Source organism: Streptomyces sp. NPDC012466 (assembly GCF_042955215.1).
Lineage (GTDB): Bacteria > Actinomycetota > Actinomycetes > Streptomycetales > Streptomycetaceae > Streptomyces.
Map to the genome: position 1 here is coordinate 57,502 of NZ_JBIBEQ010000015.1, position 54,676 is coordinate 112,177.

Here is a 54,676-nt window from a genome sequence, read left to right on the forward strand (position 1 = left end):
ACGGCGGCCTTCTACTTCTCGTCGCTGCGCTCCGCCAACGAACTCATCAACAGCGCGCTCGCGCCCTACCCCGACGACCTGGTCATCGTCACCAAGGTGGGCCCGTACCGGGCCTACGACGGGGAGTGGGGCCCCTCGGCCCGCCCCGAGGACCTGCGCGGCCACGTGGAGGAGAACCTGCGCCAGCTCGGCCGCGACCACCTGGACGTGGTCAACCTGCGCCGGATGCCCAGGCACGACTCCATCGCCGAGCACTTCGGCGCCCTCGCCGAGCTGCGCCAGGCCGGCCTGATCCGGCACCTCGGCGTCTCCAACGTCACCCCCCGGCACCTCGCCGAGGCGCAGGCCATCGCCCCCGTGGTCTGCGTCCAGAACCGGTACGCCCTCGACCGCCCCGACCCCGACAGCGACGAACTCCTCCGCATCTGCGGCGAACAGGGCATCGCCTTCGTGCCGTTCTACGCCGTCGCCGGCGAAGCCGCCGAGCAGGGCGCCACCACCGCCCACGACGAGGACGTCCGCGCCGTGGCCCGGGCCCATGGGGCGAGCCCCGCCCAGATCCGCCTCGCCTGGACCCTGCACCAGGGCCCCCACGTCCTCGCCATACCCGGCACCGGCAACCCCGACCACCTCGCGGAGAACGTGGCCGCGGGCGCCATCCGCCTCACCGGCGAGGAACTGAGCCGGCTCGGCAGACTGCACCACGAGACCGCTTGAGCGACCTCTGCAGCTCGTGCTCCTCGCACCACGCCTGCACCGCGTGCGGCCGAACCCCGGAAGAACGCGTACGACGCGTGGTCCTCGCGCCGATCCCAGCCGGTTTTCCCACGGAACGCCTCGTCCGCCGTGCCGCAGGGTGCCGCTCGTGCCGTCGTGGTCCGTCAGGACCTGGAACCGGTCGTCGGGCGGAATGCCGATCGTCTCCGTCAAGGCGTCGTGCACGGTACGGCCGAGTGTGGCGAGGCACTCGGGACCGGCCCGGAGCGGGTCGTCCCGGAGCGTGTCGATGCGCACGAAGGGCATGGAGGCCTCCGAGTGTGGTCGCGAATGAGTGTACGTACTAGTAGGTACAGAACTCGGACCGACCGTCGGCGGGCGGTTGGCATCGGCGGGGTTTTACGTATAACCTCTCCGGTCAACCGCCCGCTCCGAGAGGCCCCGATGAGACGTATCGCCCTGGTCACCCTCGTCGTCGACGACTACGACGAGGCGATCCGCTTCTACACCGACGCCCTCGGATTCCGGCTCACCGAGGACGCTCCCCGGCCCGACGGGTCCCGGTGGGTCGTCGTCGAACCCGGTACCCCGGGAGCCGGCACCGGACTGCTGCTGGCCCGCGCCAAGGGGGACGACCAGGCCGCCCGGGTCGGCGACCAGACCGGCGGGCGGGTCGGGTTCTTCCTGCACACCGACGACTTCGCCCGCGACCACGCCCGGATGACCGCCGCCGGCGTGACCTTCCTGGAGGAGCCGCGGCACGAGCCGTACGGCAGCGTCGCCGTCTTCCAGGACCTGTACGGCAACCGCTGGGACCTGCTCCAGCCCGCCGGCTGACCCCTTCCCGCCGCTTCGAACCACCCGCCCGAGGAAAGACCCCGCCATGACTGCTACGCGCGTAGACGCCGACCTGATCCGCCGCCTGCCCAAGGCCGTGCTGCACGACCACCTCGACGGTGGCCTGCGCCCCGCCACCGTGGTGGAGCTGGCGGAAGCGGTCGGTCACACCCTGCCCACCACCGACCCGGACGAGCTCGCCGCCTGGTACTACGAGGCCGCCAACTCCGGTGACCTGGTGCGCTACATAGCCACCTTCGAGCACACCCTCGCCGTGATGCAGACCCGCGAGGGACTGTTGCGCACCGCCGAGGAGTACGTGCTCGACCTGGCCGCCGACGGCGTGGTGTACGGCGAGGTGCGCTACGCCCCCGAGCTGAACACCAACGGCGAGCTGACCATGGCCGAGGTCGTGGAGACCGTCCAGGAGGGCCTCGCGGCGGGCATGGCGAAGGCGGCCGCCGCGGGGACGCCGGTGCGGGTCGGCACCCTGCTGTGCGGGATGCGGATGTTCGACCGGGTGCGAGAGGCGGCCGACCTGTCCGTGGCGTTCCGCGACGCGGGTGTCGTCGGCTTCGACATCGCCGGCGCCGAGGACGGCTTCCCGCCCGCCGACCACCTCGCCGCCTTCGAGCACCTGCGCCGCGAGAACGTGCCGTTCACCATCCACGCGGGCGAGGCGCACGGCCTGCCCAGCATCCACCAGGCCCTCCAGGTGTGCGGCGCCCAGCGCATCGGGCACGGAGTGCGGATCACCGACGACATCCCCGACCTCGCCGCGGGCAAGCTCGGCCGGCTGGCGAGCTGGGTGCGCGACCGGCGCATCGCGCTGGAGATGTGCCCGACGTCCAACCTCCAGACGGGCGCCGCCACCTCGATCGCCGAACACCCGATCACCGCGCTCAAGGACCTCGGCTTCCGCGTCACCCTCAACACCGACAACCGGCTGGTGTCGGGCACCACGATGACCCGCGAGATGACCCTGCTGGTCGAGGAGGCGGGCTGGACCGTCGAGGATCTGCGCACGGTCACCGTCAACGCGCTCAAGAGCGCGTTCCTCCCGTTCGACGAGCGGAACGCACTCATCCGGGACGTCGTCCTGCCCGGCTACGCCGCCGCGCTCTGAAGCAGCCCGCGGAGGTAGGCGGCCTGTCCGACGTGCTGAAGGTCGTCGGACAGGACGCTGACCAGCCGGACGCCCAGGGTGACCGGCGGGTCCCAGCGCTCGTCGACCACGCGCTCCAGGTCCTTGGCGGCCAGGCCCCGCAGGGCCTCCAGGCTCTGCTCGTGCACGGCGTCGTAGTAGCCGGTCAGCAGCTCGCCCGAGTCGACCCGGACCTTGGCGACCTTCGCGGGGCTGTGGCCGTAGCCCGTGTCGCGCCGGGGCAGGTCGAGGCCGAAGCGCTTCTCCCAGTCCTGGGACAGCCACACCTGGTCGTGGCCGAAGGCGTCGGACAGATGGTCGTCCTGGACGCGGGTGAGGTGCCAGACCAGCCAGGCGATGGAGTTGGTGTCGGGGGCGGGCCGGGCGCTCAGCTCGTCGGGCCCGAGCCCCTCGACGGTGGCGTGGACTTCTTCGCGGATGCGGTTGTAGCCGTCGATGAGGATGTCCTTCGCATGCATGGTTCCACCATCGCGCATCACCGAGGATCACGCGTCGGGAATCCAGCTCCCGTGGAAGCCCAGCGGCACCCGCCCGGGCAGATGGATACGGCCCACCGGCTCCCCGGTGAAGTCCGGGGCCGCGAGGATCGGCGGGTCCGACGCCCCGCGGCCGGGGTTACGCATGTACGCGATCGCATCCCCTTCGTCCTCCGCCGCCCTCCCGTCGCACGGGTCGGACGGCACGAACACGGCCGTGCTCGCCGCCGCGTCACGGGCAGCCGGTGCACCCGGAGGTGCCGCGCGGCAGGTCGTGCCGACCGCCGTCGGCCTCGGGAACGGTCACGAGGCCGCTGTGCGGGACGGGTCGGGTCAGGAGGGGCGGACACCCTCCTGGGCTGGTGCCGGACCCCCTGTCTCCAGCAGGGCCATCAGCGCCCGGGCCGCCGGACTGGTCGCCTGCTCGGGCGGCAGCAGGGCGACCGTCTCGTAGACGGCGTCCCCGGTGCCCTTCACCGGCAGCGCGGTCAGCGAGGCACGCTTGTGCCGGAAATGGCGTGGCACCACGGCGATGCCCAGGTCCTCGTCCACGAGGTCGAGGAGGCTGTGCACGTCGTTGACCTCCAGGGCGACGCTGCGGCGGACGCCCGCCGCGGCGAAGGCCGCGTCGGTGGTGCGCCGGGGCCCCCAGTCGGGGTGGAAGTCGACGAAGACCTCACCGCCGAGATCCTCCGGCGTGACCGCGACCCCGGCCGCGGCGAGCCGGTGGCTCGGATGGCACAGCACGGTCATCGGCTCGCTCGTGAGCGGTACGGCCCGTAGCTGGTCGGTGTCCTCCCGGGCGGTGCGCACGGCGAACGCCATGTCCAGACGCCCGGCCGCGACCTCCTCCGCGAGAGCCCACGAGCCCGCCTGCCGCAGGCAGATCTCCACGTCCGGGTGGCGCCGCCGGAACGCCGCCAGCAGCCCCGCCACGTGCACCCCGGCGATGCACTGCTCGGACCCGAGCGCGAGCATCCCGCGCAGCACGCCCTGCACCGCCGCCACCGCCTCGTGGGCCGAGCGGACCTGCGCGAGGATCCGCTCCGCCTCGCCGAGCAGCGCCCGCCCGGCCGGGGTCAGCGTCACCCGGCGGGTCGTCCGCACGAACAGCGGTGTCTGCAGCTCCCGCTCCAGCGCCCGGATGGAGGCCGACAGGCCCGACTGGGACACCAGGAGGCGTTCCGCCGCCCGGGTGAAGTGCTGGTCCTCGGCGACCGCGACGAAGTGCTGCAAGTGGCGCAGTTCCATGACTGAGAAGCGTAGCCGCTGAATTCCATCGGATTCTTCTGTTGGACGCATGGGTGCAGGTCACGCCAGAGTGGACACCGGTTTCATCCCGACCGCGCCAACCCCTCTGGAGTCGCGTTGTACACCGCACACCCCGACCGCTACGCGGACATGCCCTACCGGCGCACCGGACGCAGCGGTCTGAAGCTCCCCGCGCTCTCGCTCGGCCTGTGGCACAACTTCGGCCCGGACCGGCCCGTCGAGACGCAGCGCGCCATCCTGCGCCGCGCCTTCGACCTCGGCGTCACCCACTTCGACCTCGCCAACAACTACGGCCCGCCGCCCGGCGCCGCCGAGTCCGCGCTGGGTGAATTCCTGAAGACGGACTTCGCGCCGTACCGAGACGAGCTGGTGATCTCCACCAAGGCCGGCTACCTGATGTGGCCCGGCCCGTACGGCGAGTGGGGCTCGCGCAAGTACGTGCTGTCCTCGCTGGACCAGAGCCTGCAGCGGATGGGCCTGGACTACGTCGACATCTTCTACTCGCACCGCCCCGACCCGGACACCCCGCTCGAGGAGACGATGGGGGCCCTGCACTCGGCGGTGCAGCAGGGCAAGGCGCTGTACGTCGGCGTCTCCAACTACTCCGCGGAGCAGACCCGCGAGGCCGCCCGCATCCTGGGCGAGCTGGGCACCCCACTCCTCATCCACCAGCCGCGCTACTCGATGCTGGACCGCCGCCCCGAGGACGAGGGCCTGCTCGACGCCCTCGACGAGCTCCAGGTCGGCTCCATCGTGTTCTCCCCGCTGGAGCAGGGCATGCTCTCCGCCCGCTACCTCGACGGCATCCCCGAGGACTCCCGGGCGGCGAGCGACAGCCCCTTCCTGAACTCCGACGCGCTCACCGAGGACCTGGTGGGCCGGCTGCGCGATCTGAACGACATCGCGAAGTCCCGCGGTCAGACCCTGGCCCAGATGGCACTGGCCTGGGTGCTGCGCGGCGGCCGGGTCACCTCCGCGCTGGTCGGCGCGAGCAGCGCGCAGCAGATCGAGGACAGCGTCGGAGCCATCCGCAACCTGGACTTCGACGGGGACGAGCTGGCCCGGATCGACGCCATCGTCAAGCAGTAGCGGGTCCGCGTGCCCCGGGGACGGACGCCCCCCGGGGCATGCCGGCTAGGAGCCGATCCGCTCCTGGAGGCGCACGGTCACCGTGTCGCCCTCCTCCTTGCCGATGGCCTTGCGCACGTCCGCCTTCACGGGCAGCTTGTGCGTGCCGTCCCCCAGCGCCATGAACGAGCTGCGGAACGGGTGACCGTCGATCGTCCCGCGGACCTTGACCAGGCCGCGGGTGCCGAAGAAGTCGACGGACCGGGGCCAGACCAGATAGGTCCAGCCACCCTCGGCGGGGCTCTTGCGCAGAACGGCGGTGAACTCCGCGTCCAGTTCTCCCGTGGTGGCCATGACGTCCTCCGGTGCTCGGCGGTCTCTTTCCCCTACAGACCGCCGGACACCGCGGAACTCATCGCGGACGCCGGCCTCACGCCCCGGCCGGGACCCGGTCCAGGAAGCCGAACACGGCCCGGATCCGGCCCTGCCCGTCCAGGGTGATCACATCCGATCCGGCGACCGGCGACGAGCCGTCGGCCACGCTCACCAGCTCCCATGAGAAGCGGGCGGTGTCGTGATGCCCGTCGACACCCCCGTTGAGCCGGAACTCGAACCCCGGGAACTGCTCCTGGACCGCCGCGATCACCGCGGCGATGCCGTCATGACCCCTGACGTCGGCCAGAGGGTCGGTGTAGGTGCCGTCCCCGGACCAGGCGGCGGCGACGGCCTTGGCGCGCGCCGCCGGGTCCTGGGCGTTCCAGGCCTCGAAGTAGCGGGCGACGGCGTCCTCGTGGCGGTGGGTGGTTGCGGACATGGGTGATCAGCCTCCAGGAAGGTCGTACCTGCTGGTCAGAGCCCGGGTCCCGCACTGGCCGAACCCGGTAGGACCACCCTGCCCGCACCCGCCGGGAGCGTCGATTACCTCCCGCGTCATGGGGCGTCGCCACCGCTGGCCGGGTTTCGGCCACCCAGGTGCGCATATGCCAGGAGAGTGGCCGGAAAGTCGTGGTGACAGTGATTCAGTAGTGAACATACTGACCTGCGAGAGCGTTTTCACATCGAGCGACGGCGCCCTCACGCACAGCACGCGAGCCGCAGAAGAAGCGAGGCCGGACCGGCGGACGGGCAGGGCCACGGGGGAGGGTCACGTGCACGACGAGTTTCTGTGCCACGTCACGGCGTACGGAGTCTGCGACGGCCGCCGTATCGGAGTGCCCCTCGGTACCTACCGGGCGCCCACCCTCGCCCTGGCCCTGTGGTGGCTGCGCGACCGCGCCTCCTGGATCGCCCAGCGCCTCGACCCGCGGCCCGACGCCGAGCACTTACCGCCGGGCGCGCTCGTGCCGGTCGCCCCCACCGTGCCCGACGTGCCCATGCTGCTGCGCGCCTGGTGCGCCGATCCCGCCCAGCAGGAGCGGGTCGCCGAGGAGTTGGCGGCCGGACGGCTGGTGCGGATCGCCACCAGTGACGACACCACGGAATACGAACTGCTCGCCGAATCCGTGGACGCCCTGCGGATGCAGCGCACCGCTCCCTTCGTCGGCATCTCCGTCGGCTGACCCGCTGCCGGCTTTGCTCGCCCAGGCGCACAACAGGGCAAATCGGTAGAATCTTGACCATGGCGCAACCCTCGGTAGCACCAGAGCTCGTCCTGGAGACGGAGACGGGCACCACCGTGATGATTCCGGGCCGCGACTACCACGTGGGGCGCGATCCGCTGTGCGACATCGTCATCGACGACGACCGGGTCTCCTGGCATCACGCGGTGCTGCGGCCCGAGGACGGTCACTGGACCATCGAGGACGAGGACAGCACCAACGGCACCTACGCGGACGGCCGGCGCATCCACGAGTGGGACGTCGGACCCGGCAGTGTCATCCGCTTCGGCAGTCCGGCCGACGGGCCGCGCATGACCCTCACGGGCCGCCCCGCACCCGCCGCACCCACCCCGGAACGCCCCTCCGCCGTCTCCATGCCGGCCCACACCGGCACCTACCGGCAGCCCACGACCGTACGGCCGCTGCCCTCCCGTACCGTCCGCATCGGTCGCGCCACCGACAACGACCTGGTCATCGACGACCTCGTGGTCTCGCGCCGGCACGCCGAACTGCGCGCCCTGGCCGACGGAACCTATGAGATCACCGACCTGGGCAGCCACAACGGCACGTACCTCAACGGCAGCCCCGTCACCACCGCCCCGGTCGGCCCGGGCGACATCGTCGGCATCGGTCACTCGGCGTTCTGCCTCGTCGGCGACCAGCTCCAGGAGTACGTCGACACCGGCGAGGTCTCGCTCGACGTGCAGGACCTCGCCGTCACCGTCGAGCACGGCCGCAAGACGCTCCTCGACCACGTGTCGTTCCCGGTGGGGGAGAAGTGCCTGCTCGCCGTCGTCGGCCCGAGCGGCGCCGGCAAGTCCACCCTCCTCAACGCCCTCACCGGTCAGCGCCCCGCGGACCACGGCACCGTCCTCTACGACGGCCGTGACCTCTACCGCGACTACGCCGAGCTGCGCCAGCGCATCGGCCTGGTTCCGCAGGACGACATCCTGCACGCGCAACTGACCGTCCGCAAAGCCCTCTCCTACGCCGCCGAACTGCGCTTCCCGCAGGACACCGCCAAGGCCGAGCGGCGCGCCCGGGTCGACGAGGTCATCCGTGAACTGGGCCTGGAGCAGCGCGCGGACCAGCCCGTGCACAGCCTCTCCGGCGGTCAGCGCAAGCGCGTCAGCGTGGCCCTGGAACTGCTGACGAAGCCGTCGCTGCTGTTCCTCGACGAGCCGACCTCCGGCCTCGACCCCGGCATGGACCGCTCCGTGATGCACATGCTGCGTGGCCTCGCCGACGACGGCCGGACCGTCATCGTCGTCACCCACAGCGTGCTCAGCCTGGACGTGTGCGACCGGCTCCTCGTACTCGCGCCCGGCGGGAAGATCGCCTATTACGGGCCGCCCGAGGACGCCCTGTCGTTCTTCGGCTTCGAGGAGTGGCCGGAGGCCTTCGAGGCCTTCGAACGCGACACGGACCGGGACTGGGCGGGGGACTACCTCGCCTCGCCCTTCCACGGCCGGTACGTGGCCGACGCCTCCGCGCAGCCCCAGCAGCCCCGCTCCGGGCCCGTCGTCATCACCGCCCCGCCCCGGCCGCGCAGCCGGGGTGCCCAACTCGGCACGCTGGTGCGCCGGTACGCGGCCGCGCTGAGCGCCGACCGCACCTTCCTGATCATCATGATCGCCCTGCCGTTCGTGATGGGCGCCATGGCCCGAGCCCTGGCGGGCGGCAAGCTGACGCTCGACACGGCGATGAACGCGCTGCTCATCCTGTGCGTCGGCGCGGTGCTCACCGGTGCGGCCAACGCCGTGCGCGAACTCGTCAAGGAACGCGTGATCTACCAGCGGGAACGGGCGGTGGGTCTCTCCAGATCGGCGTACCTGATGTCCAAGGTCATCGTCCTGGGAGTCATCACCGTGCTCCAGGCGGTGGTGCTGACCCTGGTCGCCCTGTTCGGCGTGGACCTCAACGCACCGGGCGGTGAAGGCGTGCTGATGCCGCCCCTGGTGGAGATCACGGTCGCCGTCGCCCTGCTCGCGTTCACGGCGATGATGCTCGGCCTGCTCATCTCCTCGCTGGTGCGCAAGGAAGAGGTGACGATGCCGCTGCTCGTGCTCGTCGCCATCGTCCAGGTCGTCTTCTGCGGAGCCCTGCTGAAGCTGGCCGACACCCCCGGACTGGAGCAGCTGGGCTGGCTGGTTCCGGCGCGCTGGGCGCTGGCGGCGATGGCCGGGACCGTGGGCCTGGCCCGGATCGTGCCCGACGACCTGACGAAGGACCCGCTCTTCGAGCACTCGGCGGGCACCTGGCTGCTGGACGTGGGGATGCTGGTCGTGCTGTCGGTGCTCTTCGGGTTCCTCGTGTCCCGGATGCTGCGCCGGCGCGAACCGGCCGTCATGCGGAAGTAGGGGAGCGCCGATGACGACCCCCGGCTTCCGGCCCACGCACGTCGTCCCGCAGCACGGGATGCCCGCCTGGGAGGCACCCGACCCGTCCCGGCCCACCGTCGACCTCGACCCCCTGCTGCCGGTGCAGCTCCTGGAGCGGCAGGGCGACTGGGGGCACGTGCTGTGCTTCAACGGCTGGTCGGCGTGGGTCGACGGCCGCCGCCTGGTCGCCGTACCGCAGGACCCGCCCGCCGCGGACGGGCCGCTCACCCACGCCGCCGATCCGCGGCCGCTGCTGAGCCGGGCACAGGAAGCCCTGGCGCGCTACCGCTCCGCGGTCGAGGACCTCGCGGGCGGTCTCGACCGGGAGTCCTTCCGCGCCCGCACCCGTGGCACGCGGATCGGCGTCGTCGTCGACGGCGAGTCCGTGTGGCTCTACGACTCCGCCCACGGGCACTGGGTGTACGCCGACGGCACCCGGATGACCACGTACGCCACGGGCGAGACACCCGGAGCCGCACCGGAGTCCCGCTCCGCCGCAGCGCCCGTGCATCCGCCCACACGGGTGGTGCCGTCCGAGGGGCCCGGGGAGACGCCCCGCGCCGCGACGCCCCCTCCGGCCGACGCACCGGCACCCGCGCGAAGCGCCCCCGCCGGGCCGACACGGGTGGTGCCGCCCGAGGCGCCCGAGCCGACCGGAATCGCGCCTCCCGAGGCTCCGCCGCCGGCCCGGGTCCTGGCGCCGGACGCTCCCGAGCCCACCCGGGTGGTACCGCCCGAGGCGCCCGAGCCGACCGGGATCGCGCCTCCCGAGGCTCCGCCACCGACCCGGGTGGTGGCTCCGGAGACACGCGAACCGAGGGGTGCTCCCGAGCCGACGCGGGTCGTGGCCCCTGATGCCGCCGAGCCGACGCGCCTCATGTCACCGCAGGGCGACGAGGGCGACGAGGAGGCCGGACACACGGCTGAGGCACCGCCCACGCGGGTGGTGGGGCGTGAGCCCACCCGGGTCGTGTCGCCCGAGGGGGAGGACCGTTGAACCGCGAGACGAGCCTGTTCTCGGGGCGGCCCTCCGAGCTGATCGGGCAGCAGATCGCCGGGTACCGGATCGAGCAGGAGATCGGGCGCGGCGGCATGGCCGTCGTCTACCGCGCCCGCGACCTGCGCCTGGAACGCACCGTCGCCCTGAAGCTGCTCGCCCCGGAACTCGCCCGCAACGACACCTTCCGCCGCCGCTTCACCCATGAGTCCCGGGCCGCCGCGGCGATCGACCACCCGCACATCGTGCCCGTGTTCGAGGCCGGCGAGACGGACGGTGTGCTGTACATCGCCATGCGGTACGTCGCGGGCAGCGACCTGCGGCATGTCCTCGACCGCGACGGCCCGATGCCGATCGTCACCGCCCTGCGCGTCGCCGCGCAGCTCGCCTCCGCGCTCGACGCGGCCCACGACAACGGACTGGTCCACCGGGACGTCAAGCCCGGCAACATCCTGGTGTCCCGCGGCACCGACAGCGACCACCCCGAGCACGTCTACCTCACCGATTTCGGCCTGACGAAGAAGTCGCTGTCGCTGACCGGCTTCACGACGGTCGGCCAGTTCGTCGGCACGCTCGACTACGTCGCCCCCGAGCAGATCTCCGGCAAACCGGTCGACGCACGCTGCGACGTGTACGGCTTCGCCTGCGTCGTCTTCGAGACCCTGGCCGGCCATCCGCCCTTCCTCCGCGACGACGACATGGCCCTGCTCTGGGCCCACCAGTACGACCAGCCTCCGCCGCTGACCGAGGACCGGCCCGACCTCAACCCCGGGGTCGACCGCGTCCTCGCCCAGGCCCTCGCCAAGAGCCCCGACGACCGGTACCCGTCCTGCCTCGCCTTCGTCGCCGCCCTGCGCGCCGCGACGACCGGCGGTAGGACCGGGGCCACCCGGCCGCCGACGCGCGTGGAGCGGCAGCTGCCGGGTGCGGGGGAGGAGCGGCCCAAGCCGCCGCCGCGCTGGGCCGAGCCGGTGTTCGTGCAGCGGACGTAGCGCGCGGCGTCAGCCCTCGCTGTCGGAGCGCACTTCGCCGCGGCGCCGTACGTGCCGCGCCAGCAGCGCCCCGGCGCACCCGGTCACCAGCCCCCACGGGACGGCCAGGCCCACGGCGCCCCACAGCCTGGGGCGCAGGAACAGCTCACCCCCGAGGCCCCCGCCCAGGTCGCCGATGCCGAGCACGGACAAGCCGTAGTGCGCGGAGATGCGCCCGACGAGGCAGATCATGAAGACCGTGAGCACGAGGGCGACCGTCATGTGCACGGCGTGCTGCCAGGCCCGCACCCGCGCCGGTGACCGCGCCGCCATCACGAACGCGGCGGCCAGCAGCAGTACGACGTCGACGACCAGCAGCCACCACACCCGGCCGTCGTGCTCGGAAAGGGTCCGCAGATTCAGTTCGGAGACGTCCGGGGTGCGCAGCACCTCGTCGAGCACATGCGGCATGGGCAGCCCGAACGGCCCCTCCACCCTGCCGTTCCAGGTGGCGCCCAGTCCGATCGTCAGCGCCAGCCACACCAGGTTGGGCAGGCCGAGAAGGATCACCGCGAACGTCTCCCGCACGTGACCTTTGGCCGCCGCGACGACGAGGGCGACGACCACGCCGATGACGACGCAGGCCAGCAGCAGCGCCACCATCGCGTACGCGGCCGGACGCACCGACGCCTGGAAGCGCAGCAGCCCGGGGGGCAGCGGGGCCCCGCGCGACACCAGCAGCGCCAGCACCAGCACACCGGCCAGCCACACCACCGCGACGAACACGGACAGCGGAACGTCGGTGGTGAAGCCGATCTTCGGTGAGGCGCCGAACAGGTCGCCGAGTTCTGCGAGCGTGTCGTCCCCGAGGGAGAGGTCGAAGGTGTGGCGGGCGGCGAGCGTCAGACCGATCAGCGCGAGCAGCCACAGGACCGCCACCCGGCCGGCCCAGCCGGCCAGCTCCGCCGCCCCGGCGACCGCGCGGTGCCGCAGCGGCCGCAGGAAGCCCCAGGCGATCACCAGCGCACCGGTGAGCGTGACGGACAACGGAATGACCGTCAGGCCGGCCTGCGTGTCGGCGAGGTCGCCGGCGCTTCCGGCGAGCTTCACCGTGCCGCCGACGGCGGTGACCATGGTGGCCGCGACGACGGGGGCGAAGGCGCCGTCCGGAAGGTCGGCGGCCCCGGCCGCCCACAGGCCCAGGGCGGCCACCACCGCCATGGCGAGCAGCCCCCCGAGCACCGTGACGAGGGCATGCGCCCAGCCGTGGCGGGCGACGGCCCGCTCGCCGGAGGTACGTGCCTGGCCGGAGGGGGTGCGCGAAGTCACGCTGCCACGCTAGGCAAACCCTTCGCAGGGCGCTCGCCGGAGAGGTCCGTCCGCGTCGGCTTGCGGGGCGTACGGGGCTGGAGCACACAATGAACTCGTAATGGAAAAAGCGGCATGCACCCGGATGAAACGCCTCAGGTGTGTGAAGGCCGCAGAGAACCCACGAGGGAAGAAGAGCTCGTGAGCGTCGATCCGCCGTCGTCCGGCCGCCCCACAGGACCTCCCTCCGGCCCGCTGTCGGGTCCCTCCCAGCCGCCCTCGGGCGGCGGCCCGCCCTCGGAGCCGCCCAGCGGGGGCGGCAAGGAGCCGGAGCCCCGCCGCCCGTGGTGGGGGTCCGTACCCCGTGTCGCGATCATCGCCACCGCCGTGGTGGCCGCGGTGATCCTCGCCGTGGTGCTGTCCCGCCCCGACAACGGCGGCACCGGTGCGTCCGACGGCGGCACCAGCACGTCCAGCGGCGAGGTCTTCCTCCAGCCGGCGGCCGACACGGGCCCGGACGCGTTCACCGAGTCGACGGCGGAGGAGAAGAGCTCCGCCTCGCCGGTCTCGCCCTCGGGGGCCACCGAGTCGGCGCCCCAGAACGCCGTCCAAGGCGTGAAGGGCGACGCGCCGGGCCTGTACGGCGGCACCCGCAACGTCGCCAGCTGTGACGTGGAGAAGCAGATCGCCTACTTCGAGGACGCCCCGGACAAGCAGGGCGCCTTCGCCTCGGTCGCCGGAATCAAGCCCTCCGAGGTCCCCGCCTACCTGCGCTCGCTCACCCCCGTGCAGTTGCGTATGGACACCCGCGTCACCAACCACGGCTACAAGAACGGCGCCCCCACCAGCTACCAGGCCGTCCTCCAGTCCGGCACGGCGGTGCTCGTCGACGAGCGCGGCGTACCCCGGGTGCGCTGCGCCTGCGGCAACCCGCTCTCCCCGCCGGTCGCCCAGCAGAGCGCGCCGAAGACGACCGGCGACGCGTGGCCGGGCTACAAGTCGTCGAACGTCGTCATGGTGACGCCCGCGCCGAAGCCGGTCGACGTCTTCGTGATGTGCGAGCCGGACGGCGAGTGGTTCGAGCGCCACAAGGGCGACACGGGCACGAAGGACCACAAGACCAAGAAGCCGGACAAGCCCTCCCCGTCGGCGAGCGTCACCACTCCGACGGCACCGTCCGACTCGACGTCGTCGCAACCGCCCTCGAGCGAGCCGCCGACCTCGGACACGGACACCTCGGGGCCGACGACGGACGAGCCGCCGTCGTCCGACACCCAGCAGCCTCCGCCCGACAGCGACACCGGGAGCGGCACCGGGGGCGACACCGGGGGCGACACCGGGGGCGACACAGGAAGCGGCACGACGGAACAGCCTCCGGCCTCCTGAGCCGCGCGCTCAAGCGGCGCGGACCACCAGGGCGTAGTCGCCGAGCCCGAGCAGCCGATCGGCCGGCAGGTCGCCGTGGGCGGTGACGACCGCCTCGATCCGGCCCGTCTCGGGTTCGAACGCGACGTCCTGGACGGTGCCGAGCGTGTCACCCGTCTCGGTGAGGATCCTGAGACCCGGCAGCTCGTGGTGCACGGGCACCTCGGCCGGGGCGGCGGTCGTGCGGACCAGGACCGCGTCCGGGCCGATGGCGTGCAGCGAGCCCCAGGCCAGCACCGTGTCCTTGCGGGAGTGCCGGCTCCGCACCCGGACGTGGGTGACCACACCGGACACGGCGTCGACCGTCAGCGACCTCAGGACGCCGACCTCGTCCGCCTCGGTCAGCGTCAGCACCGGCAGCCCCCGAGCCTCGGAGAACAGCATCACGGGGTCGTCCCCTCCCGCCCGTCCCGGAAGGCGCCGACCCGGGCGACGAAGGCCGGCAGGTCGTCGGCGACGTAGCGGGTGGCGTCCGCCGGAATGACCAGGGCGCGACCGGAGACGGCGAGCGTCTCGCCGCGCGGCACGTACACCCGGTGCCTGCGGCGCCGCGAGCCCTGCACCAGGGCCTTGCCGGCGGCGATGCGGAATCCCACGACCCGGCCGCTGGTCCCGCCCTCGATGATCACGTCGAGCACCGTGCCGACCTCGGCACCCTCGTCGGTCAGCACCTTCGCGTGCAGCACCCGGCCCTGCTGGGCCTCGCGCCGGGCCACCACGACGGACGTGTCCTGCAGGGCGAGGGCGTCGGGGATCATGACCGCGTGCGGACCCAGCGCGTGCACCGCCGACCAGGGCAGGCTCTGCTTCAGCGGCCCCGCCAGCAGACCCCGGCCGCTGAGGGTGAAGCCGGTGACACGGCCGGCGGCGGCGTCGAAGACGGTGTCCTTGACCTGCGCGACGGCGTCACCGCCCAGGGTGACCACCGGCAGGGTCGTCAGGCTCCGTGCGGCCAGCAGCTCGTTCATCGCAGGCCCTTCCCGCCGGGCCGGCGCCGGACCGCGATGACGGTCCCCGAGCGCCGGCCGGCCTGCACGGCGAGCGTCACCACCGCTACGGCGGCGAGTGCCGCGATCACCACGACCAGCCATGTCCACCAGGCCACCGCGCACCTCCGGCGATCCGGTCCGGCCGCCTTCGGCCGGACCTGATTCCTTCCGGGTGCCCCGCGGAAGGGGGACAATGCCCGGGGCACCGAACGGGCTGAGAAGTGTCAGGACTGCGAAGCCCGACTCGGGGTACGAGCACTGATGCAGAGCGTCCGGCCAGTCCGGCTTCCCAGAGAGAAAAGAATGATCGACCACCTGGACGGGGCAGTGATACCGACTGGTTTCGACGTGCCCGTTGAACCGCTGTGGCGAGCGGCGCACTACACCGGCGAGCAGGGCTGCATCGCCGAGGCGCGGTCCTTCGCAGCGCTCTTTCTCGAACAGCTCAGGACCGAGTGGTGCGCACACATCGACGAGCGCGTCGACGGCGCCGTACTGCTGGTGGTGAGCGAGCTGGTCACCAACGCCGACCGGCACAGCAACGGGCCCTACATCCTGGAGCTCGTCGGCACCGACACCACGGTGGCGGTGTCGGTCTACGACAGCAGCTCCGCACTGCCCCGCATCTTCCCCCGCGACCCCGAGCGCATTGGCCGGCACGGCCTGGAGATCGTCCACGCGCTCGCGGAGCAGGTCAGCGTGGAACGGGTACCGGTGGGCAAGCGAGTGCGTGCCGTGCTGCCCCTCGCCGAGGGAACCAACGCCTGACCGCCCGGGTCGACACCTCACCCGGGCGGCTCATGTCGTCGCGGTCTCTTCTGATGAGCGAATGTGCGGGTGCCGCCCCACTCCCGCGTGTGGGACGGCACCCGCTGGTCCGCCGTTCGCGCTCAGGCGCAGCCCAGCTCGCCCAGCATGCCCTCGCGCAGCCGCGTGATGATCCGCTTGATCAGCCGGGAGACGTGCATCTGCGAGCAGCCGAGCCGCTCACCGATCTCCGCCTGGGTGGCCTCCTCCACGAACCGCATGTGGATGATCTGCCGGTCGCGCTCGCTGAGCTCCGCCATCAGCGGGGCGAGCGAGTGGAAGTCCTCGACGAGCCGCAGCCCGTCCTCCTCCACTCCGATGAAGTCGGCCAGGACCGCCTCGCCGCCTTCCGGGCCGTCGCCGGTGAGCGCGGCGTCCAGCGACGACGAGTTGTACCCGTTCGCCGCGATCTGCCCCTCCACCACCTGGCGCTCGGAGATGTTCATGAGCGTCGCCAGCTCGGCGACCGTCGGCTCGCGGTCCAGTCGGCTGGCGAGCTCCTCACGGGCCTTGGCCAGCTCCACGCGCAGCTCCTGCAGCCGCCGCGGCACGTGCACCGCCCACGTGGTGTCCCGGAAGAAGCGCTTGATCTCACCGACGATGTACGGCAGCGCGAAGGAGGTGAACTCCACCTCCCGCGAGAGCTCGAACCGGTCGATGGCCTTGATCAGGCCGATCATGCCGGTCTGGACGATGTCCTCCATGTCGTCGCCGCGGCCGCGGAACCGTCCGGCCGCGAAACGCACGAGCGACATGTTCATCTCGATCAGAGTGTTGCGCGCGTACTGGTACTCGTGCGTGCCCTCTTCGAGTTCCGTCAGGCGCTGGAAGAACTGGCGGGACAATTCCCTCGCGTCCCGCGGGGCCACGGACCGCGGGTCCACGACCGGCAGTGCTCCGTCACCCGCGCCGGCTTCGGTGTTCTCTTCGACGACCTGTGCCTTCGACCGGATCACGGCGGTCTCCATTACCTCTCCCACGAACGTCACGGCGGACATCTGCATAGGTACTCCCGAGTTGCGGGTACCCGGGCCGCCCCTCACCATGCCCTTCAATTTTCTCATGGGCGTAATCAGAGGGAATGTACCGCTACGCCTTGCCCGGGGTGCGGTGATTCCACCCAGGGCGGAACGCCGGGCCCTTCCGCCGACGGCCATGATTCCTAGGCTGGAGCGGTGAGCAACCACCGGCCGAACGAAGCCCGAGTCATCCCGCTGCGCCCGCACGGTGCGCGCCCCGTCGGCGCGCCACCGCGCCAGGCGCCGCAGGCCCCCGCCGTGAAGGAGCCGCTGTGGCGGGACCTGGTGGGTGACGTCCTGCGCCGTGAGCGCCTCGCGCAGGAGCGCACCTTGAAGGACGTCGCCGACCAGGCACGGATCTCCATGCCCTACCTCTCCGAGGTGGAGCGGGGCCGCAAGGAGGCCTCCTCGGAGGTCCTCGCGGCCGCCGCCCACGCCCTCGGGCTGAACCTCGGCGACCTGCTGACGAGGGCGCAGGGCGAGCTGACCCGCGTCACGTCGCGCTATGCCGGCGGCGGCCGCCGCGGGGCGTCCGCCTCGTCGCACGACGGGATGTGCCTGGCCGCCTGAGCCGCGTACGGGCCGGCCGGTGCCTCAGACCCTCACGAGGCGCCGGCTGAGCACCTCGTCGGCCAGCCCATAGCCCACCGCCTCCTGCGCGGTGAACACCTTGTCGCGGTCCATGTCGGCCCGCAGAGCCGCCACGTCGTGGTGGGTGTGCCGCGCCAGCACCTCCTCCACCTGGGAGCGGATCCGCACCATCTCCTTGGCCTGGAGGGCCAGGTCGGACACCATGCCGCGCTGCCCGCCGGCGGCCGGCTGGCCGAGCAGCACCCGTGAGTGCTCCAGCACGAACCGCCGCCCCGGGTCCCCGCCGGCCAGCAGCACGGCCGCCGTGGAGGCCGCCTGCCCGACGCAGAACGTGGAGATCGGCGCCTGCACGAACGTCATGGTGTCGTAGATGGCCATGAGCGAGGTGAACGAGCCGCCCGGTGAGTTGATGTAGATCGCGATCTCGCTCTCCGGGGAGGACGACTCCAGGTGGAGGAGCTGGGCGATGACGACGTTGGCGACGCCGTCGTCGATCTCGGTGCCGAGGAAGATGATCCGCTCGGACAGCAGCCGGCTGAAGACGTCGTAGGACCGCTCGCCCTGCGGGGTGCGCTCGACGACGTTCGGAATCGTGTACGAACCCATCACTGGAGCCCCATCCTGCGTCGGGTGGCCGCCGGGCGGACGTCCGAGAGGGACTCCACGACCCGGTCCACCATGCCGTACTCCCTGGCCTCCTCGGCCGTGAACCAGCGGTCCCGGTCACCGTCCCGGGAGACGGTCTCCGGGCTCTGGCCGGTGTGCTCCGCGGTGATCCGCTCGATGGTCCGCTTGGTGAACTCCAGGTTCTCCGCCTGGATCTCGATGTCTGCCGTCGTGCCGCCGATGCCCGCCGAGGGCTGGTGCATCATGATCCGCGCGTTCGGCAGCGCATAGCGCTTGCCCGGCGCGCCGACGCTCAGCAGGAACTGCCCCATGCTGGCCGCGAAACCCATGGCCAGCGTGGAGACGTCGTTCGGGATGAGCCGCATCGTGTCGTAGATGGCGAGGCCCGCGTGCACCGCCCCGCCCGGGCTGTTGATGTACAGGCTGATGTCGGTGTGCGCGTCCTCCGCGGACAGGATGAGCAACTGGGAGCAGACCCGGTTCGCGGAGACCTCGTCGACCTGGGTGCCCAGCAGCACGATGCGCTGCGCGAGCAGCTGGGCGGCCAGGTGGTCGTCGAAACGGGTCGGAGGGGTGTCGCCCTCCTCCGCCCGCGGGGCGAGCGTCGTGAGTGGAGTCATCGGTTCTCCTCGTCGCGGCAGCGAGTGCCTGGACTGTCGGGGATGTGCCGTCGACTCCACTGTTGACCTCGGGTGATGCCCGTGAACGGTTTCTCTGCCCTCGGCAGATCCGCTACCGGCGGAGCCCGAAGGCTCAGCCCTTCCCGCGCAACTGGCCGAAGAACGCCCGCACATCACCGACCAGCAGGTCCGGCTCCTCCATCGCCGCGAAGTGGCCGCCGCGGTCGAACTCCGTCCAGTGGACGATGTTGTCCGTCCGCTCCGCCTTGTGGCGCAGCGGGATCTGGGGGTCGCCGAAGAAGGACGCCACCCCGGTGGGCGCGGTGGAGGGCTCCTGCGGGGCGGCGATCCTCTCGCCCCGGGCGTGGGCGCGCTCGTAATAGACCCGGGCGGACGAACCGGCCGTGCCCGTCAGCCAGTACAGCATCACGTTGGTGAGCATCAGGTCCCGGTCGACGGCCTCTTCGGGCAGCTCACGGGAGTCCGTCCACTCCCGGAACTTCTCGACGATCCAGGCCAGTTGCCCCACGGGTGAGTCCGTGAGCGCGTAGGCCAGGGTCTGCGGCCGGGTGGACTGCACATGGAAGTAGCCCGTGCCGTCGCGGGACCACTCCTGCCACCGTCGCCACGAGGTGAGCGTCCGCTCCCGCTCCGCGGGGCTCAGTGCCTCCAGCTCCCCGGCGGTCGGCTCGGTGGCCGCCTGCGCGCCCGGCAGGAGATTGAGGTGGACGCCGACCACCCGGCCGGGGTGGACGCGGCCCAGTTCGCGGGAGACGGCCGCACCCCAGTCACCGCCCTGCGCGCCGAACCGCTCGTAGCCGAGGCGCGTCATCAGCTCGGCCCACGCGTCGGCGATCCGGCGCGCCTCCCAGCCGGTCTCCCGGGTGGGCCCGGAGAACCCGAAACCGGGAATGCTCGGCAGCACGACATGGAAGGCGTCGGCCGGATCGCCGCCGTGGGCGGCCGGGTCCGTCAGCGGTCCGACGACGTCGAGGAACTCCACGATCGACCCCGGCCATCCGTGCGTGACGACCAGAGGGGTGGCGTCGGGCTCGGGGGAGCGGATGTGGGCGAAGTGCACCCGCGCCCCGTCGATCTCGGTGGTGAACTGCGGCCACGCGTTCAGCCGCGCCTCCGCGGCCCGCCAGTCGTACGCGTGCCGCCAGTACCGCACCAGCTCGCGCAGATAGCCCGACGGAACGCCGTAGGTCCAGCCCACGCCGGGCAGCTCGTCGGGCCACCGGGCCCGGTCGAGGCGGTCGTGGAGATCGTCGAGGTCGCTCTGCGGTACGTCGATGCGGAAGGGACGGATGCCGCTGTCGGCGGGCGTGGGCGTCATCCCGCGATGCTAGTTCCGAACGGTGTACCGGCCACCTGAATTTGCCCGTCCCCGACCGATGAGTTCCGGGGCGGGGCCCGGTCGACAGTGGTGACAGCGTTCCGGCGTGCAGGAGGACTCATGACCACCGACGGTTTCACCACGTGTCTCTGGTTCGACGGCCAGGCCGAGGAGGCCGCCCATCACTACGTCTCGATCTTCAAGAACTCCAGCATCGGCAAGATCGCGCGCTACCCCGAGGGAGCGCCCCAGGCCGCCGGCAGCGTGATGACCGTCGAGTTCACGGCCAACGGGCACAGGTTCCTCGGGCTCAACGGCGGCCCCCAGTTCACGTTCACCGAGGCCACCTCCTTCATGATCCACTGCGAGAACCAGGAGGAGATCGACTACTACTGGACCAGGCTCACCGAGAACGGCGGCGAGCCCGGCCCCTGCGGCTGGCTCAAGGACAGGTTCGGCCTGTCCTGGCAGGTCGTCCCGGACCGGCTCGACGAGATGATCACCGACCCGGATCCGGCGAAGGCGGCCCGGGTGACCCAGGCGTTCATGGCGATGAGCAAGTTCGACCTCGCCGCCCTGGAGAAGGCGTACGCGGGCGAGTGAGGTGCCGCGGCCAGGGGCAGGGCCGTGCCCTGCGGGGATGCCGCCCTGCCCTCACGCCGCCTCGGCCAGGATCTCCCGGATGACGTACCGGGAGTTCTCCGCGACGGGCGGGTTCGTCTCCCAGTAGTACGGCAGCGCGATGACGGCGATCGACAGGGCCCAGCCCCGGGCCCGTGCCCATTCGGCCTCGCCGGCGCCCACGGCCGCGCGGAACAGACCGCGGGCCGCGCCGGGCAGCAGGCACCAGGCGCCGATGAGGTCGACGGCGGGATCGCCGACCCCCACCGTGCCGAAGTCGATCACGGCGCTCAACCGTCCGCCCGTGACCAGGAGATTCCCGGCCATCAGGTCGCCGTGCGCCCAGACGGGCGGCCCGGTGTGCTCCGGAGCCCGCAGGGCCTCTTCCCACACCTCGGTCACCGCGGCGGTGTCGACCCGTCCCGTGAGCTGCGCGAGCGCGTCACGCAGGAAGGGGTCCCGGGTCGCCAACGGCACTCCCCGGTACCCCGGAGGGCCCTCGGACGCGTCGATACGGCGCAGGGCCGTGAGGTACGCCGCCAGGTCCTCGGCGAGCAGCTCGGGCTCCTCGAGCCGGCCGGGCACCGGGTTGCGGCCGTCCAGCCAGCCGTAGACCGACCAGGGCCAGGGGAAGCCGTCGCCGGGTTCGCCCCGGCCGAGGGGCTCGGGCGAGGCGGCGGGCAGCCCCGGGCCGAGCCGGGGCAGCCAGCGCAGTTCGTGGGCGATCGCCTCCACGGCGCGGGGGTGCCGGGGGAGACGGACGACCTTGTCCGCGCCGAGGCGGAACATGGCGTTCTCCGTCCCGGACGACTCCAGCCGCCGCAGCGGCAGCCCGGCCCACTGCGGGAACTGCCCGGCGATCAGCCGGCCGACGAGCGTCACGTCGATGTCCAGCTCGTCCTCATGCATGCGCACGGTGCTCATGGGGCCCATTCGAGCCGTCAACGCGCCGCCTGTCGAACGGTTTTGGTGACCTCCCGGGCGATGCGCAGGATGCCGGGGGAACGGACCGGGCAGGGCTTCGGCGTGGACGTGGTGGGGGCCAGGCAGAAGTGCAGGTAGTCGTCGTCGCGGTGCAGTGCCGTGCGGTCGCGGCCGGGCTGTGTGCACAAGCCGGGGTGGCCACGCTCGTAGGCCGTGCACGGCAGGTACTGCGTCCAGGCGTAGCGGCCTGTGGCCGGGCTCACCGCCTTCCCGGCGTCCGCCACGAGGTCGCCTGAGGCGGCGGCCCGCTTCTCGTAGAGCGCGTTGACGCGCCGGACCCGCTCGGGCGTGATCGGGTCCGGGCCCTGTGACACCCACACGATCCGCGGGCGGTCGTCGCCCCCGGCCGCGGCGATCTGCTCGGTGAGCCGGCGCGCGTCGGCGTCGTAGCGGCTGAAGTACCGGGCCGGGTCCTTGTCGTAGGTGATGCCGTCCATGCACGGCGTGTAGCCCCAGGAGTTCCCCCAGAACTGCAGGACCACGACGTCGGGCCGCAGCCTGCGCACCAGCGCGGCGGCCTTGTCGGCGGCCGGCACCAGGGACCGCTCGGCCGTGCCCTCCAGGTAGTCGCACAGGGTCGTCCCGGAGTACGGGGCACCGGTGTAGCGCGCCTTCAGGTCCCGGCGTAACTCCTGCCCGAGGACCTTCTGGCCCTCCATCGCCAGCGAGTCCCCGAGGTAGAGCACCGTGGGAGCCCGCTTCGGTTCGGGGGCGGGGGAGGCGGCGGAGGCGGGGGCGCGCTGGTGGGTGGCGGCCGACGCACCGGGTGCGGTCGGCGCCGGCTCCTCGGGTGCGGACGCGGGATCGCCGCACCCGCCGAGGAGCACCCCGGCCAGCAGAATCCCCACGACCCACGGCTTGCGCATACGGCAACTCCCGCCCCGGCCACCGAAACGGCACTCAGGCAAGCACAGCCGGGCCCCGGGGGGAAGACGTACGCCGGTCGCGATGGCCGGGACCGGCCGGTTCCGCCCCATAGGGGGCGGCGGGCACCCGCTCACCGCGCGGGCCGGCCCCCGGGTGACTAGCGTGAGGAAGCGGACGATCCCACTCATGCGGAGAGGGCCGTGACCATGGCCGTGCAACCTGAGGGAACCCCCTGCTGGGCCGACGCGATGTTCGGCGACCTCGAAGGGGCCAAGAGCTTCTACGGAGACGTGCTGGGCTGGACCTTCGCCGAGGCGTCGGCGGACTTCGGCAATTACACGGAGGCCTACGCCAACGGCAAGGCGGTCGCCGCCGTCGTCCCGCCCATGCCCGGCCAGGAAGGCCTGTCGCAGTGGTGCCTGTACTTCGCGTCGCAGGACGCCGCCGCCACCGCCGCCCGGATCGGTGAGCACGGCGGTGAGGTGCTGATGGAGCCGATGCGGGTCGCCGACTTCGGCACCATGTGCCTGGCCCGGGACCCGAGTGGCGTCGTCTTCGGCGTCTGGCAGGCGGGCACGCACGAGGGCTTCCAGGTGATGGGCGAACCCGGCGCCTACACCTGGGCGGAGGTCTTCACCCGCGAGCCGGAGAAGTCCGACGCGTTCTTCCCCGCCGTCTTCTCCTACCGGCAGCGGGACATGGAGGACGGCGAGATGAACTTCCGGATCTACGACCTGGGCGAACACACCGTGCTGGGCCGGATGAAGATGACGGAGGAGTTTCCGCCCGAGGTGCGGCCGTACATCAACGTCTACTTCACCGTCGAGGACTGTGACGAGGCCGTGGCGAGGGCCGCCAAGCTCGGTGGCGTCCTGCGGTTCGGTCCGATGACCACGCCGTTCGGCCGGTTCGCGGCGATCAGCGACCCGCAGGGTGCGAACTTCTCGGTGATCGACACCTCGACGACCGAGGGAGAGATGCCGAAGCTGACCGACGTGGGGTAGGCGCCCGGACCTCGCGGCCGGACGGCCCTCGCGGCCATGGCATGATCGAGCGCATGCGTGAACGTGTTGTGGCCGCGTGTGACGGGGCTTCCAAGGGAAATCCCGGGCCCGCGGGCTGGGCCTGGGTCGTCGCCGACGCTTCCGAGACGCCGGAGCGGTGGGAGGCGGGGCCGCTCGGCAAGGCCACCAACAATGTCGCCGAACTCACCGCCCTGGAGCGCCTGCTGGCGGCGACCGACCCGGACGTGCCGCTCGAGATCCGGATGGACTCGCAGTACGCGATGAAGGCCGTCACCACCTGGCTGCCCGGCTGGAAGCGCAACGGCTGGAAGACCTCCGCCGGCAAGCCGGTCGCCAACCAGGACCTCGTCGTGCGCATCGACGAACTCCTGGACGGCCGCTCGGTCGAGTTCCGCTACGTCCCCGCCCACCAGGTCGACGGCGACCGGCTCAACGACTTCGCCGACCGTGCGGCCAGCCAGGCCGCCATCGTCCAGGAGCCGGCGGGCAGCGGCCTCGGCTCCCCGGAGCCGCCGCCCGCCCCGGACACCCCGGCGAAGGCTCCCCAGTCCCGCCCGCGCGGCGGCGCGGCCCGCACCGCCAAGGCGGCGGGGAAGGGGTCCGCGCGCACGATCAAGGCGAAGTTCCCCGGCCGCTGCCAGTGCGGCCGCCCCTACGCGGCCGGCGAGCCCATCGCCAAGAACGACAGCGGCTGGGGCCACCCGGAGTGCCGCACGGGCGCGACCGTCTGATCAGACGTCGAACGTGTAGTGCGGCGTGTGGTCGAGCAGGTCCGCCGGACTCGTGTCGTGCCACGGCCGCATCGTCTCGTTCAGGTCGATCACGTTCGGCGTGCCCGCGGCGGGCAGATAGACGGAGCCGGGGTGCCGGCGCTGCCACTCGGCCCACAGCTTGTCTATGTACGCGTGGTGCAGCCAGAACACCGGGTCGTTGGGGGAGACGCCGGTGGCCATCTGCCCGCCGACCCAGACATGGACGCGGTTGTGCAGATTGACGCCCCGCCACCCTTCGAGGTGGTTGCGGAAGCCGTCCGAGCCGCTGTTCCAGGGCGCCATGTCGTACGTGGACATCGCCAGCACCGACTCGACGTCGGCCCGCGTCGGCAGTTCGCGCGTCCCGGAACCGAGGGAGCGCCGCAGGAAGGTACGGCCGTCGACCCGCACGTTGATCGGCCAGTTGCCGCCGGACGCGGAGAACGCGCCGTCCGTGACCCGGCCGTCCCGCTCCCGCCCGGTGCCGCCGAGGAAGTCGGGCGCCCACAGCGAGGCGCGCGGGGTGCGGTCGACGGTCCAGTCCCAGTAGGGCAGTGTCACCGACGCGTCCACCGACTGCAGCGCCCGTTCGAACTCCAGGAGGAATCTTCGGTGCCAGGGCAGGAAGGACGGTGAGCGGTGCCCGGTCCGCTCACCGTTGTCGGTGTCGGAGACGATGAACGCGTTGTGCGTCGTGACGAATTCGTCGTAGCGGCCGCTGCGCTTCAGCTCCAGCAGCGCGGCGACGAAGCGCCGCTTCTCGTCGGCGGTCAGGGTGGACTGGTTCTTGCGGACAGCCATGTGCGGGTGCTCCAGATGCCTTGCGTGGAGGGTCAGTTGGCGGGGAAGGGCAGCAGGGGCGCGCCCTGCAGCTCGTCCACCGCGGCGCGGGCGGCCGCGCGCGGGGTGGCCACCGGGTCGTAGTGGCTGACGACGCTGATCCAGCTGCCGTCGGCGTTGCGCATCACGTGCAGCTCCACACCGTCGACGAACACCGCGTATCCCGCGCCGTGATGGTGGTGACCGGACCCGGCCGGCCGGCCCTGTATCCGGCGGCCCTTGTAGACCTCGTCGAAGGTCCCGGGGGAGTCGTGGTGTCCGGCGGCCGAGGCCGGCATGGTGGCTGACAACGTCCCCGCGCTCGCGGTGAGGACGGCCGCCGCGGTGAGCGCGCGGCGACGGCTGAGTTCCGGCACAGGGACCTCCTGTATCGATTCGGCTGATGACCCCGCATGCCTACCGGCCGGCCCGCTACCGGGAGAAATCCACGCGAGCCGGTTGGCTGTGATCAGGGCAATTCCCCTCATGTCGTGCAAGGTTGAACGAAGATGATCTTGTCGCGCGAGGTCCGCGCGCGAGGGCGGAAGGGGAAATTCCACCCGCAGGGAGCGCGGTGCCGGATGTTTCTGCCGGTGCGGTCCATCGCCCGTGGCAGGCGTCACACCGCAAGACTGGCGCGATTCGGCGGTCCGGTCGGCGGTGCCCGCATGCTGCTACTCTGCGTCGGCAATCGACAGCTCTCGGTAATTGTCAGGGGTGTGCGTGAAGGTCGCCTGTGTCGGCGGCGGGCCCGCCGGTCTGTATCTCTCGATCCTGCTCAAGCGGCAGGACCCGTCCCACGACGTCACCGTCCACGAACGTGACCCGGAGGGCTCGACCTACGGCTGGGGGGTGACGTACTGGCGCGAACTGCTCGACCGGCTCCACGAGCAGGATCCCGAGTCGGCGCGCGTCCTGGACGCCGATTCCGTCCGGTGGAGCGACGGGGTCGCCCACGTCCGGGACCTGACAACCCGGCACCGCGGCGATCAGGGCCACGGCATCGGCCGCCACCGGCTGCTGGAGATCCTCGCCGGCCGGGCGCGCGACCTCGGTGTCCGCCTGGAGTACGAGCGCGAGATCACCGCCGGAGAACTGCCCTCCGACGCCGACCTGATCGTGGCCGCCGACGGTGTCCGCAGCGCCCTGCGCACCCACCGCTCCGCGCACTTCGGCACCCGGCTCACGGCCGGGCGCAACCCGTACATCTGGCTCGGCACCACCAAGGTCTTCGACGCCTTCACCTTCGCCTTCGTGGAGACCGGCCACGGCTGGATCTGGTTCTACGGCTACGGCTACGGGCCCGACCGCAGCACCTGCGTCGTCGAGTGCGCGCCCGAGACCCGGGCCGGGCTCGGACTCGACCGGGCGAGCGAGGCCGACGGACGCGCCCTGCTGGAGCGGCTCTTCGCCGATGTCCTCGACGGTCACCCCCTGCTGGGCCGCCCCGGCGGCACCCCGTGGCAGACCTTCCGCACCCTCACGAACGACACCTGGCGGCACGGCAACCTCGTCCTGCTCGGCGACGCCGCCCACACCACCCACTACTCCATCGGCGCCGGCACCACCCTCGCCCTGGAGGACGCCATCGCCCTGGCCACCGCGCTGCGCGAGCACTCGGATCTCCCGCAGGCCCTCGCCCGCTACGAACGGGAACGCAAGGCGGCCCTCCTGCCCGTGCAGAGCGCGGCCCGCTACAGCGCCCAGTGGTACGAGAACCTGCCGCGCTACATGGACCTGCCCCCGGAGCGCATGTTCGCCCTGCTCGGCCAGCGTCACTCGCCCCTGCTGCCCCATGTCCCGCCCCGGCTGTACTACCGGCTCGACCGGGCGGCGGGGCGGCTGGAGCCGCTGCGCCGGTTCAAGCGCTGGCTGGGTCCGAAGGTCGCGCGGACGGTGCACGCGCGGGCGCTGTCCTCCCGAGAGCAGCCCGTGAGTCCTGGGTGAATTGCCATTCACCGGCTATGGTGAATTGCCATTCACCCCGCGCCCTCATCCGGCGCCGCCCGCTGGAGTGCCGATGGACCGGACCGCCGCGATACGCAAACCGCCCCGTGCGAACACCGTCCGGGAGCGGCTCACCGTCCCGGTGCTCGCGTTCGGCGGCATCCTCATGGCCGTCATGCAGACCGTGGTCGTACCGCTGCTGCCCGACCTGCCCCGGCTCACCGGCGCCTCGGCGGGCGCGGTCTCCTGGATGGTCACGGCCACCCTGCTCTCCGGCGCCGTCCTCACACCCGTTCTCGGCCGGGCGGGCGACATGTACGGCAAGCGGCGCGTCCTCATGGCGGCCCTGGGGCTGATGACCGCCGGCTCGGTCCTGTGCGCCCTGACCTCCGACATCGCCGTGCTCATTGCCGCCCGCACCCTGTCCGGAGCCGCCGCAGCGGTCGTCCCGCTGTCCATCAGCATCCTGCGGGACGAACTGCCGCCCCCGCGCCGGGGATCGGCCGTGGCGCTGATGAGCTCGACCGTCGGCATCGGCGCCGCGCTCGGCCTGCCCCTGGCCGCGGTGATCGTCCAGTACGCCAACTGGCACACGATGTTCTGGGTGACCAGCGCCCTCGGTGCCCTCGGCGTCACGCTGGTGCGGTGGGCGGTGCGCGAGTCGCCGGTGCGTGAGCCCGGCCGGTTCGATATCCCCGGCACACTGGGGCTCGCCGCCGGGCTGGTCTGCCTGCTGCTCGGGGTGTCTCAGGGCGGGCCATGGGGCTGGGGCAGCGGGCGGGTCCTGGGTCTCTTCGCCGCCTCCGTCGCCGTGCTCGCGCTGTGGTCGTGGCAGCAGCTCCGGACCGAACGGCCGCTGGTGGACCTGCGGTTGGTGAGGCAGCCCCGGGTCGGCCTGTCCCATGTGGCCGCGCTGCTAGCCGGGTTCGCGTTCTACGCCAACACCCTCGTCACCGCCCAGCTGGTGCAGGCACCGGAGGCCACCGGGTACGGGCTCGGGCTGTCCATCGTCGCCACCGGCCTGTGCCTGCTGCCGAGCGGCATCGTCATGCTGCTGCTGTCGCCCGTCTCCGCCCGGATCTCCGCGGCGCACGGGCCGCGCGTCACCCTGGCCCTCGGGGCGACCGTCATCGCGGCCGGGTACGCCGTGCGCATCGCCGACAGCCGCGACCTGTGGATGATCATCGCGGGGGCCGCGGTCGTCGCGGTCGGCACCACCCTGGCCTACTCGGCGCTGCCCACCCTCATCCTGCGGGCCGTGCCGCCCCGGCAGACCGCCTCCGCCAACGGCGTCAACGTCCTGATGCGCACGATCGGCCAGGCCGGCTCCAGCGCCGCCGTGGCCGCCGTCCTGATGCACCACGCCGGCCCGGTCGGCGGTGTCCCGGTGCCCACCCTGCACGGCTACCTGCTGGCGTTCGCAATGGCCGGCACGGTCGCCCTCGTGGCCGCCGCGGCGGCGCTGTGCATCCCCGGCGACTCCGCGCAGGACGTCACGGACGGAACGGACGAAACAGATGGAACAGGCGGAACGGGTGGTCCGGATCGGGCCCGAAACCGTACCCGGGGCGCGCGGAACGAGGCGATGGAGGGAGCATGAGTGGCGTGAGCACTCCACCCGTCACGCCCACACCCGCCCGCAGGGACGCCGAGTCGACCAAGGCGGCCATCCTGAAGGCGGCCCGGTACCTGCTGGCCCGGCACGCGCACGGCGACATCACCCTCAAGACGGTCGCCGACCGTGCCGGAGTGAGCCCGCCGCTGATCCTCAAGTACTTCGGCAACAAGGACACGCTCTTCGCCCGGGTCATGTCCTTCGAGACCGACGCCGACGCCCTGCTGGCCGCGCCGCTCGGGGAACTCGGCCCTCACATGGTCCGGCACGTGCTGGTCAGCCAGTCCGAGCAGGGAGCCGACCCGCTGCTGCGGATCGTGTTCGCACCCCTGCACGGCGAGCAGGGCGACATCCTGCGCGCCAACTTCCGCACCCAGGTGACCGACCGCCTCACCGACCGCCTCAGCGGCCCCGACGCGGGCCTGCGCGCCGAACTGGCCGTCGCCACCCTGCTCGGCCTGGGCGTGATGTACGGCATCGCGCGCGGCAGTGAACTGAGGGCGAGCACCGTCGACACGCTGGTGGACCGGTACGCCCCGACCGTGCAGGCGTACCTCTCCCCTTAGCCGAACAGCCGGTCCAGGAAGGCGTTGCCGTACACCCGGTGCGGGTCGAGCCGGTCCAGCACCGCGTCCGCCTCCGCCCACGCGGCAGGGCCGACCGCCGCCGGAACGACGTCGCCCAGCACCTCCTCGTCGCTCCACACCCCGTCGTCCGTGTACGCCCAGCCCTTGGACCACTCCACCCGGGTGAGCGCGAACCCGCCGTCGAAGGCGCGCAGCAGGAACCGCTCGATCTCGCGCAGGAACGCCTCCGCGTCCGGCGTGCCCGGCAGCGTCAGGATGTCCAGCCACACGGCCGTGTCCCACTCGGGGTGGTCCTCGGGCGGCCGGAGGGCCGACAGCAGCGGCGGACGGGCCCCGGCCACTCCCGTGTCGCCCGGGTCGTCCAGTCCGGTCACCCGGATCTCCACGGAGCCGTTCACCGGGAAGCTGCCCCGGGCGGAGTAGGCCGTCAGCCGCTCGCGGTAGAACGCGGCGAACTCGGAGACCACCCGCTGCACCCGGTCCCGCGAGGTGAGGACCGCGTAGCCGTTGGCGTGCACGCGCAGTGTGGTCGGCTTCAGATAGAGCAGCGTGTTCTTGGACGGTCCCCAGAGGTCGGCGGACAGCGTCGTCACCAGCCCGAGTGCGGCGGCCTCGTACTGCGCGGTGCCGAGCACCGGCGCCAGGTACCAGGCGGCCTCCGACGTCATCCGGCCGACCAGCGCCGCCACCGGTCCCGGGATGTTGTCCGAGAACGGGTAGTTGTACGGCCGGGTCACCTTCCGCGAGGTCAGTGGCCGGACCGGGGAGACGCTCCACACCTTCAGCCAGGGGTGCTCGGTGAAGGCGAACCAGATCGCCTCGACCCGGCCCGCCTCGTCCAGGAAGCTCGCGAAGGTCCGCCCGTCGCCCGAACCGGGCGCGGCGAACAGCTCCCCGGCCGGGATGTCCGTACGGCTCACGCACCTGAGGTCGGTGTTCGCGCCCACCCGCAGCACCACCTCGGTCACCAGGGACCGCCCGAGATGGGTCAGCAGCGCGGCACAGTCGGCCTCGTCGCGGTGGAACGTGCGCAGCACGTACGCGTCGGCCCCGGGGTCCCACACGACCGCCGTGAGCGAGAGGACCAGATTGCTGAGCGAGCCGTACGTGTGCCCGGGCCGCCGCCGCTCGCCCCGCGCGGGTACGGCGGTGCCGTGCGCGTCGACGGCGAGGGCGCCGCCCAGGGTGAGCACGCCGGGAGCGGGGGTGGCCGTGACGCCGAGGCCGTGCTCCTCCAGGAAGGTCAGCAGCGTCTCCAGGGTCACACCGGTGCCGGCGCGCACGGCGGTGGGGGAGTCCAGGGCCAGGCCGGTGAGATGGGGTGCGGTGTCGACGAGGAGGACCGGCGCCCCGGACGGCGTCCCCTCGGTGACCGTCAGGGGCGACCAGCCGTGGGAGGCGCCCCGGGCGCGTACCCGCCAGCCGTGCCGCCACGCCCAGTTGACGACGGCGACCACCTGGTCCGGGTCGCCCGGCGCACAGGCCCACAGGCCGTCGGCGGTGATCTCGCCGACCCAGTTCCGGTACGCCGAGCGGTACAGCGCGACATCGGCGGGGAAGTCCGGCAATTCCGTGGCGGCGACCGCCGGATCCGCCGGCAGGCCGGGCACGACGGCCAGTGCGGCGGCGGTGAGGAGGAAGCCCCGGCGGGTCCAGGGCGACGCGTCCGAAGGGTGGTTGTTCGCTGAACCAGTGGTCACGTCAAGCACGCTAGAGGCCGGTTGACACGTGACGCGTTCCTGTCGCATCGATTCACTCGTGTGAGTGAATTGAGCCGGGTGGGCAGGCCGGAGCGATCCGTTCCGCGCAGCGCCTCTGCGGATGACAGACTGACGCCCATGGACGAGCGCACATTCGACAGATCGGGTCAGCACGCCTCCGTCGTCGGTCTGGGTACCTGGCAGCTGGGTGCCGACTGGGGGGACGTCGACGACAAGGAAGCCCTCTCGGTGCTGGAGGCGGCGGCCGAGGCCGGGGTCACCTTCTTCGACACCGCCGACGTGTACGGCGACGGCCGCAGCGAGCAGACCATCGCGGCGTTCCTCAGCGGCCGCCCGGACCTGCACGTCATGGTCGCCACCAAGATGGGCCGCCGGGTCGACCAGATCCCCGGGAACTACGTGCTCGACAACTTCCGCGCCTGGAACGACCGCTCCCGGCGCAACCTCGGCGTCGACCGCATCGACCTCGTGCAGCTGCACTGCCCGCCGACGCCCGTCTACTCCACGGACGAGGTGTTCGACGCCCTCGACACCCTGGTCGAGGAGGAGCGCGTCGCCGCCTACGGCGTCAGCGTCGAGACCTGCGCGGAGGCGCTGACCGCGATCGCGCGGCCGAACGTGGCGAGTGTGCAGATCATCCTCAACCCGTTCCGCATGAAACCCCTGCGCCAAGTGCTCCCGGCCGCCCGCGAGGCGGGCGTCGGCATCATCGCCCGCGTCCCCCTCGCCTCCGGCCTGCTGTCGGGCAAGTACACCCGGGACACCGTCTTCCCGGAGAACGACCACCGCACCTACAACCGGCACGGCGAGTCCTTCGACGTGGGCGAGACCTTCTCCGGCGTCGACTACGCCACCGGTGTGGAGGCGGCCGCCGAGTTCGCGGCGCTCGCCCCCGAGGGATACACCCCGGCCCAGCTGGCCCTGCGCTGGATCGTCGAGCAGCCCGGCGTCACGACCGTCATCCCCGGCGCGCGTTCACCCGAGCAGGCACGGGCCAACGCGGCCGCCGCCCGCCTCCCGCAACTGCCCGGCGAGACGCTGGCGGCGATCAGCGACCTCTACGACCGGCGGATCAAGGACCAGGTCGAAGGCCGCTGGTAGAAGGCCCGGCTCACGGCTCCAGGAGCAGCTGCCTCTCCTGCTCCTGGTCGCCGGAGGCGGCGCCGTCGTCGCGTGCCGTGAAAGCAGCGGTGAGGGTGTCGCTCGCCCGCCGCACGGCCTCCGGGCTGCCCTGCACGGTGACGGTCACCGGAGCCGACAGCCGGTCGGACCCCTGGCCACCGCCATCGCCGGGGCCCGCCTGCGCCTCGCCGCCGAAGGTCGCCGTGTGCACCGTCGCGTTGTCGTCGGCGGGACGCTCGTCCGGCGCCCCGAACGTGCCTTCCAGGGCGCGGACGACCGCCCGCGCGTCGTCGGCGCCTCCGCCGCTGAGCGTCACGGTGAGCTGCGTACCGGACATGCGTCCACGACCTCCTAGAACTCTGCGTCATTCGCGCCGTCCGTGTAACCGTCCCCTGATCGCTCAAACCGTCACGGAGCCCGGGAAGACGCGTCGTTACGGGGAACCCGGGAAAGAGGAGGGCTCAGGTCTCACACCGGGAGGAACAGTGGCGGACGCGTCAGAGGGCGGGATCATGCGCCGGGGGCGCAACGAGACGGAGGACGAGAGAGCGGACCGGATGTGGCAGGAGCTCATCCAGGAGGTCCGCGTGGCACAGATGGGTGTGCAGATCCTGTTCGGCTTCCTGCTCACCGTGGTGTTCACCGAGAAGTACGAAGAGCTCTCCGCCACCGACCAGACGATCTACCTCGTGACGGTCGTACTCGGCGCCTGCGCGACCGGGGCCCTCATAGGCCCGGTGTCCCTGCACCGCCTCGTCTCCGGCCGGCGCGTCAAGCCCCAGGCGGTGCGGCTGGCCTCCCGGCTCACCCTGCTCGGCCTCGTGCTGCTGCTCGCCACGACGACCGCCTCACTGCTGCTCATCCTGCGTGTGGCGACGCACGACGGTTTCGTGCCCTACCTGGTCGCCGGCGTGGTCGGCTGGTACCTGCTGTGCTGGTTCGTCCTGCCGCTGTGGACCCGGTACCGGCACACGTCGAGGTGAGGGCGCCTTCGCCAGGTACCGGTCGTGCACCCGGCCGAGCAGCAGCACGGACGCGCTCGCCCCGAGCAGCGCGCAGAACATGTCCCACTGCGTGTCCCAGACATCGCCCTGAGTGGCAAGGAAGGCGTCCGCCGCGTGCCCACCGGCCACGGCGGCCGCCCACTCGAGCATCTCGAAGACGGCGCTGAAGGCCAGGCACGCGCACACGGTCAGCGGCGCGAGCCAGCGGCTGCCGCGCAGCGGCGAGGTACGCACCAGCAGCTCGCGCACCAGCACGGCCGGCACGAAGCCCTGCATCAGGTGGCCGAACCGGTCGTAGGGATTGCGGTCCAGGCCGAGGGAGTCCCGGATCCAGTCGCCGAGCGGCACCTCGGCGTACGTGTAGTGGCCGCCCACCAACAGCACCACGGCGTGGGCGGCCAGCAGGCAGCACAGCAGGTTCGTCAGGGGCAGACGCCGCCGGAGCAGCACCAGGAGCGGCAGACCCACGACGACCCACACGACCTCCAGGAACCAGGTCGTGCGGTCGTGCGGGTTCCATGCGGACAGGACCAGCGCCGCGAGCACGCCCCACGCGAGGGCGGCGGGCAGCGACGGCCGGGGACCGGGACGTGGGTTCGGCACTGCGGACACGGCGGGCTCCTCTCGCGGGAGCCCATCGTCCTGGCGGGGGCAGGCCCTCGGCATGAGTACGCCTACTCATACCGGCCGTGCATCAACTCCCGGCGATGACGTCCGCCAGGAAGTCGTCGACATGGACCTCCTCGCAGCCCGGCGCGACCACGTCGTAGGTCTCGCGCAGGAACGCCGCGAACCCGGGCGCCCACGCGAACACCACCGCGTGGTGCCGGCCGCCGTCGGGACGGGCATCCCCGAGGAACTCCATGCGCAGCTCCCGCCACATGCCCCGCGACTCCGGGCGCATCCGCACGTCGCCCACACCGACCGGACGCCGCAGCGCGTCCCCGAGCATCTCCCGGTCCAGCTGCCACCGGGCGAGAACGCGGCCGTCATGGCTGAAGACCACGGTGACGGCGAACGGGTCCGCGGCGTCGTAGCTCAGGTGGGCGAGCACGGAGAAACGGTCCGTGTCGCCTGCCTGGAGCTGCACCACCAGGGTCTTGTGGACGAACGAGTTCACGAGGGGGCCTCCGGGAAGAACCGACGTAGAGACCTCTACTACCCCCGATCCGGCCGGAATGCTCAGCCGACCGGGTGATTCCCGCGAGCGCCCCGCAGCGACTCGATGCATACGGAGACGGCCCGCTGGAGCTCCTCCAGGCGCTGCACCATGTCGTCCTCGTAGAACTCCCCGGCGTCGTCGAAGGTGAGCTCCTCGAACACCTTGGTCGCCTTCTGCAGGCTGCTGTAGAACTTCGTGCGCCGCTCCTGCACCCGCAGCCCCGGGTCGGCCTCCACGACCTCGACGACGCGGGACTTCATCGTGTCGTACGCCTCGGCCGCCCACTCGCCGGCGTCCTCGCCCTCGTCCAGCTCGTCGATGAGCGACAGGTGCCGCTCGGCCTCCTGCCGCAGGTCGGCGGGTGCGTCGACGGTCTGCCCGGCGGGCGTCTTGATCTGGCCCGACTCGGCGATCTGGCGCACGTATCCGATCCGGTCCGCCGCCCTGCTCTCGCCGGCGACGGCCTTCTTCAGCTCATCGGTGCGCACCACGTCACGGGCCAGCTCCGACTGGAGGCCCGGGTCCTCGCGGACGCGGTCCAGCAGGGCCTGGCGGGCCGCGCGGGCGGTGGCGGGGTCGGCGAGAATCGCGGCGCGCAGGGCGGTGGGGTTCTCCGCCACTTCCAAGGCCTTCGTGGGCCGGATGCCCTCCGCCTCGGCGGCCTCCGAGATGGCGGTGCCGCGCTCGGAGGCCGCGCTGCTGCGGGAGACGTAGTAACTCAGCCACACGTCCGCGTCCGGCAGGTCCACCTCCTGGCCCGGTGTCAGCGCCTCGAAGTGCGGGACCATCCCGTCGTCGGCCGCCCGGTCCCACGCCTTGTAGTAGCGCATGACCCGCTCCGGGGAGCAGCCGGCGAGTTCCGCGAAAGCCTTCGCGGACACCTTCGGCGTCTCGTCCGCGCCCTGACCGCCGGGGCGCACGCTGCGCGCCACCTTCAGACCGAACGCCCACCCTCCGGTCCGGGCGTACGCCCCGAACTCCCGCGCGTCCCGCGCGACCGGGTCGGAGACGGGCGCCGGGGCAGCGGGGGACGTCTCGGGCGGGGTGATGGCTACGGTCACGGACGACTCTCCTGAGGTGGGGCAGATCGGACGGCACGAGGTGCGGGCGGAAGCCTAGCGGCACCCGCTGACCTCGCCGTTCACCCCCCGCACGGCCCGGCCGAAAACCGCTGTCCCGGCCGGGCGCGGGTGCGCGAGGATGCCCGGCATGGTGCGACAGGAGGCGGATGCGGTGCTGCGCCGCTGCGCGGAGTGCGGCGGCTACGCGTACGGCGGTGCCCCCGCCTGCGCCCTCTGCCGTGACCTCGTGGACGACATCGTCGAGGCGGAGTGGGCCGCCTTCCTGCGCCAGTGGGACACCCCCGCGGGCGGTGACCAGGAGCGCGCCCTGGCCGAGATGGTCGCGGCCGAACCGGACCGGCACGACTGGCGGCTGGTGGACGCCGCCCTCGACCGGCTGGTGTGCCCCGACTGCGGTGACCGGCTCACCCGCGGCCCGGCCGGCTGCCCCTCTTGCGACCGGGCACACGGCTACCGCTACGCCGCGATCGAGACGGACCGGCCCGGTGTCCCGCCCGGCAACGAGCACGCGATCCGGGTCAACGTCTCGGTGGTGCGCAGGCCGCAGGTCACCTCCGAGAGCGAAGTGCTCGTCCGGCGCCTGCTGCTGCCCCTCCTCCTGGCCGGGTTCCTGCCCACGACCGAGGAGGCCCAGCGGATGAGCGCGCTCGTGAAGAAGAGCCCCCCGGGGCGGAGGGCTCAACTGGTCGAACAGGCCGTGCAGGCGCTGGCCGAGGACTTCAGCCGAACGCGTCGCGCAGCGCGGGCAGCAGGGTCTTCTCCGACCAGTCCAGGTACGCCGGCTGCGTGTCACCGCCGATCTGAACGAGGGCGATCTCGGTGAACCCGGCCTCGGCGTACGGGCGGACGGCCTCGACGAACGCGTCCGGGTCGTCACCGCACGGGATGGACTCGGCCACGTCGTCCTCCGTGACGAACTGGGTCGCCGCCTCGAAGGAATCCGGGTGCGGAAGCTCCGAGTTGACCTTCCAGCCGCTCCCGAACCAGCGGAACTGGGAGTGGGCCCGCTTGACGGCCGTGTCCCGGTCCGGGTCGTAGCAGACGGGCAGCTGGCCGACGCGGGGCTTGCCCTGACCGCCGTGCCGGTCGAACGCCTCCAGCAGCCCGGCCTTGGGCTCCGTGGCGATCACCAGGTCGCCCAGCCGGCCCGCGAGTTCACAGGACCGCTCGCCGGAGACGGCGATGCCGATGGGCGGCGCCTCGTCCGGCAGGTCCCACAGCCGGGCCGACTCCACGTCGAAGTGCGTGCCGCGACGGTTGACGTGACCGCCCTCGAAGAGGGCGCGGATGATCTCCACGGCTTCCTCGAACATCTCGTGCCGCACGTCGACGGACGGCCAGCCGCCGCCCACCACGTGCTCGTTGAGGTTCTCGCCCGAGCCCAGCCCGAGCCGGAAGCGGCCCTCGGACAGCAGTTGGAGGGTCGCCGCCTTCTGCGCCACCACCGCGGGGTGGTAGCGGAACGTCGGGCACGTCACATACGTCATCAGCGGGATACGTGACGTGGCCTGGGCGGCCGCACCGAGCACGGCCCACGCGTACGGCGAATGACCCTGCGAGCGCAGCCACGGGAAGTAGTGGTCGGAGGTCACCGAGAAGTCGAAGCCCACCTTCTCGGCCCGCACCACATGGTCGACGAGCTCTCGGGGGCCGGCCTGTTCGGTCATCATCGTGTATCCGATTTGCACCATAACCGGCGAGTCCCCTGACCGAGAGCCCGGAAACGGCTCGATCGAGGTCAGCCGACGGGTGCAGGATGCACGCATGAGTGCTTCCGCCCTGCCGACGTCCCCTCCCGCCGCCCAGGGGGTCGACGCCTCCGGCGTCCAGGCCTTCCTCGACGCCCTCGAAGCCGCCCCCGAGATCGAGCCGCACAGCCTGATGATCATGCGGCACGGGCACCTGGTCGCCTCCGGCTGGTGGGCGCCGTACACCGCCGAGCGTCCCCATCTGCTGTACTCGCTCAGCAAGAGCTTCACCGGGACCGCCGCCGCCCTGGCCGAGGCCGAGGGGCTGCTCGACTTCGACGCGCCGGTGATCTCGTACTTCCCGGAGTTCGAGGCGGACATCACCGATCCGCGCAGCCGGGCCATGCTCGTCCGGCACGTGGCCTCCATGGCGAGCGGTCACCGGCGGGACACCATCGACCAGGCCTTCGGACGGGACGTCGCCGAGCCCGTCCGGCAGTTCCTGCTGCTGCCCCCGGACGGCGACCCGGGCACCGTCTTCGCCTACAACCAGCCCGCCACCTACACGCTCGCCGCGATCGTCCAGCGGGTGACCGGGCAGCCGCTCACCCGGTATCTGCGGCCCCGGCTGCTGGACCCGCTGGGTATCGGCGAGGTGGCCTGGCTGCGGGACCGCACCGGCCGCGAACTCGGCTTCAGCGGTCTGCACGCCACCACCGACGCCGTCGCCCGGCTCGGACAGCTGTATCTGCGTGACGGGCTCTGGGCGGGTGAGCGGCTGCTGCCGCGGGGATGGGCGGCCCGGGCATCGCGACCCCGCACGAAGACCGCGGGAGCCATGGGAGACACGGACCGGCAGGACTGGGACCAGGGTTACGGCTACCAGTTCTGGACGTCCCGGCACGGCTACCGGGGCGACGGCGCGTTCGGCCAGTTCTGCCTGGTGCTCCCGGAGCACGACGCCGTGATCGCGGCGACCGCGGCGACCGAGCGGATGCAGGAGTACCTGAACCTGGTCTGGAAGCATCTGCTGCCGGCCTTCGGACCGGAGCCGCTGACCGATCGTGAGGCCGCCGACGCCGAGTTGCGCGAGCGCCTCGGCCGGCTCGCGCTGCCGCCCGCGCCGGGCCGGCCCGCGCCTGCGGAGGAGGACGGGGACTGGTCCGCCGCGCACTTCACGCCCTCCGCGGGCGCCGGACCGGTCCGGTCGGCCGGGTTCGCCCGGGACGCGGACGGCTGGACGCTCGCGCTCACCGGAGCGGCGGACCGCCCGGACCAGCCGGACCGGCTGGACCTGCGCCTCGCGGGGGAGGGCTGGACGGTCGCCGAGGAAAGCGTGCCGACCGCAGTGAGCGGCGGCTGGACCGAGCCGGGCACACTGGCCGTGGAGGTGGTGTTCCTGGAGACCCCGCACCGCCTGGCACTGACCTGCTCCCTGGCGGACCGGACGCTCACCGCGCAGTGGCGCACCCAGCCCCTGCACGGCGGCCGGTTCGCCTCCCTGCGCGCCCCGCGCGGCTCAGTCTGAGCCGGGCCGGAAGGTCTTGAAGAACGTGCGCAACGCCTCCTGGTTGGCGGCGTCGCCCCAGTCGGCGTCCGGGGTCGTCCAGCGCAGCGAGAAGCTCCGGCCGCCACCGAGCAGGAAGCCCCGGCCGTAGGTGTGCACGCGGGTGCCGTCGACGTCCGCCGTCCACTCCATGTCGGCGGCCTCGCGTCCCTGGTACGTCGTCGCGCGGATCGTTCCGATCCGGTCGTAGCCGTCGGCCCGTTTCAGGTTCGGCTCGACGTCGTCCCGCCACACGGCCACGGGGTCCGGGCCGACGCGTGCGCTGTAGGTGACGGCCAGCGTGCGGTCGTCACCCTGGGCGCCGAAGACGACCCGGTAGGCCAGATCGCCCTGACGGTCGGTGTCCAGCCGCTTCCAGCCCTCGGGGAGCGCGACGGAGAAGCCCTCCGCCGCCCGGTAGCGCTGGAAGCCGGGCGGCAGGGCCGTGGCCGGACCGGACGGCGTGGGCGTGGGCGTGGGGGTGGGCGTCGGGGACGACGGACTGGGAGTGGGGGAGGGGGACGGGGGCGGGCTGGGTGCCCCGGAGGGTTCGGGGCTGTCGCCGCCGGTGCCCTCGCCCGGCGTGGCGGCGGAGGCCGGCGGCCGGACCGGCGATCGGGCCGCGTCACTGCCGTCGTCCGTGCCGGGCAGCCCCTGGGTGGCGACGAGCACGGCGACCGCGACGGTGACGACGGCCAGGGCCGTTCCCGCCACCACGGTCCGTCCGCTCCACGCCGGGCTCCCCGGCAGCATCGCGGCGTAGGCGCCCCGCAGCCGCGGGACGGGCGCCGCGGCCAGGGCCGCCTCGGGGTCCTCTCTGAGCGCGCGGATCAGCGCCTCACGCACCACCGGACGGGTCAGCCGTTCCCGTGAGTCCTTGCGGAGCAGCCCCTGCACGACCTGGGTGAGCGGCCCGGCCCGCACCGGCGTGCGCAGCGGCAGCCGGTCCACGCCCTTGAGGGTGTTCTCCGGTCGCCCCCGGTCACGGAAGGGCGGACGCCCCTCGACCATCGTGTAGAGGATCGCGCCCAGTGCCCACAGATCGGCCGTGGGGCCGATGCGATGGTCGCGGGCCTGCTCCGGGGAGGCGTACGCGGGTGCCGTGAGGCGGGGGGCGAGGGTCGCGCCGGCCAGGCCGAAGCCGGTGACGACGACCGAGTGGTCCACGCGCACGAACACCTGGCCGGGGCTCAGCTCGCCGTGCGTGATGCCCTCGGCGTGCGCGGCGTCCAGCACGTCGAGCAGCCCGAGACCGATCCGTGCCGCCCGCACGTAGTTGAACGTGCCCTGCTCCGAGAGGAGTTCACCGAGCGGGGTGCCGTCGATCCACTCGTTGACGGTCCACAGCGCGCCACCCTCCTCGACGGCGTCGACGACCGTGGCGATCCGGCCCGGGCACAGCAGCGCCATGTTCTCGGAGGCGCGCAGCAGACGGGAGGCAGCCCGCCGCTCGGCCGCGCGCGGGTCCTCCGGAAGCCCGACCTGGGTCACGAGACACGGGCGGGAGATCTCACCGGCCGCGGTGTCCTCGGCGTACCAGCAGATGCGGTTGGTCTCGCGCTGGATGATCTCGAGCAGCCGGTACCGGCCGGCGACCAACTGGTGTGTGGAGACGTGCGCCCTGCCCATGGCCATCCCTCGCTGGAAACCTGGCTCTCACCTTTTCCAGAGGTACGGGGAGCGGGGCGGCCCGCGTTCAATCCGATCGCAACTGCGTGTTCATTCCTGTCTTTTGTTCAAGAGATGGGAGCAAGTGTGCGAAGAAAAGCGGTCTTTCAAGGGCACGGGTGCGGTTTCACCTCGGCCGTGCTGGGCACGGCGGGGCGCGGAGAATTCCCGCCCCCCGCCCGGGGATTCCCCATTCCGGGCCCCGCCTGGTGGTAACCGTCGGTAAATGCGGACGCGTGCGACCTCTGAACTCGGAGCCCTCCGATGAATTGCGCGGCGGATTCCCCGAGAGGTGCCGGGCCTTCAGCGCAGACCGAAGCGGCGCGACCAGGCGAACACGTCACCGGTCGTCGCGTTGCCCCCGCACACCACCAGGCCCAGCCGGGCCCCCTCGCCGACCCGCTCCATGACCTGCCGGGCGGCGGGCAGCAGACAGCCGGCCGCCGGTTCGGCCCACACCTTGGCGTGGTCGGCCAGGTCCAGGGAGCCCTGCACGGCGTCCCGGTCCGGTACCACGAGCACCTCGGTGACCAGGGCGGAGACATGGTCGTACGTCAGCTGCGAGACGGACGGGGCGCTGAGCGTGGAGACGATCGACGACAGGGCGACCGGCAGCGGGCCGCCCGCCGTCAGTGCCTCGGACATGGCCTGGGCGCCCTCGGTCTCCACGCCCCACACCCGCACCCCGGGCCGGCGCGCCCGCAGCGCCGCGGCGACCCCGGCGATCAGCCCGCCACCGCCGATGCTCACGAGTACGTCGGTGAGCTCACCGGCGTCGGCGGCGAACTCCAGCCCGACCGTGCCCTGTCCGGCGATCACCTCCGGGTCGTCGAAGGGGTGGACCAGGGTCAGGCCCTCCTGCTGGAGCCGCGTCATGAGCGCGAACGCGCCGTCCATGTCGTCGGTCAGCCGCACGGACGCGCCGGCCGCCTCCGCGATCTCCACGGCTCGGGCGGGCGCCGAGCGCGGCATCACCACGGTGGCCTTCACATCGAGGGCCGCGGCCATGACCGCGAGGGCGATCCCGTGGTTGCCTCCGCTGACCGCCACCACTCCGGCGGCCCGTTCGGCCTCGCTCAGGGACAACAGCTTCGCCGTGGCCCCGCGCGCCTTGAACGAGCCGGTGCGCTGGAGCAGTTCCAGCTTCGCGGTGACCGGGGCCCCGAGCAGTGTCGACAGCCCCGGGCTGTCCACGGTCGGAGTGCGCACGACGTGCCCGGCGATCCGCCCGGCCGCGGCTTCGATCTCCGAGATGCCGATCATGACTGTCATCCTTCCGGCGCGGGGTCGCGGAGCACGCCGAGTCGAACCCTGACGTGCGGAGGGGGTTGAGGTCAACGTGGTATGGGGGGCAGGGCCGGGCCGCGCGTGCGGACCGGCCCTGCCGTGCCGAGCGCCTCGCACCGGACGTGCCGAGGGCGGCCGTTCGCGTTCGGTTCACACCTCGCGCCGTACCAGGTAGCCGAGCAGCGACCGGAGTTCGGCGGCGGCCCCTGCGGCCAGCGGCACTCCGGCAAGGGCCGTCTCGACGGCGGTGATGTGCCGCCGCGCCTCGGCCATGGCCGCCGAGCGGCCGCCCGCCTCCTCGATCAGCGCCGCCGCCGTGCCGGGTGCGTCGCCGGATTCCAGGAGTGCGGCGATCCGGTCGCCCGCCGGGGAGCCGAGCGCCACCAGCACCGGGAAGGTCTTCTTCCGCTCGCGCAGATCACCGTGGACCGGCTTGCCGGTGACAGCGGGATCGCCCCAGATGCCCAGGACGTCGTCGACGATCTGGAACGCGATCCCCAGATGCCGGCCCACCCGGTCGAGCGCGCCGGCGGTCTCGGGGCCCGCGCCGCCGAGCACGGCACCGAGCGCTGCCGCGCACCCCAGCAACGCGCCGGTCTTGTGCTCCGCCATCGCCCGGTACTCCTCGGGCCGTACCCGCTCCGGTCCGGTCCAGGGACGGTCGGCGAACAGCAGGTCGTCCGCCTGCCCGCGCACCAGGTCGCCCAGTGCCGCGGACAGCGTCCGCACGGCCCCGCCCCCTCCCGGCTGCGCGGCGAGCGTCTCCACGGCCAGCGCGAACAGGGCGTCGCCCGCGAGCACCGCGGGCCCCGTGCCGTAGGCCTTCCACACGGCCGGGCGGCGGCGCCGGTCCGCATCGCCGTCCATGATGTCGTCGTGCAGCAGGGAGAAGGTGTGCACCAGCTCCACCGCGACGGCCGCCGCCACCCCGGCCCGCCCCGGCGCACCGGCCGCCTCCGCCCCGAGCACCGCGAGCGCCTGCCGTACGCCCTTGCCGCCGGAGGCGGTGGCCGGCGCACCGCCGACCTCGCACCAGCCGAAGGAATAGGCGGCCATCTCACCGACCCAGGGGTGCAGCCGGCCGACGGCTTCCTCCAGAGCGGGCCGGACCAGGGTGCGGCATCGGTCGAGAACCCGGAGTGTGTCGTCGGCACCGGCCAGGAGAGCGTGTGTCCCGCCCTGGTGTGCCGCTCGTCCCCCGCCACCGGACGGTCGCGTCCGCGTGGCCGGGGAGGCCGTCGTGGTGCCCCCGCGCGCCGCCTCCACCGTCGTGGGCAGCGCCGTCACCGTGTCGCCTCCGTCGCCCGCGCGTCCGCCGGTATGCCGAGTTCCTCGTGGGCGCGGGCCACCATGGTGCGGGCGTGCTGCAGGCCGATGCGCTCCAGCAGGCCGGCGAGGTCGGCCAGTTCGGCCGCCGTCTCGGCGCGGTCGCGGCCCAGCCGGGCCAAGGACTTGGCGAGGCCCAGCCGGGACAGGGCCTCCCCGCGCGGCTCGCTCATCTCGCGGAACTCCGCGAGCGCCTGCTCGTACAGCTCGCGCGCCTGCGCGTAACGGCCCGCCCGGTACAGGACGTTGCCGCGCATCTTGTGGTTGTAGGCCAGCGCACTGGACAGCCGCATCGCCCGGCAGGTCGTCTCCGCCTCGCTCAACAGCTCAAGGGCCCGCTCGGTGTCCCCGTCACGGACCGAGACCACATCGGCCAGCCCGCGCAGTGCCCAGGCGTGACCGCGCCGGTCCTCGGCGCGAGCGGCGATCTCGGCGGCCTCCTCGAACAGGGCGTACGCCGTGTCGTGACGCCCGGTGTTGCGGTGCATCTGCGCGATGCCCTCCAGCGCCCACACCGTGTGCCGTGCCTCCCCGCGCCGCCGGGCCTCGGCGAGCAACTGCTCGTGCAGCCGCTCGACGGCCTCGTAGTCCCCCTGGATCCGTCCGGTCTCCGCCAGGCCTGCCAGCGAGTAGCCGCGGGCGACGACGTCCCCGCCGCGTTCGCCCAGGTCGGCCGCCAGCTGGAGCAGCCTTCGGGCCAGCGGGAGCGCGCCGCGCTGCCGGGCCAGCGTGCCGCCGCTCCACAGCGCCCAGGCCATCGCCGCGACGTCGCCGGCCTGCCGGGCCGCGCGGTAACTCGCCTTCCAGGCCCGGTCGGCGTCCTCGACCCGGCCCAGCCGGCGGTGCGCCTCGGCCACCGCCAGTCCGGAGCGCGCCGCCTCCCCGGGCTGTCCGGCACGCTCGGCGGCCCTCAACTGCTCGGTGCCGGCGGCCAGGACGTCGGTCAGCGAGGAGTTGACGGACAGGGTGGTGAGCGCGCCCTGGTACTCCGGGGCGAATGCCTTGCCGTACATCGATGCCTTTCGGTCTGTATGCACCCCATGTATACACAGTGCGTATACATGGCGTGTATAGAGGGGTGGAAACCTGCCCTGGCCCAAAAGGCCAGGGCATCACCTGTTGCCGATCAAGACGTCGGCGGAACGGACCGGGTTGCCTCTGAGGCGCAGATCACCGTGGGGGTCACGCCCCGCTCGAGTGAAACCGAGAGCTCGGGGAGGGGGTTCAGTGCTGACCGGGCTTGTGCGGAGTCGCCTCGCTCGGCCGGACGACGACGTACCCCTCGCCTTGGAGCAGCAACTGAACGGCCTCGCCGGAGCCGCCGCGGAGCATGGACCCGATGGACTGGGAGCGGTGCAGCGAGGTCTGCAGACCCGCGGTCCAGCCGACGATCGCGTCCGTGTCCACGTACACCGGGTACTGCGGTGAGACCGGGATGACGAGCGGGTTGCCCTCACACACCAGACCCAGCTTGCCGTGTCCGGTGAAGACGCTGTTGAACAGGCCGCCGCCGGTGATGCCGGCGCCCTTCACGGTCGCGATGCGGTACGACAACGTGGCGTCGAAACACAGGACGTTGCGGCCGTTGACCGTGAACTCGTCACCCGGTTCGACGTCGACGACGAAACAGTTCTGCGCCTCGTGCGCGAACCAGGCCTCGCCCTGCCCGCGCACCGCCATCAGCGGCAACCCCTCTCCGGTGACCGCGCGCTTGAGCATGCCGCCCACACCCTGGCCCTTGCGCTCGAACTGGAGGTTGCCGCGATAGGAGATCATCGCGCCCTGCCGGGCGAGCATCTCGCCGTTCACCGTGTACCGGATGCACTTGGCGTTCTCGACCGTCATGCCCGGCGCCACGGCCGGCTGCACCATGTGCTCACTGGAAAAGAGATCACCCTTCATACCGGCATCCTCACCCGGAGCGTCTCCCTCCGCCAAGATCGCGCCGTAGGGGCGGTTGCGCGGCGTGGTCGCCGACGTCAACCGCCGAAGAGCTGCGTCCAGTACATGCCCGCGCGGCCGCCGCCGGCGCAGCCGATGCCGATGTGGGTGAAGCCGGGCCGGAGGATGTTGGCCCGGTGGCCGGGGCTGTTCATCCAGCCCTCCACGACGTCGGCGGGGGAGCGCTGGCCGCAGGCTATGTTCTCGCCGATGGAACGCCGGGTGGACCCCGCGGCGGCGGCCCGGTCCCACGGCCGGCTGCCGTCGGGCGCGGTGTGCGCGTAGAAGGCGCGGGCCACCATGTCCGCGCTGTGCGCCTGGGCGGCCGCGGTGAGCGCGGGGTCCGCGATCAGACGTGGCAGCCCGGCCCGGGCGCGCTCCCGGTTGGTGAGGTCGATGACGGTCGCCGCGGTGCGGGTCAGCCCGTCCGGCGTCAGCGGCACGGCCCACAACGCCGTCCAGTACGTGTCGCCGGAAGGGCCGTCGTACACCCGGGCCAGCCCGGCGTGGGTGAACGCGGGGTCGTGCAGGGTGCGTCGGGGCCCGTCCGTGCGCAGGCAGTACGCGACGAACTCGGCGGTCGTGCGCGGCCCGGACACCAGGTGCTCGCCGAGGGTGAGGTACGCGAACCCGGCGCCGGTGACCCGCTGGTAGACGGAGACACCGTCGCGGGTCTCGACGCCGAGACGTCCGGCCGCGGCCATGGCGGCGGCGTGCTCCCTGGCCGCCGACATCAGACGGGCGTCCAGGCAGAGGGGTGGTGAACCGGCCGCGGCGCGGGCGGAGTTGACCAGGGGGAGGAGGCCGTCGGGATCGAGGGCGCGGGGAGTACCCGGTGGAGCGGCGGAGGGCGGGGCGTCGTCCACGACATCGACGCCGAAGTCCCGCGCGAGGCCCGCCAGTCCGTCGGCATACCCCTGGCCCAGGGCGCGCAGCTTCCACAGGCCGCCGCGCCGGTACAGCTCCGCGAGCAGCAGCACCGTCTCCTGCCGGGGGCGCGGCGGGGTGAAGCGGGCGAGCGGGCGGCCGGCCGCGTCGGTGACCTGGAGTGCGGGGGAGGGCAGGTCGCCGAGGACGGTTCCGGGTTCGGCGGGGCTGATGGCGATGGTGACCCGGGTGGCGCCGGTGCGCAGGCCGGGCGGGTCCACGGTGAGCGTGTCACCCCGCAGGAGGGCCCCCGGCGCCGCGGGCTGGTTGAAGAAGACGAAGTCGCCGTCGTCCCGGACCTTTCCGCCGTCGTCCGTGACGAGCGCGGACACGTCGAACGGCCCGGGCACCCGGATGTTCACCGCACCGCTCGGGAGCTCCAGATTGCCCCCGGGAACCAACTCGTTCATCGCGCCGCCCTGCCCTCCCCGCGAGGGGTCCGGTTGCCCGGACAACGGCCGCCGGGCCACGGGGGTTCCCTCGTCGGCCCGCTGCCCCGCACGGACTGCCGCTCGTTCCGGCCCCTCCGCCAGGGCAAGGCGACTACCGTCGAAGTGATCCTGTCGACGCGGACCTGGGTACTCCGGTCGCCATGATCGAAATGCTCGTCCCGTCGCGACCGGGGCACGTCGAGTTGCTGCCCGCCCTCCCGACGGCCTGGGCCGGTGACGGCCGCGTCCGGGGCGCCGGCGTGCGCGGCGGCTTCGTCCTCGACCTGCGCCGGCGGAACGGCACGCCCGTCGAGGCCGGCCTGCACAGCGTCGGCGGCCGCACCACTACGGTGGCGTACGCCGGGACGACCCGCAGGATCAGCCTCGCGCCCGGCGGCTCCGCGACTCTCCGGAACCTCGCCCGGTGACCCCGCGCGCACACCACCGACCGGCCGAAGGAACACCGACGATGCCCCGCACCGCACGCCCCCGCCGGCGCGCCGCCCTGGCCGCCCTCTCCACCTGCGTCGCGCTGGGCTGCGGGACCGGAACGGTACCCGGCGAGCGGCCGAGCCCGACGCCGAGCGGCCCGACAGCCGCCGGGCGCGGCGTGGTCACCTGGGCCTCCTCCGCCGACCACGTCGGCGAGGCGGCCGACGGCCGGGGCTACCGGCTGATGGTGCACACCAGCGTCGGCGGCAGCGGCCTGCGGGTGCGGCTGTCCAACGCCTTCGGTAACCGGCCGGTGACCTTCGGCAACGCCCACGCGGGCCTGCAACGGGACGGCGCCGCGCTCGTCCCCGGCAGCAACAGGCGCCTGACCTTCGGCGGAGCCCGCTCCGTCACCGTCCCCGCCGGCGGCATCGTCTACAGCGACCCGCTGCCCGGCCGCGTCCCCGCCGCGCGCACCCTCGCCGTCAGCCTGTACGTGTCCCGGGCGGGCGGCACGCTCACCGGGCACTGGATGGCGATGCAGACGTCGTACACCACCGAAGGCGACCACACCGCGGAGGAGGGCGCGGCCCACTGGAAGCAGCGGACCGGCTCGTGGTTCTACCTCGACGCCGTCACCGTGCGGCCGCGCAAGGAGACGGGAGCCGTGGTCGCCCTCGGTGACTCCATCACCGACGGCTGGCACTCCACGACCGACCGCGACCGTCGCTGGCCCGACTACCTGGCCCGCCGCCTGAGCACGGCCGGCGCCACGGTCGAAGGGGTGGCCAACGCGGGCATCGCCGGGAACAAGGTCCTCCTCGACGGCCCCGGGCAGAGCGCCGTGAACCGCCTGCAGCGGGACGCGCTCTCGCTGCCGGGCGTGCGCACGGTGTTCCTCTTCCAGGGCGTCAACGACATCAAGGCCGAGCCCGGCGCCACGAGTGCCGGGCTGATCGCGGGATACCGCAGGCTGATCGACCGGGCGCACGCGGCCGGGAAGTGCGTCGTCGGCGCCACGATCGCCCCCTTCAAGGGCTGGCAGGAGTGGGACCCCGCGGCGGAGGCGGTGCGGCAGCGGGCCAACGCCTACATCCGCGACAGCGGCGAGTTCGACGGGGTCGCCGACTTCGACCGCGTCCTGCGCAGCCCCTTCGACCCCGAGCGGATCCGCCCCGCTTTCGACGGCGGTGACCATCTGCACCCCAACGACAAGGGCATGCAGGCGATGGCCGACGCCGTCGATCCGAAGACCCTCGACTGCGGGACCGGCTAGCGCGCCGGGACGACGGTGCACGACGGGCGGTCAGCCGGACGTCGACGGCTCCGGGGCGATCAGGCCCTCGCGGTAGGCGACCGCCACGGCCTCACCGCGGCTCGACGCGCCCAGCTTGGCGAGGATGTTGGAGACGTGCACGCTCGCCGTCTTGCCGCTGATGAACAGTTCCTCGCCGATCTGCCGGTTGCTGCGGCCCAGGGCGAGCAACCGGATCACGTCCTGCTCACGTGCGGTGAGCACGGTGGCCCGGACGCCGCCACCCGGCCTGTCCGACAGCCGGCCGCGCCGGATCAGGGTGTCCACCTGTTCCCGCAGCGGTGTGGCGGCGAGGAGGTCCGCGGTCTCCCGGACCGCCCGGGCCTCGGCCGCCGCCTCCTCACGCCGCCCGGCCGCCACCAGGGCCTCGGCGTGGCGCAGCCGGCACCGCGCCCGCTCGTAGACGTCGCCGTAGCCGAACGCCGTCACCACCTTCGCCCAGGCGGCCACCGCGTCCGGCCCGGCCGCGGCCCTGATCCACTCCGCCTCGGCCCGGGCCAGCCACGCCTGCCCCTCGGGACCCTGCGGCGTGCCGTCGTCACGCGTGGCCATCGTCCGCGCCAGCTCCACCAGTTCGGTCGCGGTCTCCGTCCAGCGGCGGACCCCGGCCCCGTCACCGGCCAGCCGCTGTCCGACGGCCGCGTCGGCCACCGCCGACAGCGCCAGCGCGGCGAGCCGCACCGTGACGTCCGGGCGGGCGCCCGTCTCGTCGGTGAGGGCCGTGACCGTGGACCGCATCCACCGCACCGCGTCCTCGGGGTCCTGGCGCAGCGCCGCCGCGTCGGTGAGCACGATGCCCGCGACCAGGGTGGCCATCCAGTCGAACGGCCCCTCCAGCAGGGCACGCGCCCGGTCGGCGGCCGCGGCGTCGCCCCGCGCGAGCATCACGAACAGCGCGGGACCGGCCGTGTACCCGCCGGCGGCCGGCAGCACCTCGGCATCGGCCGCCGCCGCGCGCACGCACTCGTCCCAGCGGCCCAGCACGTTCAGCACCAGCAGCCGCAGGTAGCGCATCTCCAGCGGGTACGGCGACGACAGCAGACCGGCGCGCCGGGCCCGGTCCAGGCCCTCCGTCAGCCAGGGCACGCATTCCGCGAGGTTCCCGTTCTCGTAGCAGCCCATGGCGAGGTTGAACAGGGCCCGCAGCTCCACGGCCGCGTTGCCCGAACGCGCGGCCAGTTCGCGGGCCCGCAGCAGCCGTTCACGGCCCTGCGGGCTGCGCCTGCCGCCGTCGTCGAAGCCGGCCAGGGAGATCAGCAGGTCGGCCTGGGCGTCGGTCACCCTCAGCCGCTCCGCCACGTCCAGGGCCCGGCGGGCGACCTTCAGCGCGGTGTCGTTCTCCCCGACGTAGCGGGCTGCCATGACATGCGTGGCCGCCGCCCACACCCAGGTGTGCGACGGAGGATCCTCCGGGATCATCGCCAAGGCCTCGCTGCTGTAGGCGAACGCCGCCGTCAGGCTGTCGACGCTCAGCAGGTTCCCGGCCAGGGTGTAGCGCACCCGCGCGGCCAGTTCGGAGTCGGCGTCCTGGCCGAGCTCGGCCAGCGCGGACCGGGCGAGGGACACCGCGCGGTGCAGCTCCCCGGCGTGCGCGGCCGCCGCCGAGGCCCGCAGCGTCAGCGTGGCCCGGTCGGTACCCGCGCCGGCGGGCCGGGCCTCGGCACCGACCGCCGGCCAGAGGTCCAGGGCCGCTTCGAGATGCCGTTGCTCCTCGGCCGGCGCACCGACCCGCTGGGCGTGATCGGCTGCCTCCAGGGACGCGGCCAGCGCCTCGGCGAGATCGTGGCTCTCCCGGTAGTGATGGGCGCGCTCGGCGGCACTCTCGGCGAGGTTCCCGCGTCCGGCGAGCAGCCGCGCGAACGCGCCGTGCAGCCGCGCCCGCTCCCCGGGCAGCAGATCGGCGTAGACGGCCTCGCGGGCCAGGGCGTGCCGGAAGGAGTACGTGTCGTCGTCCCCGGCGACGAGGAGCTGCCGCCCCACCGCCTCGCGCAGCGCCGACTCCAGCTCCGTCTCCGGCAGTCCGGCCGCATCCCGCAGCAGATCGTGGTCCACCCGGCGTCCGGCGACGGCGGCGGTCCGCAGCACCTGCTGCGCGGTCTCGGAGAGCTGCTCGAAACGGATCAGCAGCACATCGGCGAGCCCGCTGGGCACCCCACCGGACTGGGTGTCGGTGGCGGCGAGCAACTCCTCCGCGTAGAAGGCGTTCCCCTCGGCCCGCTCCACGATCCGCCGCACCGTGGTGTCCGGCAGCGGCCGGCGCTCCAGGGCCCGCACCAGCCGGTCCACGTCGGAATCGGCCAGGGGCCGCAGCTCCAGCCGCTCGACGGCGGGCAGCCGTATCAGCTCCGCCAGCAGCGGCCGCAGCGGATGCCGGCGGTGCAGGTCGTCCGCCCGGTACGAGGCGAACACCGCGAGCCGCTGCCGGAGCACGCCCCGGCCGAGCAGGAACCGCAGCAGATCGCGCGACGACTGGTCGGCCCAGTGCAGGTCCTCCAGCACCAGCAGCAGCGGCGCGACCCGCGCGACCTCGGCCAGCAGTCCCGCCATCCCCTCGAACAGCCGCAACCGCCCGTCCACGTCCCGTACGGAGCCTGACCCGGCGCCCAGCAGCCGCTCGACCACGGGATGATCGGCCAGGGCGGCCGAGAACCGCTCGTCGGCGGCGAGCACCCCCAGGATCTCGGTGAACGGCAGATAGGGCAGCCCGACGTCCCCGAGATCCACGCAGTGCCCCGTCGCGACGGTCATCCCGGCGTCCCCGGCCCGCCCCGCGATCTCGTCCAGCAACCGCGTCTTGCCGACTCCGGCGTCCCCGCCCACCAGCACGGCCCGCGCGTCGCCGGCACGCGCGCGATCCAGCACCCCGGAAAGCCGGGAGAGTTCGGGATCCCGCCCGACGACCGGCGTGACGGATGAAGCCTGCGGCACAGAACCAACCTTTGTTTTTCGGGGCGCGGGAGAGTGACGGGATGCGGCTTCGCCGCGCGGAGACCCGCTAGGTTCGCAGCACCTTCGCCCAGTCCACCGGTACGCGCCCCGCGGGCCCCGGCGTGGGCTGATCGACCGGATGACTCACCGGCCCGGCCAGCTCCGGCCCACCCTCGTACAACTCGTTCGTCTCGAAGTTCCAGTACCAGTCCTCACCCGGTTCGAAGCTCTGCACGAACGGGTGCCCGGTCTCCCGGAAGTGCCCCGTCGCGTGCTTCGCCGGTGAACTGTCACAGCACCCCACGTGCCCGCACTGCGCGCACCGCCGCAGGTGGAACCACCATCCCCCGGACGCGTCACACTCCGCGCACCCGCTGCCGCTCGGCGGCACCTTCGGGTCGATCCCGTTCTCGCCACTCATGCAGACTCCTCCTCGACCGCTGTCAGCGGAAGCAGTACCTGGAAACGCGTGTCCCCCGGCTCCGACTCCACCTGGATGCTCCCGTGGTGCTTGTTGACCACGATCCGCCAGGAGATGTCGAGTCCGAGCCCGGTCCCCTCGCCCACCGGCTTGGTGGTGAAGAAGGGATCGAAGATCCGCTCCCGGTCCTCCGCCGGGATGCCGATGCCCGTGTCACGGAACTCCACCAGCAACCGGTCGTGTTCCGGAGCCGTCCGCACGGTCAGCGTCCCCTCCCCGCCCGCGCTGTTCATCGCCGCCACCGCGTTGTCGATGAGGTTCGTCCACACCTGGTTGAGCTCCGCGGGGTACGCGGGGATCTTCGGCAGCGTACGTTCGTAGTCCTTGACGACCTTGATCTGCTTGCCGATCTTGCCGGACAGCATCAGCAGGGTGGAGTCGAGGAGTTCGTGCACGTCGGCGTGCTGGAAAGGGGCCCGGTCGAGCTGCGAGTACTGCTTCGCCGCGTCGACGAGGTGCGAGATGCGGGTGGTCGAGTCGTTGATCTCGTCCATCAGCAGCTCGGTCTCGACGGTGTAGTTGAGCCATCCGATCGCGCTGGGCAGGATGTCCTCGTCCACCGCCGCCGCCACCTGGTCCAGCCAGTCCACGTCGAGACCGGCCTGGACGAAGGTGGGCGCGATCCGCCAGCCTTCCGGGATGCCCTGGTCGTCCAGCCAGTCGGTCACGGCGTCCTCCCGGTCGGACGCCTCCAGCGGACTGAGCGCCGGTGCCTTCGCGACCCGTTCGGCCGTGCGCTCCTGGATGTCGATGAGGTTGGCCATGACCTCGGGGGAGTACGAACCCTGCGCGATGACCGCCAGCTTGTGGCGCATCTTGCCGACCCGCTCCCGCAGGGTCGCCGTCGCCCGCACGGCCGCCGCGGCCGGGTTGTTCAGCTCGTGCGTGAGGCCGGCGGACAACGAACCGAGCGCCAGCAGCCGTTCCCGCTGACCGATCATCCGCTGGGTGTTCTTCGAGCCGAAGAACAGCCCCTCCAGCAGATGCACCGCCATCGGGAACCACTCCTGCATGATCCCCGCGAACGTGTCGGCGGGCAGCACGAAGAACCGCGTCGGCTCGGTGACGCGCATGGAGTTGTTGTAGACCTGCCGCACCCGGTCGCCCAGGTATGCCTGCATCGACCCCGCGTACACCCCGCGCTGCGAGGTCCGGGTCACCTCCACGTCGTCCCCGCCGACCCGGCGGTACAGCACGACGGTGCCCTCGATCAGCACATAGAAGCAGGTGGCGGGCTCGCCCTCGGTGTACACGGGGCCCGGCTCGAACCGCTCGACCCGCCCCTCGCTGCACAGCCTGCCGAGCTGCTCGGGCGTGAGCTTCTCGAACAGGAACAGCGCCCCGATCTCCTGCGGGTTGCACGGCACCGCCCGCCCGCTCACGACTGCTCCAGATACCGGTGGACGAGCATCACGGCCATGGCTCCCTCTCCGACGGCGGACGCGACCCGCTTCGCGGACTCCGAGCGGGCGTCACCCGCCACGAACACGCCGGGCACGTTGGTCTCCAGGTGGTACGGCGGCCGGTCCAGTTCCCAGCCCTGCGGCGGGCGCCCGTCGGCGGTCAGGTCGGGCCCGGCGAGGATGAACCCGCGCTCGTCCCGCAGCACCGTGCCGTCCAGCCAGTCGGTCAGCGGGGCCGCGCCGATGAACACGAACACCCACTGGGCGTCGACCTGTTCGGTCTGCCCGCTGTCCACGTCCCGCAGGGTCAGCCGCTCCAGACGCCCGTCGCCGTGCGCCTCCTCGACGACCGTGCGGGTGCGCACCTGGATGTTGGGGGACTCCTCGATCTGCTGGATCAGGTAGTGCGACATGGACGCCGCCAGCGATGCGCCGCGGACCAGCAGCGTCACCGACTTGGCGCCCCGCGACAGGTACATCGCCGCCTGTCCGGCGGAGTTGGCGCCGCCGACGATGTACACGTCCTGGTCCTGGCAGGCGGGAGCCTCCGTCAGGGCCGACCCGTAGTACACCCCGCACCCGGTGAGGTCCTCGCAGCCCGGCGCCGCCAGCTGGCGGTAGGAGACGCCGGTCGCGAGGATCACGCTGTGCGCGGCGACCGCCGAGCCGTCGGAGAACCGCACGATCCGGGCGGCGCCGTTGACCTCCAGGGCCGTCACCTCGCGCGCGGTGAGGATCTCGGCGCCGAACTTCGACGCCTGCCGCCGCGCACGGTCGGTGAGCTGCGCACCCGACACCCCGTCGGGGAAGCCCAGGTAGTTCTCGATGCGGGAGCTCTGGCCCGCCTGCCCGCCGGTCGCCGACCGCTCCACCAGCACGGTGCGCAGTCCCTCGGAGGCACCGTAGACCGCCGCGCCGAGCCCGGCCGGGCCGCCGCCGATGACGACCAGGTCGTAGAAGTCGGCGGTGGGGGTCGTGGCCAGCCCGACCCGGGCGGCGAGGTCGACGGCCTCCGGCTCGATCAGCGGTGTCCCGTCCGGCGTGATCACCACCGGCAGCCGCATCCCGTCCTGGCCGGCCGCGGCCAGCAGCCGCCGTCCCTCCGGCTCGTCGGAGGAGTACCAGCGGTACGGCACCTGGTTGCGGGCCAGGAACTCCCGCACGTCCGAGGAGCGCGACGACCAGCGGTGCCCCACGACCTTGGTGCTGGGCACGGGCCTGAAGTCGCTGGAGCGCCACGCGAGCAGCAGATCGTCGAGGACCGGGTACAGCTTCTCCTCGGGCGGGTCCCAGGGCTTGAGCAGATAGTGGTCGAGGTCGACGACGTTGATCGCGTCGATCGCGGCGTTCGTGTCCGCGTACGCGGTCAGCAGCACGCGTCGCGCGCCCGGGTAGACGTCCAGGGCCTGTTCGAGGAACTCGATGCCGTTCATCTGCGGCATCCGGTAGTCGGCCAGGATGACGGCCACGAGATCGCCGCGCAGCTTCAGCTCCCGCAGCGCGTCCAGCGCGGACTCGCCGGACTCCGCCCGCACGATCCGGTACGACGCGCCGTACCGCCGCCTCAGGTCCCGGGCCACGGCCCGGGAGACCCCCGGATCGTCGTCCACGGTCATGATCACGGTCCGCGCCGTATCGGCGGCCTGTGCCATACGTCCCCCACACCGGGCGGTCGACTCACGGCGCGGTATCCCGGGGCACCGCGCCGACCTCCGCCCATCGTATGTTCGATCGCCGCGCACCGCTCCGATACGGAGATCGACTCCGGCGGGGTGGGCCCCACCAGGG

General features: G+C 72.6%; 54 protein-coding genes and 2 pseudogenes (1 of these 56 cut by a window edge). 22 read left to right on the forward strand and 34 right to left on the reverse strand.

The genetic code is table 11. The features are described 5' to 3' along the window. On the forward strand, positions 1-717 hold the 3' portion of the coding sequence (locus ACFY9E_RS37485; protein ID WP_390992439.1) for an oxidoreductase. Its footprint begins 192 nt before the window's first position; 717 of the gene's 909 nt are visible here — the last part of the coding sequence; its start codon lies off the left edge, out of view; it ends in the stop codon at positions 715-717. A 126-nt stretch (positions 718-843) separates the two neighbouring features. On the opposite strand, the pseudogene ACFY9E_RS37490 reads toward ACFY9E_RS37485, so the two are convergent. After that, positions 844-1,023, reverse strand: a pseudogene (locus ACFY9E_RS37490) (tautomerase family protein); the annotation flags it as partial. Positions 1,024-1,161: 138 nt separating this feature from the next. Between ACFY9E_RS37490 and ACFY9E_RS37495 the strand changes: the two are divergent. After that, positions 1,162-1,554, forward strand: a complete 393-nt coding sequence (locus tag ACFY9E_RS37495) for a VOC family protein (RefSeq protein ID WP_390992442.1) — start codon at positions 1,162-1,164, stop codon at positions 1,552-1,554. Positions 1,555-1,600: 46 nt separating this feature from the next. Further along, positions 1,601-2,680, forward strand: coding sequence for an adenosine deaminase (locus ACFY9E_RS37500; RefSeq protein ID WP_390992445.1), 1,080 nt, complete (start codon positions 1,601-1,603; stop codon positions 2,678-2,680). Here the strand turns inward: ACFY9E_RS37500 and ACFY9E_RS37505 are convergent. From ACFY9E_RS37505 to ACFY9E_RS37515, 3 genes are all read right to left on the reverse strand, one after another. Then, positions 2,662-3,177 (reverse strand): DUF664 domain-containing protein, encoded by a 516-nt coding sequence (locus ACFY9E_RS37505; protein WP_390992448.1) that lies wholly within the window; start codon positions 3,175-3,177, stop codon positions 2,662-2,664. The two genes, ACFY9E_RS37500 and ACFY9E_RS37505, sit on opposite strands and share 19 nt — an antisense overlap. Before the next feature lie 27 nt (positions 3,178-3,204). Next, a complete protein-coding gene (locus ACFY9E_RS37510) occupies positions 3,205-3,408 on the reverse strand; it encodes a carotenoid oxygenase family protein (protein ID WP_390992450.1) in 204 nt (67 codons plus the stop codon). A 120-nt stretch (positions 3,409-3,528) separates the two neighbouring features. Further along, positions 3,529-4,446 carry a LysR substrate-binding domain-containing protein gene (locus ACFY9E_RS37515; RefSeq protein ID WP_390992453.1) on the reverse strand — a complete coding sequence of 306 codons (918 nt, stop codon included), beginning with the start codon at positions 4,444-4,446 and terminating at the stop codon, positions 3,529-3,531. Between the two features lie 117 nt (positions 4,447-4,563). Between ACFY9E_RS37515 and mgrA the strand changes: the two genes are divergently transcribed. After that, positions 4,564-5,556 carry an L-glyceraldehyde 3-phosphate reductase gene (gene mgrA, locus ACFY9E_RS37520; protein WP_390992456.1) on the forward strand — a complete coding sequence of 331 codons (993 nt, stop codon included), beginning with the start codon at positions 4,564-4,566 and terminating at the stop codon, positions 5,554-5,556. Between the two features lie 45 nt (positions 5,557-5,601). On the opposite strand, the gene ACFY9E_RS37525 is transcribed toward mgrA, so the two are convergent. After that, positions 5,602-5,889, reverse strand: coding sequence for a DUF1905 domain-containing protein (locus ACFY9E_RS37525; protein ID WP_390992459.1), 288 nt, complete (start codon positions 5,887-5,889; stop codon positions 5,602-5,604). A gap of 76 nt (positions 5,890-5,965) precedes the next feature. Further along, entirely contained in the window at positions 5,966-6,349 is a 384-nt protein-coding gene (locus tag ACFY9E_RS37530; RefSeq protein WP_390992462.1) for a nuclear transport factor 2 family protein, read from the reverse strand. A 334-nt stretch (positions 6,350-6,683) separates the two neighbouring features. Here ACFY9E_RS37530 and ACFY9E_RS37535 point away from each other — a divergent pair, with 334 nt between their 5' ends. Genes ACFY9E_RS37535 through ACFY9E_RS37550 form a run of 4 tightly spaced genes read left to right on the forward strand, consistent with a single transcriptional unit; the run spans position 6,684 to position 11,503 of the window. Next, positions 6,684-7,094: a hypothetical protein gene (locus ACFY9E_RS37535; protein ID WP_390992465.1), complete on the forward strand. Its 411-nt coding sequence runs from the start codon at positions 6,684-6,686 to the stop codon at positions 7,092-7,094. 59 nt (positions 7,095-7,153) lie between these two features. Beyond that, the gene (locus tag ACFY9E_RS37540) at positions 7,154-9,493 is read left to right on the forward strand and encodes an FHA domain-containing protein (RefSeq protein WP_390992468.1); all 2,340 of its coding nucleotides are present in this window, start codon (positions 7,154-7,156) and stop codon (positions 9,491-9,493) included. Between the two features lie 10 nt (positions 9,494-9,503). Next, positions 9,504-10,511, forward strand: coding sequence for a hypothetical protein (locus tag ACFY9E_RS37545; protein ID WP_390992471.1), 1,008 nt, complete (start codon positions 9,504-9,506; stop codon positions 10,509-10,511). Beyond that, positions 10,508-11,503 (forward strand): protein kinase, encoded by a 996-nt coding sequence (locus tag ACFY9E_RS37550; protein WP_390992474.1) that lies wholly within the window; start codon positions 10,508-10,510, stop codon positions 11,501-11,503. The genes ACFY9E_RS37545 and ACFY9E_RS37550 overlap by 4 nt, the downstream gene beginning before the upstream one ends. Positions 11,504-11,512: 9 nt before the next feature. On the opposite strand, the gene ACFY9E_RS37555 is transcribed toward ACFY9E_RS37550, so the two are convergent. Further along, positions 11,513-12,811 (reverse strand): streptophobe family protein, encoded by a 1,299-nt coding sequence (locus ACFY9E_RS37555; protein ID WP_390992477.1) that lies wholly within the window; start codon positions 12,809-12,811, stop codon positions 11,513-11,515. Positions 12,812-12,991: 180 nt separating this feature from the next. Here ACFY9E_RS37555 and ACFY9E_RS37560 point away from each other — a divergent pair, with 180 nt between their 5' ends. Further along, complete coding sequence (locus ACFY9E_RS37560) at positions 12,992-14,176, forward strand: DUF6777 domain-containing protein (RefSeq protein ID WP_390992480.1); 1,185 nt, start codon at positions 12,992-12,994, stop codon at positions 14,174-14,176. A gap of 9 nt (positions 14,177-14,185) precedes the next feature. On the opposite strand, the gene ACFY9E_RS37565 is transcribed toward ACFY9E_RS37560, so the two are convergent. Genes ACFY9E_RS37565 through ACFY9E_RS37575 form a run of 3 tightly spaced genes read right to left on the reverse strand, consistent with a single transcriptional unit; the run spans position 14,186 to position 15,320 of the window. After that, positions 14,186-14,602, reverse strand: a complete 417-nt coding sequence (locus tag ACFY9E_RS37565; protein ID WP_390992483.1) for a PRC-barrel domain-containing protein — start codon at positions 14,600-14,602, stop codon at positions 14,186-14,188. Beyond that, the gene (locus tag ACFY9E_RS37570; RefSeq protein ID WP_390992485.1) at positions 14,599-15,183 is read right to left on the reverse strand and encodes a PRC-barrel domain-containing protein; all 585 of its coding nucleotides are present in this window, start codon (positions 15,181-15,183) and stop codon (positions 14,599-14,601) included. Before ACFY9E_RS37570 ends, ACFY9E_RS37565 begins: the two co-directional genes overlap by 4 nt. Next, positions 15,180-15,320, reverse strand: a complete 141-nt coding sequence (locus tag ACFY9E_RS37575) for a hypothetical protein (RefSeq protein WP_184566165.1) — start codon at positions 15,318-15,320, stop codon at positions 15,180-15,182. The genes ACFY9E_RS37570 and ACFY9E_RS37575 overlap by 4 nt, the downstream gene beginning before the upstream one ends. 187 nt (positions 15,321-15,507) lie before the next feature. Here ACFY9E_RS37575 and ACFY9E_RS37580 point away from each other — a divergent pair, with 187 nt between their 5' ends. Further along, a complete protein-coding gene (locus tag ACFY9E_RS37580; protein WP_390992488.1) occupies positions 15,508-15,972 on the forward strand; it encodes an ATP-binding protein in 465 nt (154 codons plus the stop codon). Between the two features lie 122 nt (positions 15,973-16,094). Here the strand turns inward: ACFY9E_RS37580 and ACFY9E_RS37585 are convergent, their stop codons facing one another. Continuing rightward, positions 16,095-16,979, reverse strand: a complete 885-nt coding sequence (locus ACFY9E_RS37585) for a SigB/SigF/SigG family RNA polymerase sigma factor (RefSeq protein WP_390992687.1) — start codon at positions 16,977-16,979, stop codon at positions 16,095-16,097. A gap of 207 nt (positions 16,980-17,186) precedes the next feature. Here ACFY9E_RS37585 and ACFY9E_RS37590 point away from each other — a divergent pair, with 207 nt between their 5' ends. Then, positions 17,187-17,600, forward strand: a complete 414-nt coding sequence (locus ACFY9E_RS37590) for a helix-turn-helix domain-containing protein (protein WP_390992490.1) — start codon at positions 17,187-17,189, stop codon at positions 17,598-17,600. 24 nt (positions 17,601-17,624) lie between these two features. Here ACFY9E_RS37590 and ACFY9E_RS37595 read toward each other — a convergent pair whose 3' ends face one another. The 3 genes from ACFY9E_RS37595 to ACFY9E_RS37605 form a co-directional block, all read right to left on the reverse strand. After that, the gene (locus ACFY9E_RS37595) at positions 17,625-18,227 is read right to left on the reverse strand and encodes a ClpP family protease (RefSeq protein WP_184854336.1); all 603 of its coding nucleotides are present in this window, start codon (positions 18,225-18,227) and stop codon (positions 17,625-17,627) included. After that, positions 18,227-18,868: an ATP-dependent Clp protease proteolytic subunit gene (locus tag ACFY9E_RS37600; protein WP_390992493.1), complete on the reverse strand. Its 642-nt coding sequence runs from the start codon at positions 18,866-18,868 to the stop codon at positions 18,227-18,229. The genes ACFY9E_RS37595 and ACFY9E_RS37600 overlap by 1 nt, the downstream gene beginning before the upstream one ends. Before the next feature lie 133 nt (positions 18,869-19,001). Continuing rightward, entirely contained in the window at positions 19,002-20,207 is a 1,206-nt protein-coding gene (locus ACFY9E_RS37605; protein ID WP_390992496.1) for an alpha/beta fold hydrolase, read from the reverse strand. Positions 20,208-20,327: 120 nt separating this feature from the next. Here ACFY9E_RS37605 and ACFY9E_RS37610 point away from each other — a divergent pair, with 120 nt between their 5' ends. Then, positions 20,328-20,810 (forward strand): VOC family protein, encoded by a 483-nt coding sequence (locus ACFY9E_RS37610; protein WP_390992498.1) that lies wholly within the window; start codon positions 20,328-20,330, stop codon positions 20,808-20,810. A gap of 51 nt (positions 20,811-20,861) precedes the next feature. Here the strand turns inward: ACFY9E_RS37610 and ACFY9E_RS37615 are convergent, their stop codons facing one another. Both ACFY9E_RS37615 and ACFY9E_RS37620 read right to left on the reverse strand, forming a co-directional pair. Then, positions 20,862-21,752, reverse strand: coding sequence for a phosphotransferase (locus ACFY9E_RS37615; RefSeq protein ID WP_390992500.1), 891 nt, complete (start codon positions 21,750-21,752; stop codon positions 20,862-20,864). 17 nt (positions 21,753-21,769) lie between these two features. Then, complete coding sequence (locus ACFY9E_RS37620; RefSeq protein ID WP_390992503.1) at positions 21,770-22,678, reverse strand: SGNH/GDSL hydrolase family protein; 909 nt, start codon at positions 22,676-22,678, stop codon at positions 21,770-21,772. A 207-nt stretch (positions 22,679-22,885) separates the two neighbouring features. On the opposite strand from ACFY9E_RS37620, the gene ACFY9E_RS37625 reads away from it, so the two are divergent. Further along, positions 22,886-23,683 carry a VOC family protein gene (locus tag ACFY9E_RS37625; protein ID WP_390992506.1) on the forward strand — a complete coding sequence of 266 codons (798 nt, stop codon included), beginning with the start codon at positions 22,886-22,888 and terminating at the stop codon, positions 23,681-23,683. A gap of 41 nt (positions 23,684-23,724) precedes the next feature. Beyond that, the gene (locus ACFY9E_RS37630) at positions 23,725-24,435 is read left to right on the forward strand and encodes an RNase H family protein (protein ID WP_390992509.1); all 711 of its coding nucleotides are present in this window, start codon (positions 23,725-23,727) and stop codon (positions 24,433-24,435) included. Here ACFY9E_RS37630 and ACFY9E_RS37635 read toward each other — a convergent pair whose 3' ends face one another. Further along, positions 24,436-25,257, reverse strand: a complete 822-nt coding sequence (locus ACFY9E_RS37635) for a tyrosinase family protein (RefSeq protein ID WP_390992511.1) — start codon at positions 25,255-25,257, stop codon at positions 24,436-24,438. It lies immediately after the preceding gene. Between the two features lie 32 nt (positions 25,258-25,289). Further along, the gene (locus ACFY9E_RS37640; protein ID WP_390992514.1) at positions 25,290-25,652 is read right to left on the reverse strand and encodes a tyrosinase family oxidase copper chaperone; all 363 of its coding nucleotides are present in this window, start codon (positions 25,650-25,652) and stop codon (positions 25,290-25,292) included. A gap of 340 nt (positions 25,653-25,992) precedes the next feature. Here ACFY9E_RS37640 and ACFY9E_RS37645 point away from each other — a divergent pair, with 340 nt between their 5' ends. From ACFY9E_RS37645 to ACFY9E_RS37655, 3 genes are all read left to right on the forward strand, one after another. Beyond that, positions 25,993-27,222: an FAD-dependent monooxygenase gene (locus ACFY9E_RS37645; protein ID WP_390992515.1), complete on the forward strand. Its 1,230-nt coding sequence runs from the start codon at positions 25,993-25,995 to the stop codon at positions 27,220-27,222. A gap of 73 nt (positions 27,223-27,295) precedes the next feature. After that, positions 27,296-28,822, forward strand: coding sequence for an MFS transporter (locus ACFY9E_RS37650; protein ID WP_390992518.1), 1,527 nt, complete (start codon positions 27,296-27,298; stop codon positions 28,820-28,822). Next, positions 28,819-29,403, forward strand: a complete 585-nt coding sequence (locus ACFY9E_RS37655; protein ID WP_390992521.1) for a TetR family transcriptional regulator — start codon at positions 28,819-28,821, stop codon at positions 29,401-29,403. The genes ACFY9E_RS37650 and ACFY9E_RS37655 overlap by 4 nt, the downstream gene beginning before the upstream one ends. Here the strand turns inward: ACFY9E_RS37655 and ACFY9E_RS37660 are convergent. Next, positions 29,400-31,124 (reverse strand): cholesterol oxidase substrate-binding domain-containing protein, encoded by a 1,725-nt coding sequence (locus ACFY9E_RS37660; protein ID WP_390992524.1) that lies wholly within the window; start codon positions 31,122-31,124, stop codon positions 29,400-29,402. The genes ACFY9E_RS37655 and ACFY9E_RS37660 overlap by 4 nt on opposite strands. A 138-nt stretch (positions 31,125-31,262) precedes the next feature. Between ACFY9E_RS37660 and ACFY9E_RS37665 the strand changes: the two genes are divergently transcribed. Beyond that, positions 31,263-32,246, forward strand: coding sequence for an aldo/keto reductase (locus ACFY9E_RS37665; protein WP_390992526.1), 984 nt, complete (start codon positions 31,263-31,265; stop codon positions 32,244-32,246). A 10-nt stretch (positions 32,247-32,256) separates the two neighbouring features. Here the strand turns inward: ACFY9E_RS37665 and ACFY9E_RS37670 are convergent, their stop codons facing one another. From ACFY9E_RS37670 to ACFY9E_RS37685, 4 genes and pseudogenes are all read right to left on the reverse strand, one after another. Continuing rightward, positions 32,257-32,604, reverse strand: coding sequence for a hypothetical protein (locus tag ACFY9E_RS37670; RefSeq protein ID WP_390992529.1), 348 nt, complete (start codon positions 32,602-32,604; stop codon positions 32,257-32,259). Positions 32,605-33,185: 581 nt separating this feature from the next. Continuing rightward, positions 33,186-33,874 (reverse strand): annotated as a pseudogene (locus ACFY9E_RS37675) (DUF2238 domain-containing protein); the annotation flags it as partial. A gap of 91 nt (positions 33,875-33,965) precedes the next feature. Continuing rightward, positions 33,966-34,391, reverse strand: coding sequence for an SsgA family sporulation/cell division regulator (locus tag ACFY9E_RS37680; protein WP_390992532.1), 426 nt, complete (start codon positions 34,389-34,391; stop codon positions 33,966-33,968). Positions 34,392-34,453: 62 nt separating this feature from the next. Beyond that, positions 34,454-35,494, reverse strand: coding sequence for a hypothetical protein (locus ACFY9E_RS37685; protein ID WP_390992534.1), 1,041 nt, complete (start codon positions 35,492-35,494; stop codon positions 34,454-34,456). Between the two features lie 148 nt (positions 35,495-35,642). Between ACFY9E_RS37685 and ACFY9E_RS37690 the strand changes: the two genes are divergently transcribed. Then, the gene (locus ACFY9E_RS37690) at positions 35,643-36,338 is read left to right on the forward strand and encodes a hypothetical protein (protein WP_390992536.1); all 696 of its coding nucleotides are present in this window, start codon (positions 35,643-35,645) and stop codon (positions 36,336-36,338) included. Here the strand turns inward: ACFY9E_RS37690 and ACFY9E_RS37695 are convergent. Further along, complete coding sequence (locus ACFY9E_RS37695) at positions 36,235-37,206, reverse strand: TIGR03557 family F420-dependent LLM class oxidoreductase (protein WP_390992538.1); 972 nt, start codon at positions 37,204-37,206, stop codon at positions 36,235-36,237. The two genes, ACFY9E_RS37690 and ACFY9E_RS37695, sit on opposite strands and share 104 nt — an antisense overlap. Positions 37,207-37,279: 73 nt before the next feature. Here ACFY9E_RS37695 and ACFY9E_RS37700 point away from each other — a divergent pair, with 73 nt between their 5' ends. Further along, positions 37,280-38,731, forward strand: a complete 1,452-nt coding sequence (locus ACFY9E_RS37700) for a serine hydrolase (RefSeq protein ID WP_390992541.1) — start codon at positions 37,280-37,282, stop codon at positions 38,729-38,731. Here ACFY9E_RS37700 and ACFY9E_RS37705 read toward each other — a convergent pair. The 6 genes from ACFY9E_RS37705 to ACFY9E_RS37730 form a co-directional block, all read right to left on the reverse strand. Then, the gene (locus tag ACFY9E_RS37705; protein ID WP_390992544.1) at positions 38,723-40,378 is read right to left on the reverse strand and encodes a protein kinase; all 1,656 of its coding nucleotides are present in this window, start codon (positions 40,376-40,378) and stop codon (positions 38,723-38,725) included. The genes ACFY9E_RS37700 and ACFY9E_RS37705 overlap by 9 nt on opposite strands. Before the next feature lie 342 nt (positions 40,379-40,720). Then, positions 40,721-41,680, reverse strand: coding sequence for a pyridoxal-phosphate dependent enzyme (locus ACFY9E_RS37710; protein ID WP_390992546.1), 960 nt, complete (start codon positions 41,678-41,680; stop codon positions 40,721-40,723). Between the two features lie 174 nt (positions 41,681-41,854). After that, positions 41,855-42,991, reverse strand: a complete 1,137-nt coding sequence (locus ACFY9E_RS37715; RefSeq protein WP_390992548.1) for a polyprenyl synthetase family protein — start codon at positions 42,989-42,991, stop codon at positions 41,855-41,857. Next, on the reverse strand, positions 42,988-44,043 hold the full coding sequence (locus ACFY9E_RS37720; protein WP_390992550.1) for a tetratricopeptide repeat protein: 1,056 nt from the start codon (positions 44,041-44,043) through the stop codon (positions 42,988-42,990). The genes ACFY9E_RS37715 and ACFY9E_RS37720 overlap by 4 nt, the downstream gene beginning before the upstream one ends. A gap of 211 nt (positions 44,044-44,254) precedes the next feature. Further along, complete coding sequence (locus ACFY9E_RS37725; protein WP_390992553.1) at positions 44,255-44,932, reverse strand: AIM24 family protein; 678 nt, start codon at positions 44,930-44,932, stop codon at positions 44,255-44,257. A 77-nt stretch (positions 44,933-45,009) separates the two neighbouring features. Next, a complete protein-coding gene (locus tag ACFY9E_RS37730; protein WP_390992556.1) occupies positions 45,010-46,308 on the reverse strand; it encodes a CAP domain-containing protein in 1,299 nt (432 codons plus the stop codon). 182 nt (positions 46,309-46,490) lie between these two features. Here ACFY9E_RS37730 and ACFY9E_RS37735 point away from each other — a divergent pair, with 182 nt between their 5' ends. Then, a complete protein-coding gene (locus ACFY9E_RS37735) occupies positions 46,491-46,757 on the forward strand; it encodes a glycoside hydrolase family 95-like protein (RefSeq protein WP_390992559.1) in 267 nt (88 codons plus the stop codon). 41 nt (positions 46,758-46,798) lie between these two features. Continuing rightward, the gene (locus ACFY9E_RS37740) at positions 46,799-48,037 is read left to right on the forward strand and encodes a GDSL-type esterase/lipase family protein (protein WP_390992561.1); all 1,239 of its coding nucleotides are present in this window, start codon (positions 46,799-46,801) and stop codon (positions 48,035-48,037) included. A 30-nt stretch (positions 48,038-48,067) separates the two neighbouring features. Here the strand turns inward: ACFY9E_RS37740 and ACFY9E_RS37745 are convergent, their stop codons facing one another. The 4 genes from ACFY9E_RS37745 to ACFY9E_RS37760 all read right to left on the reverse strand — a co-directional run bounded on the left by ACFY9E_RS37745 (position 48,068) and on the right by ACFY9E_RS37760 (position 54,540). Further along, positions 48,068-51,004, reverse strand: a complete 2,937-nt coding sequence (locus ACFY9E_RS37745) for an AAA family ATPase (RefSeq protein ID WP_390992564.1) — start codon at positions 51,002-51,004, stop codon at positions 48,068-48,070. 67 nt (positions 51,005-51,071) lie between these two features. Then, positions 51,072-51,425, reverse strand: a complete 354-nt coding sequence (locus tag ACFY9E_RS37750; RefSeq protein ID WP_390992566.1) for a UBP-type zinc finger domain-containing protein — start codon at positions 51,423-51,425, stop codon at positions 51,072-51,074. Further along, on the reverse strand, positions 51,422-52,867 hold the full coding sequence (locus ACFY9E_RS37755; protein WP_390992568.1) for an ATP-binding protein: 1,446 nt from the start codon (positions 52,865-52,867) through the stop codon (positions 51,422-51,424). Before ACFY9E_RS37755 ends, ACFY9E_RS37750 begins: the two co-directional genes overlap by 4 nt. Beyond that, complete coding sequence (locus ACFY9E_RS37760) at positions 52,864-54,540, reverse strand: FAD-dependent oxidoreductase (protein WP_390992571.1); 1,677 nt, start codon at positions 54,538-54,540, stop codon at positions 52,864-52,866. The genes ACFY9E_RS37755 and ACFY9E_RS37760 overlap by 4 nt, the downstream gene beginning before the upstream one ends. Positions 54,541-54,676: the final 136 nt, after the last annotated feature.

What these genes read in the sequence shown, in the direction of transcription:
- ACFY9E_RS37495 (WP_390992442.1), top strand. Translation starts at nt 1,162, where the DNA reads ATGAGACGTATCGCCCTGGTCACCCTCGTCGTCGACGACTACGACGAG.
- ACFY9E_RS37500 (WP_390992445.1), top strand. Translation starts at nt 1,601, where the DNA reads ATGACTGCTACGCGCGTAGACGCCGACCTGATCCGCCGCCTGCCCAAG.
- ACFY9E_RS37505 (WP_390992448.1), bottom strand. Translation starts at nt 3,177, where the DNA reads ATGCATGCGAAGGACATCCTCATCGACGGCTACAACCGCATCCGCGAA.
- ACFY9E_RS37515 (WP_390992453.1), bottom strand. Translation starts at nt 4,446, where the DNA reads ATGGAACTGCGCCACTTGCAGCACTTCGTCGCGGTCGCCGAGGACCAG.
- ACFY9E_RS37525 (WP_390992459.1), bottom strand. Translation starts at nt 5,889, where the DNA reads ATGGCCACCACGGGAGAACTGGACGCGGAGTTCACCGCCGTTCTGCGC.
- ACFY9E_RS37530 (WP_390992462.1), bottom strand. Translation starts at nt 6,349, where the DNA reads ATGTCCGCAACCACCCACCGCCACGAGGACGCCGTCGCCCGCTACTTC.
- ACFY9E_RS37540 (WP_390992468.1), top strand. Translation starts at nt 7,154, where the DNA reads ATGGCGCAACCCTCGGTAGCACCAGAGCTCGTCCTGGAGACGGAGACG.
- ACFY9E_RS37545 (WP_390992471.1), top strand. Translation starts at nt 9,504, where the DNA reads ATGACGACCCCCGGCTTCCGGCCCACGCACGTCGTCCCGCAGCACGGG.
- ACFY9E_RS37570 (WP_390992485.1), bottom strand. Translation starts at nt 15,183, where the DNA reads ATGAACGAGCTGCTGGCCGCACGGAGCCTGACGACCCTGCCGGTGGTC.
- ACFY9E_RS37580 (WP_390992488.1), top strand. Translation starts at nt 15,508, where the DNA reads ATGATCGACCACCTGGACGGGGCAGTGATACCGACTGGTTTCGACGTG.
- ACFY9E_RS37585 (WP_390992687.1), bottom strand. Translation starts at nt 16,979, where the DNA reads ATGGAGACCGCCGTGATCCGGTCGAAGGCACAGGTCGTCGAAGAGAAC.
- ACFY9E_RS37595 (WP_184854336.1), bottom strand. Translation starts at nt 18,227, where the DNA reads ATGGGTTCGTACACGATTCCGAACGTCGTCGAGCGCACCCCGCAGGGC.
- ACFY9E_RS37600 (WP_390992493.1), bottom strand. Translation starts at nt 18,868, where the DNA reads ATGACTCCACTCACGACGCTCGCCCCGCGGGCGGAGGAGGGCGACACC.
- ACFY9E_RS37605 (WP_390992496.1), bottom strand. Translation starts at nt 20,207, where the DNA reads ATGACGCCCACGCCCGCCGACAGCGGCATCCGTCCCTTCCGCATCGAC.
- ACFY9E_RS37610 (WP_390992498.1), top strand. Translation starts at nt 20,328, where the DNA reads ATGACCACCGACGGTTTCACCACGTGTCTCTGGTTCGACGGCCAGGCC.
- ACFY9E_RS37615 (WP_390992500.1), bottom strand. Translation starts at nt 21,752, where the DNA reads ATGAGCACCGTGCGCATGCATGAGGACGAGCTGGACATCGACGTGACG.
- ACFY9E_RS37620 (WP_390992503.1), bottom strand. Translation starts at nt 22,678, where the DNA reads ATGCGCAAGCCGTGGGTCGTGGGGATTCTGCTGGCCGGGGTGCTCCTC.
- ACFY9E_RS37625 (WP_390992506.1), top strand. Translation starts at nt 22,886, where the DNA reads ATGGCCGTGCAACCTGAGGGAACCCCCTGCTGGGCCGACGCGATGTTC.
- ACFY9E_RS37630 (WP_390992509.1), top strand. Translation starts at nt 23,725, where the DNA reads ATGATCGAGCGCATGCGTGAACGTGTTGTGGCCGCGTGTGACGGGGCT.
- ACFY9E_RS37635 (WP_390992511.1), bottom strand. Translation starts at nt 25,257, where the DNA reads ATGGCTGTCCGCAAGAACCAGTCCACCCTGACCGCCGACGAGAAGCGG.
- ACFY9E_RS37650 (WP_390992518.1), top strand. Translation starts at nt 27,296, where the DNA reads ATGGACCGGACCGCCGCGATACGCAAACCGCCCCGTGCGAACACCGTC.
- ACFY9E_RS37655 (WP_390992521.1), top strand. Translation starts at nt 28,819, where the DNA reads ATGAGTGGCGTGAGCACTCCACCCGTCACGCCCACACCCGCCCGCAGG.
- ACFY9E_RS37665 (WP_390992526.1), top strand. Translation starts at nt 31,263, where the DNA reads ATGGACGAGCGCACATTCGACAGATCGGGTCAGCACGCCTCCGTCGTC.
- ACFY9E_RS37670 (WP_390992529.1), bottom strand. Translation starts at nt 32,604, where the DNA reads ATGTCCGGTACGCAGCTCACCGTGACGCTCAGCGGCGGAGGCGCCGAC.
- ACFY9E_RS37690 (WP_390992536.1), top strand. Translation starts at nt 35,643, where the DNA reads ATGGTGCGACAGGAGGCGGATGCGGTGCTGCGCCGCTGCGCGGAGTGC.
- ACFY9E_RS37695 (WP_390992538.1), bottom strand. Translation starts at nt 37,206, where the DNA reads ATGGTGCAAATCGGATACACGATGATGACCGAACAGGCCGGCCCCCGA.
- ACFY9E_RS37700 (WP_390992541.1), top strand. Translation starts at nt 37,280, where the DNA reads ATGAGTGCTTCCGCCCTGCCGACGTCCCCTCCCGCCGCCCAGGGGGTC.
- ACFY9E_RS37705 (WP_390992544.1), bottom strand. Translation starts at nt 40,378, where the DNA reads ATGGGCAGGGCGCACGTCTCCACACACCAGTTGGTCGCCGGCCGGTAC.
- ACFY9E_RS37710 (WP_390992546.1), bottom strand. Translation starts at nt 41,680, where the DNA reads ATGATCGGCATCTCGGAGATCGAAGCCGCGGCCGGGCGGATCGCCGGG.
- ACFY9E_RS37720 (WP_390992550.1), bottom strand. Translation starts at nt 44,043, where the DNA reads ATGTACGGCAAGGCATTCGCCCCGGAGTACCAGGGCGCGCTCACCACC.
- ACFY9E_RS37725 (WP_390992553.1), bottom strand. Translation starts at nt 44,932, where the DNA reads ATGAAGGGTGATCTCTTTTCCAGTGAGCACATGGTGCAGCCGGCCGTG.
- ACFY9E_RS37730 (WP_390992556.1), bottom strand. Translation starts at nt 46,308, where the DNA reads ATGAACGAGTTGGTTCCCGGGGGCAATCTGGAGCTCCCGAGCGGTGCG.
- ACFY9E_RS37735 (WP_390992559.1), top strand. Translation starts at nt 46,491, where the DNA reads ATGATCGAAATGCTCGTCCCGTCGCGACCGGGGCACGTCGAGTTGCTG.
- ACFY9E_RS37740 (WP_390992561.1), top strand. Translation starts at nt 46,799, where the DNA reads ATGCCCCGCACCGCACGCCCCCGCCGGCGCGCCGCCCTGGCCGCCCTC.
- ACFY9E_RS37750 (WP_390992566.1), bottom strand. Translation starts at nt 51,425, where the DNA reads ATGAGTGGCGAGAACGGGATCGACCCGAAGGTGCCGCCGAGCGGCAGC.
- ACFY9E_RS37760 (WP_390992571.1), bottom strand. Translation starts at nt 54,540, where the DNA reads ATGGCACAGGCCGCCGATACGGCGCGGACCGTGATCATGACCGTGGAC.